The 57,671-nt window shown below is 52.0% G+C and carries 54 protein-coding genes and 2 tRNA genes (2 of these 56 cut by a window edge); 24 read left to right on the forward strand and 32 right to left on the reverse strand.

What is annotated here, in order from left to right:
• Positions 1 to 210: the 5' end (the start) of a DUF481 domain-containing protein gene (locus tag AC6I4B_RS13055; protein ID WP_497765657.1), read on the reverse strand. The gene continues 549 nt to the left of window position 1, outside the view; the window shows 210 of its 759 coding nt (coding positions 1–210); it begins with the start codon at positions 208 to 210; the stop codon falls past the left edge of the window.
• Positions 211 to 523: 313 nt separating this feature from the next.
• Here AC6I4B_RS13055 and pfkB point away from each other — a divergent pair, with 313 nt between their 5' ends.
• Together pfkB and AC6I4B_RS13065 are read left to right on the forward strand one after the other, a co-directional pair.
• Complete coding sequence (pfkB, locus tag AC6I4B_RS13060) at positions 524 to 1,456, forward strand: 6-phosphofructokinase II (protein ID WP_497765659.1); 933 nt, start codon at positions 524 to 526, stop codon at positions 1,454 to 1,456.
• Between the two features lie 275 nt (positions 1,457 to 1,731).
• Positions 1,732 to 2,592 (forward strand): fructosamine kinase family protein, encoded by an 861-nt coding sequence (locus AC6I4B_RS13065; RefSeq protein ID WP_497772148.1) that lies wholly within the window; start codon positions 1,732 to 1,734, stop codon positions 2,590 to 2,592.
• A 29-nt stretch (positions 2,593 to 2,621) separates the two neighbouring features.
• On the opposite strand, the gene tonB is transcribed toward AC6I4B_RS13065, so the two are convergent.
• Positions 2,622 to 3,335 carry a TonB system transport protein TonB gene (tonB, locus tag AC6I4B_RS13070; RefSeq protein WP_497772150.1) on the reverse strand — a complete coding sequence of 238 codons (714 nt, stop codon included), beginning with the start codon at positions 3,333 to 3,335 and terminating at the stop codon, positions 2,622 to 2,624.
• Positions 3,336 to 3,555: 220 nt separating this feature from the next.
• Here tonB and AC6I4B_RS13075 point away from each other — a divergent pair, with 220 nt between their 5' ends.
• Positions 3,556 to 3,852 (forward strand): YciI family protein, encoded by a 297-nt coding sequence (locus AC6I4B_RS13075; RefSeq protein ID WP_497765660.1) that lies wholly within the window; start codon positions 3,556 to 3,558, stop codon positions 3,850 to 3,852.
• A gap of 47 nt (positions 3,853 to 3,899) precedes the next feature.
• Here AC6I4B_RS13075 and AC6I4B_RS13080 read toward each other — a convergent pair whose 3' ends face one another.
• Entirely contained in the window at positions 3,900 to 4,073 is a 174-nt protein-coding gene (locus AC6I4B_RS13080) for a YciY family protein (protein WP_497772151.1), read from the reverse strand.
• Positions 4,074 to 4,217: 144 nt separating this feature from the next.
• On the opposite strand from AC6I4B_RS13080, the gene cls reads away from it, so the two are divergent.
• Complete coding sequence (cls, locus tag AC6I4B_RS13085) at positions 4,218 to 5,678, forward strand: cardiolipin synthase (protein ID WP_497765662.1); 1,461 nt, start codon at positions 4,218 to 4,220, stop codon at positions 5,676 to 5,678.
• A 33-nt stretch (positions 5,679 to 5,711) separates the two neighbouring features.
• Positions 5,712 to 6,041, forward strand: a complete 330-nt coding sequence (locus tag AC6I4B_RS13090) for an HI1450 family dsDNA-mimic protein (RefSeq protein WP_497765663.1) — start codon at positions 5,712 to 5,714, stop codon at positions 6,039 to 6,041.
• A 39-nt stretch (positions 6,042 to 6,080) separates the two neighbouring features.
• Here the strand turns inward: AC6I4B_RS13090 and AC6I4B_RS13095 are convergent, their stop codons facing one another.
• From AC6I4B_RS13095 to AC6I4B_RS13125, 7 genes are all read right to left on the reverse strand, one after another.
• Positions 6,081 to 6,917 carry an ion transporter gene (locus tag AC6I4B_RS13095; RefSeq protein ID WP_497765665.1) on the reverse strand — a complete coding sequence of 279 codons (837 nt, stop codon included), beginning with the start codon at positions 6,915 to 6,917 and terminating at the stop codon, positions 6,081 to 6,083.
• A 55-nt stretch (positions 6,918 to 6,972) separates the two neighbouring features.
• Positions 6,973 to 7,977 carry a murein tripeptide/oligopeptide ABC transporter ATP-binding protein OppF gene (gene oppF / locus AC6I4B_RS13100; protein ID WP_497765666.1) on the reverse strand — a complete coding sequence of 335 codons (1,005 nt, stop codon included), beginning with the start codon at positions 7,975 to 7,977 and terminating at the stop codon, positions 6,973 to 6,975.
• A complete protein-coding gene (locus tag AC6I4B_RS13105; RefSeq protein WP_497765667.1) occupies positions 7,974 to 8,969 on the reverse strand; it encodes an ABC transporter ATP-binding protein in 996 nt (331 codons plus the stop codon). The genes oppF and AC6I4B_RS13105 overlap by 4 nt, the downstream gene beginning before the upstream one ends.
• 11 nt (positions 8,970 to 8,980) lie before the next feature.
• A complete protein-coding gene (gene oppC / locus AC6I4B_RS13110) occupies positions 8,981 to 9,889 on the reverse strand; it encodes an oligopeptide ABC transporter permease OppC (RefSeq protein ID WP_497765669.1) in 909 nt (302 codons plus the stop codon).
• 14 nt (positions 9,890 to 9,903) lie between these two features.
• The gene (gene oppB / locus AC6I4B_RS13115; protein WP_497765671.1) at positions 9,904 to 10,824 is read right to left on the reverse strand and encodes an oligopeptide ABC transporter permease OppB; all 921 of its coding nucleotides are present in this window, start codon (positions 10,822 to 10,824) and stop codon (positions 9,904 to 9,906) included.
• Positions 10,825 to 10,909: 85 nt separating this feature from the next.
• On the reverse strand, positions 10,910 to 12,541 hold the full coding sequence (gene oppA, locus AC6I4B_RS13120) for an oligopeptide ABC transporter substrate-binding protein OppA (RefSeq protein ID WP_497765672.1): 1,632 nt from the start codon (positions 12,539 to 12,541) through the stop codon (positions 10,910 to 10,912).
• A gap of 749 nt (positions 12,542 to 13,290) precedes the next feature.
• A complete protein-coding gene (locus AC6I4B_RS13125) occupies positions 13,291 to 13,938 on the reverse strand; it encodes a YchE family NAAT transporter (RefSeq protein WP_497765674.1) in 648 nt (215 codons plus the stop codon).
• 496 nt (positions 13,939 to 14,434) lie between these two features.
• On the opposite strand from AC6I4B_RS13125, the gene adhE reads away from it, so the two are divergent.
• Positions 14,435 to 17,104, forward strand: a complete 2,670-nt coding sequence (adhE, locus tag AC6I4B_RS13130; RefSeq protein WP_497765675.1) for a bifunctional acetaldehyde-CoA/alcohol dehydrogenase — start codon at positions 14,435 to 14,437, stop codon at positions 17,102 to 17,104.
• 137 nt (positions 17,105 to 17,241) lie between these two features.
• On the opposite strand, the gene tdk is transcribed toward adhE, so the two are convergent.
• Complete coding sequence (gene tdk / locus AC6I4B_RS13135) at positions 17,242 to 17,871, reverse strand: thymidine kinase (RefSeq protein WP_497765677.1); 630 nt, start codon at positions 17,869 to 17,871, stop codon at positions 17,242 to 17,244.
• 897 nt (positions 17,872 to 18,768) lie between these two features.
• On the opposite strand from tdk, the gene hns reads away from it, so the two are divergent.
• Positions 18,769 to 19,182 carry a histone-like nucleoid-structuring protein H-NS gene (gene hns, locus AC6I4B_RS13140; protein ID WP_064545023.1) on the forward strand — a complete coding sequence of 138 codons (414 nt, stop codon included), beginning with the start codon at positions 18,769 to 18,771 and terminating at the stop codon, positions 19,180 to 19,182.
• Positions 19,183 to 19,344: 162 nt separating this feature from the next.
• On the opposite strand, the gene galU is transcribed toward hns, so the two are convergent.
• The 3 genes from galU to rssA form a co-directional block, all read right to left on the reverse strand.
• Positions 19,345 to 20,253 (reverse strand): UTP--glucose-1-phosphate uridylyltransferase GalU, encoded by a 909-nt coding sequence (gene galU, locus AC6I4B_RS13145; RefSeq protein WP_497765678.1) that lies wholly within the window; start codon positions 20,251 to 20,253, stop codon positions 19,345 to 19,347.
• A 317-nt stretch (positions 20,254 to 20,570) separates the two neighbouring features.
• On the reverse strand, positions 20,571 to 21,584 hold the full coding sequence (gene rssB / locus AC6I4B_RS13150; RefSeq protein ID WP_497765680.1) for a two-component system response regulator RssB: 1,014 nt from the start codon (positions 21,582 to 21,584) through the stop codon (positions 20,571 to 20,573).
• Between the two features lie 91 nt (positions 21,585 to 21,675).
• Entirely contained in the window at positions 21,676 to 22,587 is a 912-nt protein-coding gene (gene rssA / locus AC6I4B_RS13155; RefSeq protein ID WP_497765681.1) for a patatin-like phospholipase RssA, read from the reverse strand.
• Positions 22,588 to 22,700: 113 nt separating this feature from the next.
• Between rssA and AC6I4B_RS13160 the strand changes: the two genes are divergently transcribed.
• The 4 genes from AC6I4B_RS13160 (at position 22,701) to AC6I4B_RS13175 (ending at position 24,413) form a co-directional block, all read left to right on the forward strand.
• Positions 22,701 to 23,159 carry a YchJ family protein gene (locus AC6I4B_RS13160; protein ID WP_497765683.1) on the forward strand — a complete coding sequence of 153 codons (459 nt, stop codon included), beginning with the start codon at positions 22,701 to 22,703 and terminating at the stop codon, positions 23,157 to 23,159.
• Positions 23,160 to 23,204: 45 nt separating this feature from the next.
• Positions 23,205 to 24,047: a formyltetrahydrofolate deformylase gene (purU, locus tag AC6I4B_RS13165; RefSeq protein ID WP_497765684.1), complete on the forward strand. Its 843-nt coding sequence runs from the start codon at positions 23,205 to 23,207 to the stop codon at positions 24,045 to 24,047.
• Between the two features lie 162 nt (positions 24,048 to 24,209).
• Positions 24,210 to 24,294, forward strand: a tRNA-Tyr gene (locus AC6I4B_RS13170).
• A 34-nt stretch (positions 24,295 to 24,328) separates the two neighbouring features.
• Positions 24,329 to 24,413: transfer RNA gene (locus AC6I4B_RS13175), tRNA-Tyr, on the forward strand.
• 304 nt (positions 24,414 to 24,717) lie between these two features.
• On the opposite strand, the gene narI is transcribed toward AC6I4B_RS13175, so the two are convergent.
• The 5 genes from narI to AC6I4B_RS13200 form a co-directional block, all read right to left on the reverse strand.
• Positions 24,718 to 25,395, reverse strand: a complete 678-nt coding sequence (gene narI / locus AC6I4B_RS13180; RefSeq protein WP_497765686.1) for a respiratory nitrate reductase subunit gamma — start codon at positions 25,393 to 25,395, stop codon at positions 24,718 to 24,720.
• Entirely contained in the window at positions 25,395 to 26,105 is a 711-nt protein-coding gene (gene narJ, locus AC6I4B_RS13185) for a nitrate reductase molybdenum cofactor assembly chaperone (RefSeq protein ID WP_497765687.1), read from the reverse strand. The genes narI and narJ overlap by 1 nt, the downstream gene beginning before the upstream one ends.
• Positions 26,102 to 27,640: a nitrate reductase subunit beta gene (narH, locus tag AC6I4B_RS13190; protein ID WP_497765689.1), complete on the reverse strand. Its 1,539-nt coding sequence runs from the start codon at positions 27,638 to 27,640 to the stop codon at positions 26,102 to 26,104. Before narH ends, narJ begins: the two co-directional genes overlap by 4 nt.
• Complete coding sequence (locus AC6I4B_RS13195; RefSeq protein ID WP_497765690.1) at positions 27,637 to 31,380, reverse strand: nitrate reductase subunit alpha; 3,744 nt, start codon at positions 31,378 to 31,380, stop codon at positions 27,637 to 27,639. The genes narH and AC6I4B_RS13195 overlap by 4 nt, the downstream gene beginning before the upstream one ends.
• Before the next feature lie 393 nt (positions 31,381 to 31,773).
• On the reverse strand, positions 31,774 to 33,165 hold the full coding sequence (locus AC6I4B_RS13200) for a NarK family nitrate/nitrite MFS transporter (RefSeq protein WP_497765692.1): 1,392 nt from the start codon (positions 33,163 to 33,165) through the stop codon (positions 31,774 to 31,776).
• Between the two features lie 311 nt (positions 33,166 to 33,476).
• Here AC6I4B_RS13200 and narX point away from each other — a divergent pair, with 311 nt between their 5' ends.
• Positions 33,477 to 35,276 (forward strand): nitrate/nitrite two-component system sensor histidine kinase NarX, encoded by a 1,800-nt coding sequence (narX, locus tag AC6I4B_RS13205; protein ID WP_497765693.1) that lies wholly within the window; start codon positions 33,477 to 33,479, stop codon positions 35,274 to 35,276.
• Positions 35,269 to 35,919, forward strand: a complete 651-nt coding sequence (narL, locus tag AC6I4B_RS13210) for a two-component system response regulator NarL (protein WP_065356687.1) — start codon at positions 35,269 to 35,271, stop codon at positions 35,917 to 35,919. The genes narX and narL overlap by 8 nt, the downstream gene beginning before the upstream one ends.
• Positions 35,920 to 35,958: 39 nt before the next feature.
• On the opposite strand, the gene AC6I4B_RS13215 is transcribed toward narL, so the two are convergent.
• Positions 35,959 to 37,371 (reverse strand): YchO/YchP family invasin, encoded by a 1,413-nt coding sequence (locus tag AC6I4B_RS13215; RefSeq protein ID WP_497765695.1) that lies wholly within the window; start codon positions 37,369 to 37,371, stop codon positions 35,959 to 35,961.
• 287 nt (positions 37,372 to 37,658) lie between these two features.
• On the opposite strand from AC6I4B_RS13215, the gene AC6I4B_RS13220 reads away from it, so the two are divergent.
• Together AC6I4B_RS13220 and AC6I4B_RS13225 are read left to right on the forward strand one after the other, a co-directional pair.
• The gene (locus AC6I4B_RS13220) at positions 37,659 to 38,012 is read left to right on the forward strand and encodes a DsrE/DsrF/TusD sulfur relay family protein (protein WP_497765696.1); all 354 of its coding nucleotides are present in this window, start codon (positions 37,659 to 37,661) and stop codon (positions 38,010 to 38,012) included.
• Between the two features lie 254 nt (positions 38,013 to 38,266).
• Complete coding sequence (locus AC6I4B_RS13225; protein ID WP_497765698.1) at positions 38,267 to 38,509, forward strand: hypothetical protein; 243 nt, start codon at positions 38,267 to 38,269, stop codon at positions 38,507 to 38,509.
• A gap of 46 nt (positions 38,510 to 38,555) precedes the next feature.
• Here the strand turns inward: AC6I4B_RS13225 and AC6I4B_RS13230 are convergent, their stop codons facing one another.
• On the reverse strand, positions 38,556 to 39,236 hold the full coding sequence (locus AC6I4B_RS13230; RefSeq protein ID WP_497765700.1) for a gamma-glutamylcyclotransferase: 681 nt from the start codon (positions 39,234 to 39,236) through the stop codon (positions 38,556 to 38,558).
• Positions 39,237 to 39,600: 364 nt separating this feature from the next.
• On the opposite strand from AC6I4B_RS13230, the gene chaA reads away from it, so the two are divergent.
• The gene (gene chaA / locus AC6I4B_RS13235; protein ID WP_497765701.1) at positions 39,601 to 40,701 is read left to right on the forward strand and encodes a sodium-potassium/proton antiporter ChaA; all 1,101 of its coding nucleotides are present in this window, start codon (positions 39,601 to 39,603) and stop codon (positions 40,699 to 40,701) included.
• A 164-nt stretch (positions 40,702 to 40,865) separates the two neighbouring features.
• On the opposite strand, the gene kdsA is transcribed toward chaA, so the two are convergent.
• Genes kdsA through hemA form a run of 6 tightly spaced genes read right to left on the reverse strand, consistent with a single transcriptional unit; the run spans position 40,866 to position 46,199 of the window.
• On the reverse strand, positions 40,866 to 41,720 hold the full coding sequence (gene kdsA / locus AC6I4B_RS13240) for a 3-deoxy-8-phosphooctulonate synthase (RefSeq protein WP_497765703.1): 855 nt from the start codon (positions 41,718 to 41,720) through the stop codon (positions 40,866 to 40,868).
• A gap of 51 nt (positions 41,721 to 41,771) precedes the next feature.
• Positions 41,772 to 42,581, reverse strand: a complete 810-nt coding sequence (gene sirB1 / locus AC6I4B_RS13245) for an invasion regulator SirB1 (protein WP_497765705.1) — start codon at positions 42,579 to 42,581, stop codon at positions 41,772 to 41,774.
• A 3-nt stretch (positions 42,582 to 42,584) separates the two neighbouring features.
• Positions 42,585 to 42,977 (reverse strand): SirB2 family protein, encoded by a 393-nt coding sequence (locus AC6I4B_RS13250; protein WP_497765707.1) that lies wholly within the window; start codon positions 42,975 to 42,977, stop codon positions 42,585 to 42,587.
• The gene (gene prmC, locus AC6I4B_RS13255; protein WP_497772153.1) at positions 42,974 to 43,825 is read right to left on the reverse strand and encodes a peptide chain release factor N(5)-glutamine methyltransferase; all 852 of its coding nucleotides are present in this window, start codon (positions 43,823 to 43,825) and stop codon (positions 42,974 to 42,976) included. The genes AC6I4B_RS13250 and prmC overlap by 4 nt, the downstream gene beginning before the upstream one ends.
• Positions 43,825 to 44,907: a peptide chain release factor 1 gene (gene prfA, locus AC6I4B_RS13260; RefSeq protein WP_497765709.1), complete on the reverse strand. Its 1,083-nt coding sequence runs from the start codon at positions 44,905 to 44,907 to the stop codon at positions 43,825 to 43,827. Before prfA ends, prmC begins: the two co-directional genes overlap by 1 nt.
• Before the next feature lie 35 nt (positions 44,908 to 44,942).
• Positions 44,943 to 46,199: a glutamyl-tRNA reductase gene (hemA, locus tag AC6I4B_RS13265; RefSeq protein ID WP_497765711.1), complete on the reverse strand. Its 1,257-nt coding sequence runs from the start codon at positions 46,197 to 46,199 to the stop codon at positions 44,943 to 44,945.
• Between the two features lie 206 nt (positions 46,200 to 46,405).
• Here hemA and lolB point away from each other — a divergent pair, with 206 nt between their 5' ends.
• The 8 genes from lolB (at position 46,406) to osmB (ending at position 54,589) form a co-directional block, all read left to right on the forward strand.
• On the forward strand, positions 46,406 to 47,023 hold the full coding sequence (gene lolB, locus AC6I4B_RS13270; protein ID WP_497765713.1) for a lipoprotein insertase outer membrane protein LolB: 618 nt from the start codon (positions 46,406 to 46,408) through the stop codon (positions 47,021 to 47,023).
• Between the two features lie 2 nt (positions 47,024 to 47,025).
• Entirely contained in the window at positions 47,026 to 47,874 is an 849-nt protein-coding gene (gene ispE, locus AC6I4B_RS13275) for a 4-(cytidine 5'-diphospho)-2-C-methyl-D-erythritol kinase (protein ID WP_497772154.1), read from the forward strand.
• Between the two features lie 208 nt (positions 47,875 to 48,082).
• A complete protein-coding gene (gene prs, locus AC6I4B_RS13280; RefSeq protein WP_058648973.1) occupies positions 48,083 to 49,030 on the forward strand; it encodes a ribose-phosphate diphosphokinase in 948 nt (315 codons plus the stop codon).
• A gap of 124 nt (positions 49,031 to 49,154) precedes the next feature.
• Positions 49,155 to 50,837 carry a C4-dicarboxylic acid transporter DauA gene (gene dauA / locus AC6I4B_RS13285; RefSeq protein ID WP_497765715.1) on the forward strand — a complete coding sequence of 561 codons (1,683 nt, stop codon included), beginning with the start codon at positions 49,155 to 49,157 and terminating at the stop codon, positions 50,835 to 50,837.
• Between the two features lie 120 nt (positions 50,838 to 50,957).
• Positions 50,958 to 52,943: a cyclic di-GMP phosphodiesterase gene (gene pdeR, locus AC6I4B_RS13290; protein ID WP_497765717.1), complete on the forward strand. Its 1,986-nt coding sequence runs from the start codon at positions 50,958 to 50,960 to the stop codon at positions 52,941 to 52,943.
• Between the two features lie 82 nt (positions 52,944 to 53,025).
• Positions 53,026 to 53,208 carry a YciZ family protein gene (locus AC6I4B_RS13295; RefSeq protein ID WP_497765719.1) on the forward strand — a complete coding sequence of 61 codons (183 nt, stop codon included), beginning with the start codon at positions 53,026 to 53,028 and terminating at the stop codon, positions 53,206 to 53,208.
• A 72-nt stretch (positions 53,209 to 53,280) separates the two neighbouring features.
• Entirely contained in the window at positions 53,281 to 54,030 is a 750-nt protein-coding gene (gene yciT, locus AC6I4B_RS13300) for a DNA-binding transcriptional regulator YciT (protein ID WP_497765721.1), read from the forward strand.
• A 340-nt stretch (positions 54,031 to 54,370) separates the two neighbouring features.
• Positions 54,371 to 54,589: an osmotically-inducible lipoprotein OsmB gene (gene osmB, locus AC6I4B_RS13305; protein ID WP_497765723.1), complete on the forward strand. Its 219-nt coding sequence runs from the start codon at positions 54,371 to 54,373 to the stop codon at positions 54,587 to 54,589.
• A gap of 75 nt (positions 54,590 to 54,664) precedes the next feature.
• Here osmB and yciH read toward each other — a convergent pair whose 3' ends face one another.
• The 5 genes from yciH to pgpB form a co-directional block, all read right to left on the reverse strand.
• Positions 54,665 to 54,991, reverse strand: coding sequence for a stress response translation initiation inhibitor YciH (yciH, locus tag AC6I4B_RS13310; RefSeq protein ID WP_497765725.1), 327 nt, complete (start codon positions 54,989 to 54,991; stop codon positions 54,665 to 54,667).
• Positions 54,991 to 55,725, reverse strand: coding sequence for an orotidine-5'-phosphate decarboxylase (gene pyrF, locus AC6I4B_RS13315; RefSeq protein WP_497765727.1), 735 nt, complete (start codon positions 55,723 to 55,725; stop codon positions 54,991 to 54,993). Before pyrF ends, yciH begins: the two co-directional genes overlap by 1 nt.
• Positions 55,726 to 55,934: 209 nt before the next feature.
• Entirely contained in the window at positions 55,935 to 57,104 is a 1,170-nt protein-coding gene (gene lapB, locus AC6I4B_RS13320; protein ID WP_497765729.1) for a lipopolysaccharide assembly protein LapB, read from the reverse strand.
• 6 nt (positions 57,105 to 57,110) lie between these two features.
• Positions 57,111 to 57,419 carry a LapA family protein gene (locus tag AC6I4B_RS13325; protein WP_497765731.1) on the reverse strand — a complete coding sequence of 103 codons (309 nt, stop codon included), beginning with the start codon at positions 57,417 to 57,419 and terminating at the stop codon, positions 57,111 to 57,113.
• Between the two features lie 142 nt (positions 57,420 to 57,561).
• On the reverse strand, positions 57,562 to 57,671 hold the 3' end of the coding sequence (gene pgpB / locus AC6I4B_RS13330; RefSeq protein ID WP_497765733.1) for a phosphatidylglycerophosphatase B. The gene runs 643 nt beyond the window's last position; 110 of the gene's 753 nt are visible here — the last part of the coding sequence; its start codon lies beyond the right edge, outside the window; the stop codon is at positions 57,562 to 57,564.

Genomic DNA, 57,671 nt, shown 5'->3' on the forward strand with positions numbered 1-57,671 from the left:
GGTCAGCGTCGAATCAGCGGTCGCTGATGAGCTTTTGGTATTGCCCGATTGGGCGAGATAGCCCGCATTCACATTACCTTCAAACGGTTTTTTAGCGGTACTAGGGTCATCCATGACAGTAAAAACGGTATCACTGGCGGTCGCAAACGCAGACGCAAACACGCCCCCCAGCAGCACAACCGCTGCCGGTACTGTCTTCAAAAGCTTCATTTATTATGAGTCCGTACAACAAAAAGGGAGACGATTCGTCCCGGAAACTTTCGCGAGGATCAACGACGGGGTGGTCCATAGAAAGGTGGCAAATTATAAAAAGGCACGTATAACATAGCAATCTATTCCTCTTTCATTTTTTGAATAAGAAATACGAAAATAGCTACTTTCTTTCATATATAAAAAGCCCACATCTTTGCTCTTCTCTATACAGATCATGCTGTTGTTTCTTTCTTTATCCGCAGGCAAGTGCCAGACTTAACGGCAATTATGTTGAGAGCCGTTCAGCGACTCATACAGGGAAATGATTGTTATGGTAAAAATCTACACACTGACCCTCGCCCCATCGCTCGACAGTGCCACCCAAACGCCGCAAATTTACCCAGAAGGAAAACTCCGCTGCCAGACTCCCGTTTTCGAACCTGGCGGCGGAGGCATTAACGTGGCGCGAGCCATCACGTTTTTAGGTGGCAAAGCAACGGCCATTTTCCCGGCCGGTGGCGCCACGGGCGAACATCTGGTAACCCTGCTTGAGGGCGAGCACGTCCCTGTCGAAAGCGTTGCGGCACGCGAATGGACGCGCCAAAACCTTCACGTACATGTTGATGCTAGCGGCGAGCAGTATCGCTTTGTCATGCCCGGAGCCACCCTGCATAACGATGAGCTACACCAGTTACAGGAAAAAGTATTACAAGCCGAGTCGGGCTCTTTATTAGTGATAAGCGGCAGCCTACCGCCCGGCGTTTCGCCAGGCGCATTCGTCGCGCTGATTAAAGCGGCCCAGCAACACGGATTACGCTGCATTATTGATAGCTCCGGTGAAGCATTAAATGCTGCATTGGCACTAGGCCAAATTGAGTTGGTGAAACCGAACCAAAAAGAGTTAAGCGCGTTAGTACAACGTGAATTGATACAGCCTGATGATGTCCGCAACGCTGCGCTTGAGATCGTACGCAATGGTAAAGCCCGCCGAGTCGTGGTGTCGCTGGGCGCACAAGGAGCACTAGCGGTAGACGAACACCATTGTGTGCAGGTCGTCCCTCCCCCAATCAAAAGCCAAAGTACGGTAGGCGCTGGCGATAGCATGGTGGGGGCAATGGTCTTAAAACTGGCCGAAAACGCAAGCCTTGACGAAATGGTTCGTTACGGTGTCGCCGCCGGTAGCGCGGCAACTCTCAATCAAGGAACACGCCTCTGTTCACTGGAGAATACGCAGAAGATTTACCATTATCTGCAACAGCACTAAATGTTCAGTAATTAACCCTCGCGGGGTTGCCCGCGAGTCGCTAAATCAGCGATATCGTCTATGCTAACAAAACTCCAGAGTTAACAATCGGGTGCACCGGGATGGTTACATAAACGGTCGCGACGAGTGAGTCATCATACGCTCGTCGTATAAGGTTTATGGCCTTACCTTTGCTTTCGACATCCTTTTTACCCGTTGTGCGGTACAGCTCGACTTTTTACCCGGTATTTATGCGCTAACCTTATGATATGGCAGAAAACATGGGGAGAGACATCATGTGGCAAGCGATCACCAGCCTGTTAGGCGAGCAGCTTGGAAGTGGCGAAATCGACCAACGCACAGAATTACCCGGCGGAGAGATCCACGCCGCATGGCATATGCGCTATGCCGGCCGGGAGTTTTTTGTTAAATGTGATGAACGTGAATTACTGCCCATTTTTACTGCGGAGGCCGATCAGCTTGAACTGCTCTCGCGCAGCAAAACCGTGACCGTGCCGGAGGTGTTTGCCGTCGGGTCAGACCGCGATTACAGTTTTCTGGTCATGGAGTACCTGCCTCCACGCCCGCTGGATGCGCATAACGCCTTTTTGTTGGGGCAGCAACTTGCCCGCCTGCATCAATGGAGCGATCAGCCCCAGTTCGGGCTCGATTTCGACAACGATCTGTCAACCACTCCGCAGCCCAATGCGTGGCAACGGCGTTGGTCAAATTTCTTTGCCGAGCAACGTATTGGCTGGCAACTCGAACTCGCCGCCGAAAAGGGCATGAAGTTCGGCGACATTGACGCCATTGTGGAATTCGTCCAGCAACGCCTGAGTTCACACCAACCGCAACCGTCTTTATTGCACGGTGATTTATGGTCAAACAACTGCGCGTTGGGGCCAAACGGTCCGTATATATTTGACCCGGCATGTTATTGGGGAGACCGTGAGTGTGACCTGGCAATGCTGCCGCTGCACCCCGATCAACCCCCACAGCTTTACGATGGCTACCAGTCGATTTCGCCGTTACCTACCGACTTCCTCGATCGCCAGCCCATTTACCAGCTTTATACTTTAATTAACCGAGCAATCCTTTTTGGTGGGCAACATCTTGTTGTGGCACAAAAAGCGTTGGACAAAGTCCTGGCCGCATAACAACAAAGCCCCCTTGCGGGGGCTTCTGCTTAGTTCATCTGAACGCCTTTCAGGCGGAACTCAATATTCATAATCAGCCCCTTACCCGGCTTACCGGCTTCGTAACGCCATTTACGCATCGCGGTTTTGACATCACGTTCAAACATATTGGACGGTTGCGCGGAGAGAATCTCGACGTTTTCGACACGTCCATCGGCGGTGACGTCAAACTTAACGCGCACTTTACCTTCAATACGCAGCGCCTGCGCTCGAGTAGGATAGCCTGGCTGCGGGCGGTTTAACGCACGAGGCCCAGTTGGAACATTGACTGACGGCGCGCTGGCTCCCGGCAAGTTGTTAGCCACCGACCGCGCTGGAGGCGCATCGTTATTCACCGTAGACAGCGGACGCTGCTCAGCCGGTTTAACTTCGGGCTTCGGCTGTTCGACTTTTTTCACCGGCTTCGGTTTTGGCTTCGGCTTAGGTTTCGGTTTATGAATAACGACCGGAGCCTGTGGGACTTCTGGAATGGGTTCTGGCTCGGGTTCCGGTTCAGGTTCTACAACGGGCTGTGGCTGTACCACGGCCTGCGGCGGCTCTAAATCGGCAGGGGCCACCATCGTCACAGTAATCGGCTGAGCGGGTGCGGGCAGTTCAATAACCTGATGTACCGAAGTATAAAGCAGACCAGCCACGACGGCACCGTGGATACCAACAGAGAGTAACGTCGGCCACGGAAAGCGGCGAGGTAAATCAAGGGGCATTGCAGTCATAGTCGTTACAGTTGAAAAATGAGAACTCGATTTTAAATGCAAATAGCAATCATATTCAATAAGACATCTCAGCTTCGGGTAACTTTCTCCCCCAGATGAGCAAAAAAACCGCGCTGCTTAGCGACTTTTAACATCAATAAAACTTTACATTGCAGTCGCTAACGCTTTCCCTTACCGTAATCCGCAAATTATTTAAACAGGAGTTCCGCCCGTGCTTTATGTCATTTATGCCCAGGATATCGCCGACTCTCTTGAAAAACGTTTGTCCGTTCGCCCAGCGCATCTCGCTCGTCTACAATTGCTGCATGACGAAGGCCGTCTACTGACCGCAGGCCCAATGCCAGCAGTAGACAGCAACGATCCCGGTGTTGCGGGTTTCACCGGTTCAACCGTTATTGCAGAATTTGAATCACTGGAAGCTGCCCAATCATGGGCACAAGACGATCCGTACGTCGCTGCGGGGGTTTATCAGCAGGTTTCCGTGAAGCCATATAAGAAGGTTTTTTAAACCAGCTTCAAAAACTGAGGGCACCTAAACGGTGCCCTTTTTTATCATCAGAGATCGTAAATGGCGTACAGCAGGCAGTTACGCTGCCGACCTACCAGGCTCTTTCTGATGGAATGGATGCGCATGTTACGACGCGACTGACCTTCCAGCCAACGAGCTTTACGGCGGCTCGCTTGTCTCAGCATCCGCCAGCGCCCCACTTCCGTTCTACTACGCTTCATGTCTAACGCTCTTTCAAAAAAAAGACGGGTCATTATAGCCCCTTGCGAAAAGCTGACTAGTGCTTTCTCGACGCGTTTTTATTTGCCAGATGTCCCATGATGCGTAAACTCTTAACAACTGGCTTTCAAAAGGATTTCCGAAATATGACAACCGTCTACACCGTAGTAAGTTGGATGGCTATTCTGGGGTATTGGTTGTTAATCGCTGGGGTGACATTACGTATTCTGATGAAACGCCGTGCCGTGCCGTCTGCAATGGCCTGGTTGCTTATCATCTACATCCTGCCACTGGTCGGGATTATCGCCTATTTGTCACTCGGCGAATTACACCTTGGAAAACGCCGCGCTGAACGCGCTCGCGCCATGTGGCCATCAACCGCGAAATGGCTCAATAACCTCAAAGCCTGCAAACATATCTTCGCGCAAGACAATAGTCAGGTGGCCTCCTCGCTGTTCAAACTGTGTGAGCGCCGCCAAGGTATTGCCGGCCTTAAAGGCAACCAACTGCAATTATTAACCGACTCCGACGATGTGATGCAGGCGATTATTCGCGATATTCAGCTAGCCCGTCACAATATCGAGATGGTTTTTTATATCTGGCAGCCCGGCGGTATGGCCGACCAAGTGGCGGAATCGTTGATGGCCGCCGCGCGCCGTGGCGTTCACTGCCGCTTGATGCTTGACTCGGCAGGCAGCGTGGCCTTTTTCCGCAGCCCCTGGGCCGCAATGATGCGCAACGCCGGAATAGAAGTTGTCGAAGCGCTAAAAGTCAATCTGATGCGTGTCTTCCTGCGCCGCATGGATTTACGTCAGCATCGCAAAATGATCATGATAGACAACTATATTGCCTATACCGGCAGTATGAATATGGTCGATCCGCGCTTCTTTAAACAAGACTCCGGCGTGGGTCAGTGGATTGATCTGATGGCGCGCATGGAAGGCCCAATCGCCACCGGCATGGGAATTGTTTACTCCTGCGACTGGGAGATTGAAACCGGCAAACGTATTTTACCACCGACGCCAGATCTCAATATTATGCCGTTTGAAGAAGCCAGCGGGCATACTATCCAGACTATCGCCTCCGGCCCCGGCTTCCCGGAAGATTTGATTCATCAGGCGCTGTTAACCGCAGCCTATTCCGCTCGTGAATACCTGATCATGACAACGCCCTACTTTGTGCCCAGCGAGGATCTGCTGCACGCCATTTGTACCGCCGCGCAGCGTGGCGTTGATGTCAGCATTATTCTGCCACGCAAAAATGATTCGGTTCTGGTTGGCTGGGCAAGCCGTGCGTTCTTTACAGAACTGCTGGCGGCAGGGGTTAAAATTTACCAGTTCGAAGGCGGCTTGCTGCACACCAAGAGCGTGCTGGTTGATGGCGAACTGAGCCTCGTCGGGACTGTTAACCTCGATATGCGCAGCCTGTGGCTTAATTTTGAGATTACGCTGGTTATCGACGATGCCGGGTTTGGGGCCGATCTCGCGGCGGTACAAGACGATTATATTTCCCGTTCGCGCTTGCTGGACGCTCGTTTGTGGGTAAAACGCCCCTTCTGGCATCGCATTGCCGAGCGACTGTTTTACTTCTTCAGCCCATTACTGTAAAACGTGCCCATCAGCACTTAACAGGTAGTCATCATGGATATGGATTTAAATAACCGCCTGACCGAAGACGAAACGCTTGAACAGGCTTATGACATTTTTCTTGAGCTGGCGGTCGATAATCTCGATCCAGCCGACGTTCTTTTATTTAATCTTCAGTTTGAAGAACGCGGCGGCGCAGAGCTGTTTGACCCGTCTGAGGACTGGAAAGAACACGTCGATTACGATTTAAACCCGGACTTCTTCGCAGAAGTCGTGATTGGTTTAGCCGATACCGACGGCGGCGAAATTAACGATATTTTTGCTCGCGTGCTGCTGTGCCGCGAAAAAGACCACAAACTCTGCCATATCCTGTGGCGTGAATAAGCCGCAATATATTGATCAGGGCAGCGTCGCTGCCCTTTTTTATAGCTGGTGTGGCAACGCTGTACCACAATGGCTACAGTAATGCGCGCTAACCGCATGATCACGCTGTTTGCAATGCGGGCACACCCGCGCATGGCGGCGTTGTTGAAACTCATTAGTCATCTGCGCAGTAATAATCCCCGTTGGAATAGCAATCACCGAATAACCAATTAAAATCAGAACTGAAGCGACCATTCTTCCCGCCGCGGTATGTGGCGTAATATCACCATACCCCACCGTTGTCACCGTCACTATGGCCCAATACACCGACGTGCTAAGAGTAGTAAAACCGTTGACCGGCCCTTCAATGCCGTACATCAACGCTCCGGCAACCACCATCACAATGCCGATAAAGGTATAAAACAAAATCAACTGATGGCGGGAATTAACAATCGCACTCCACAGGCTATTTAACGCAGGCATCAGCCGCAGTAATTTCAGGATCCGCAATACGCGAATGACACGCATCGCCCGCCAGGCGAACAGATATTCGACACCAATTTCCGGCCATAGCCAAATAACGTACAGCGGCAAAATGGTCGCCAGATCGATAAATCCCCAGAAGCTGAAAACATAGCGCGCAGGTTGCGGCCAGCAGAGTAAACGCAGGAAATACTCAAAGGTAAAAATCAGGGTGAAAGCAATTTCGAGGCGAACAAAGACTTGCCATTCATCGTAAGTCAGATGGTAAGTAGTACCAATCCCGGACTCAATAAAAATAGCGATAACACTTAATAACGCCAAAAGACCGCACAGGGCTTCAAACCGCCGACCCGAACACGTGCGTTGATCAAATAAGAAATGATAAAAACGATGGCGCAAAGCGCTAATAGCCATCACGTTGTGATCCTCGTATAAACAATAAGGGCTGGCAACTTGCCAGCCCTGACGATTATAACGGGTCAACCTTCAGACAGGAAACCGCATGGCGGAAACTCCCCTCCAGAAGCGGACGGGTTTTCGCACATTCCGGCCCAGCCAACGGACAGCGGGTACGGAATACACAGCCAGACGGCGGATTAATTGGCGATGGCAGTTCCCCTTCCAGCAACTGGATGGTTTTGTTCTTTTCCAGGTCTGGATCTGGAACCGGCACAGCGGACATCAGCGCGCGGGTATAAGGGTGCAACGGATTGTTGTACACCTCATCATACGTGCCTAATTCCACGGCATGGCCCAGATACATCACCAGCACACGATCAGAAATATGCTTGACTACCGCCAGATCATGGGCGATGAAAATCAGCGACAGCCCCATCTCACGTTGCAGTTGTTGCAACAGGTTTACCACCTGCGCCTGAATAGACACGTCCAGCGCCGACACCGGTTCATCACAGATAATCAGCTTTGGCTCAAGGATCAGCGCGCGCGCAATGCCGATACGCTGACACTGACCACCGGAAAACTCATGCGGGTAACGGTTGACGAGGTTTGGCAACAGCCCCACCTTCATCATCATGGTTTTCACTTTGTCGCGCACTTCCTGGCGTGGCATTTTCGGATAGTACGTGCGCAGTGGCTCAGCGATGATTTCACCGATGGTCATGCGCGGGTTCAACGACGCCAGCGGATCCTGGAAAATCATCTGGATATCGCTGCGCACATTGCGCCACTCGTCCGGTTTCATGCCCAGTAAATCTTTACCCAACCAGGCTACTTTTCCGTCGGTCGCTTTGACCAGGCCAATAATAGCGCGGGCAAAGGTTGATTTCCCACAGCCAGACTCGCCTACTACGCCCAACGTTTCCCCTTCATACAACCGGAGGGTTACGCCATCCACCGCTTTCAGCGTCTTTGGCGGCTGCCAGAACCACTGTTTGCCATCTTTAATCTCGAAATGAACCTTTAAATCGGCAATTTCGAGCAGAACGTTTCTTTCGTCAGTTACGGCTGTCATACCAGTTCCCCCACGGTTCTAAAGCAGGCGCGCAAGCGCCCCGGCGCAAACTCATCCAGCGGCGGCGCGTTGCCGCAAATTTCCATCGCATGTGTGCAACGGGGCTGGAATGGGCAACCAGTAGGGAGACGTAGCAGGTTTGGCGGGTTACCCGGAATGGTCAGCAATGCTTCGCCTTCCGTGTCGAGACGCGGTACCGCATTCAGCAAGCCGATAGAATACGGGTGTGCAGGTTGATAAAACACATCGCGCGCTTTACCGTATTCCATCGTCCGCCCGGCATACATCACCAGCACTTTATCGCAGATCCCCGCCACCACGCCGAGATCGTGGGTAATCATGATAATCGCGGTATTGAACTCGCGTTTTAGCTCGTTCAGCAGCGTCATAATTTGCGCCTGAACGGTTACGTCCAGCGCGGTGGTCGGTTCATCGGCAATCAGCAGTTTTGGCCGACACAGCAGCGCCATCGCAATCATTACGCGTTGACGCATCCCGCCGGAGAACTCGTGCGGATACATTTTCATGCGCTTGCGCGCTTCTGGCATTTTTACGGCGTCCAGCATTCTGACCGATTCTTCGAACGCTTCGGCTTTGCCCATGCTTTTATGTAACATGAGCACTTCCATCAACTGCTCACCGACACGCATATACGGGTTCAGCGAGGTCATCGGATCCTGGAAAATCATCGAAATCTGTTCGGCGCGCAGTTTATTCAGCTCATGCTCCGGCAGATTAAGAATCTCTCGACCGTTAAAAAGCGCTGAGCCGCCGATACGCCCGTTACTGGCCAGCAGCCCCATCAGCGCAAACGCCGTTTGTGACTTACCGGAACCAGACTCCCCCACAATACCCAACGTTTCACCCGCGAGCAGGCTGAAGTTAAGGTCGTTAACCGCAGTCACGTCGCCGTCCGGCGTTTTGAAAGTAACGCGCAGATCTTTCACGTCCAGCAACCGCTGCGACGCCGTTGCCTGTTCAATGATGCTCATGGCAACACTCCTTAACGGTCTTTCGGGTCGAGGGCATCACGCAGGCCATCGCCGATAAAGTTGAAACAAAACAGGGTAATGACCAGGAATCCGGCCGGAAACAGCAGCAGCCATGGCGAAACTTCCATTGAGTTCGCGCCATCACTCAGCAACGCGCCCCAACTACTGAGCGGCTCCTGTGTGCCCAGGCCGAGGAAGCTCAGGAAAGATTCAAACAGGATCATGCTTGGCACCAGCAGCGAGGCGTAAACGACGACCACGCCCAGCACGTTTGGCACGATATGGCGCACCACAATACTGGCGGTAGAGACACCGCCAACCTGCGCGGCTTCGATAAATTCTTTACGCTTCAGGCTGAGGGTTTGTCCACGCACGATACGCGCCATATCCAACCAGGAAACCATCCCAATCGCGACGAAAATCAGCAGGATATTTTGACCAAAGAAGGTGACCAGTAGAATAACGAAGAACATGAACGGGAAGGAGTTGAGGATTTCCAGCAGGCGCATCATCACCGAGTCAATTTTGCCGCCCAGATAGCCAGAAAGCGAGCCGTACAACGTTCCAACAATCACCGCCACCAGCGCAGCGGCGATGCCCACCATCAGCGAGATACGCCCACCAATAGCAACACGCACCAGCAGGTCGCGACCCGAGGAGTCCGTACCGAAATAGTGCCCAGACTCCATATCCGGCACATTAGACATCATGCCCCAGTCGGTGTCGTAATAGGAAAACGGCGACAGCATTGGTGCCAGAGTAACGAACAGTGCAATCAGCACCAGTACCACTAAACTGGCTACCGCCGCACGGTTATGCATAAAGCGCCGACGGGCATCCTGCCAAAGGCTGCGCCCTTCTACTTCCAGCTTTTCGCTGAAGTTATCCAGCGCCTCGCTGTTTTTTTTACTTAACATCATGGCGAACTCCAGCCTTAGTAACGGATTTTCGGGTCGATCACGGCGTAGAGCACATCTACCACCGCGTTAAACAGGATCGTCAATGCGCCGACCAAAATCGTCAGGCTCAGCACCAGGGAATAATCGCGGTTAAGCGCCCCGTTAACGAACAGCTGTCCAATACCCGGCAAGCCGTAGATTGTCTCAATGACCATCGAACCGGTAATAATACCGACGAAGGCAGGCCCCATATAAGAAAGCACCGGCAGCAGCGCGGGTTTTAAGGCGTGACGGATAATAATCCGTCGCATCGGTAAACCTTTGGCGCGCGCGGTACGAATAAAGTTGGAGTGTAAAACTTCAATCATCGAGCCACGGGTAATACGCGCAATACTGGCGATATAGGCCAGAGAGAGCGCCACCATTGGCAGAATCATGAATTTAAGCGCCCCACCGTTCCAGCCACCACCCGGCAGCCACTGCAGTGTAATAGAGAATATCATCACCAATAATGGCGCAACAACGAAGCTCGGGATAACCACCCCGGTCATCGCCACGCCCATCACGGCATAGTCCCATTTGGTGTTTTGTTTTAGCGCGGCAATCACTCCCGCCGAGATACCCAATATAACCGCCAGCAAAAATGCTGCCGCCCCTAATTTCGCAGAAACCGGAAGGCTACTGGCAACTAACTCGTTGACCGAATAATCTTTATATTTAAAGGACGGTCCAAAATCGCCATGCGCTAGCTGTTTCAGATAGCTGAAATATTGCGTGGAGATAGGATCGTTTAAGTGATATTTCGCCTCAATGTTTGCCATCACTTCCGGTGGCAACGTACGTTCGCCCGTAAATGGGCTTCCCGGCGCAAGGCGCATCATAAAGAACGAAATGGTGATAAGAATAAATAGCGTCGGAATCGCTTCCAGACAGCGACGGAGAATAAATTTCAACATTGCCCATACCTTTTGGCCTGTGCCTTCAATAAAGCGATAAAGCGAGACACCGTGGGGCAAGCTCTACCTGCCCCACGTATTGCCATTAGTGCTTAATAATATACATGTTTCTTGTATAAGTATTATCCTGCGGGTCTTTACCGGTGTAGCCACCGACCCACGGTTTCACCAGACGGGCGTTTACGTAGTAATAAACCGGCACAATCGCACTGTCTTTATCGAGCTGTTGCTCCGCTTTATTGTACAGCGCGGTACGCTGTGCTTCATCGGTCACTTTAAGCGTTTCCGCCATAATGCTATCGAATGCAGGGCTCTTATAATGCGCAGTGTTCATTGAGCTGTTAGACAACATGGTGTTGAGGAAAGACGTCGGTTCGTTATAGTCGGCACACCAGCCAGCACGCGCAACATCGAACGTCCCCTGATGGCGAGTATCGAGGAAGGTTTTCCATTCCTGGTTAACCAGTTTTACATCAACGCCGATGTTTTTCTTCCACAGCGACGCAGCGGCAATAGCCAGTTTTTTATGCAGATCGGATGTGTTGTACAGCAGATTTACGGTGAGCGGTTTCTCTGGAGTATAACCCGCTTCAGCCAGCAGTTTTTTCGCTTCTTCGTTACGTTTTGCCTGAGTCCAGCCAAACCACTCTGGCTGCGTCAGTTTCGCGCCGTCGGTATAAGGTGGTGTGTAGCCATAAGCCGGCATATCGCCCTGGGCTTTAACTTTGTTAACGATAATATCGCGATCGATACCCAGTTTCAGCGCGGTACGCACGCGTACATCGGTGAATGGTGCTTTCTGGTTATTAATTTCGTAGTAATAAGTGCACAGATATGGATCAACACGAACTTCGTTCGGGATCTCTTTTTTCAGCTTTTGGAACAGTTCAATCGGCATGTTGTTATAGGTCATGTCGATTTCACCGCTGCGATAGCGGTTAACATCCGTCACTTCGGACGCAATAGGCAGGAAGGTGACCTGGTTAATGACGGTTTTAGCGTTATTCCAGTAAGTTGGGCTACGCTCAAGAACAATACGCTCGTTCACTACCCAGTCTTTTAATTTATAGGCACCGTTGGTAACGATATTGCTCGGTTGAGTCCACTTCTCACCATATTTTTCAATAGCCGCTTTTGGCACTGGCGAAGTGGATGGGTGTACCAGCAGTTTGAAGAAATAAGGCACTGGCTCACTTAAAGTGACCTCTAAGGTGTGATCGTCAACCGCTTTTACCCCGAGATCGGTAATTGGTTTTTTGCCTTCGAGGATTTCATCAATATTAGCGACGTGACCATATTGCAGGTAGCTCGCATACGGAGATGCCGTTTTCGGATCAATCGAACGCTGCCAGCTATAAACAAAATCTTGCGCCGTCACTGGTGAACCATCAGACCACTTTGCGTCTTTGCGCAGATGGAAAGTCCACACTTTGGAATCTTTATTATCCCAGGACTCCGCAACGCCCGGCGCCGGATGGCCGTCAAGGTCGCTAACCAGTAATCCTTCGAACAAGTCACGGCTAATATTGGATTCCGGCACACCTTCAATTTTGTGCGGATCGAGAGATTGCACTTCAGAACTGTTATTACGAACCAGCGTTTGTTTATCCGCTAGCTGCACGCCTGCCGGAACATCGGCAGCCATAGCAACGTTCCCTGCGATCAGCGCAGTGAGAATCCCAGCCGCAACCAGGCTTTTTTTTGTGATGATGGACATTGTGTTGATACTCCGTTCATTATTATTACTGACTTTCGTCAGCCTGTTAGTACCCGTTCGGGTCCCTGTACAGCGCAGGAGATTTTTGCGTCTGTCAGGTCATTTACTACCTGCTATCACCGACTTTTTATTACGGCCGCTCTTATGGCAACCTGACGTCGATTCATTTAAAGCATCCCCCCTGTCGGGATACTTTTCATTTTTAACCGTTACATCTAGAAACAGTTATCATTGACAAAGCTTTATCCTGCGAACCAGTTAGGCCGGAAAGTACCAAATGCAATTCACTGCCGCCAATATAATTTGCAAATTTGTTAACCAATTCTCTTTTGCTCAACAAACGCCCCTATTTTCGACAGCTTATTCGCCAGGCGAAAACATCTGAAATCAATATTTTTCAATTGGATATGAAAAAACAGTGGCTGTTGATGTTCAACATCAACGCCAACGCGTGCTTTTGCACGAAAAATTAACAATTGTACATTTTTTAGCACATAACTCTGCGTCGAAACTGAAATTACTAATATCATTTCAATTATGTAACAGCAAGCCCCAGAGTATCATGTGAGATAAATAACATTTTGGCAGGGAGAGTGAGGATGGCCAGATCAGCAAATATCATTGATAAAATTGACATTTTACGATAATTCAAAATGATTATGGCTGCGGCAAAGTAATGAATGAGCGATATGTTTTTCTGATATTAACGACGGCAACAGGGGTTATGCCATATTGCCGCGTCTAAATATTTATCCCACCAGACCAGGGAAGATAGATTTGATACCCGTCACAATAAATTCAATCCCCAGCGCCATTAATAGCAGACCCATGATGCGGGTCACGACGTTGATTCCCGTTTGACCTAACATACGGACTAACCATGGTGAAATGCGGAAGATGCCCCAGCAACACCCCGCAAACAGCGCGATAGACAGCGAAAAACCGATCAGGTACGAGAGAGAGTGATAGCGTGTGCCCCATACGATGGTCGAGCTGATTGCCCCAGGTCCCGCCATAAGTGGCAGCGCCAGAGGCACTACGCCAAGGCTCTCGCGCACAGCAGTTTCTGATTTCTCCTGCTTATTCTGCTTATCTTCACCCAGCTTGCCGCTTATCATCGACATCGCAATGGTCACCACCAGAATCCCGCCGGCGATACGGAAGGAGTCGATAGAAATACCAAATAGTTGAAGGATGAAATCTCCAAGGAATAGTGAAGTCAGCAGAATAATCGCCACCGACAGGCTCGCCGTCAGATTGGTTTTGTTACGCACCACTGCCGTCTGATAGCTCGTTAAGCTAATGAATACGGGGATCAGCCCTACTGGGTTAACCAGCGCAAACAGCCCAATAAAGAATTTAAAGAAGATTGGAAAATCAAACAGCGTTTGAATCACATTGACCCCGTAACACCATCAAAAGTTGTAGTTGACGAACAGCAAACCGTGAATTGCGCTGACAATACCTGTTTTATAAGCAAGGTTCATTAGATTTATCTACAAAAAGAGGGATAAAACAGAGTGTTATGCATTTGTATAAACTATGCTAATGTCTACCTTCCTATAACACACGATTGATTAACAGCTCATACAGTTTGCTAAAAGCCCCATGCTGAAAGGTGTCAGCTTGGCGTGAATTTGATTTAGATCATGAAATTCGTACTCAGAAGTGGGTAACCTGCTTACACCGAAAGAGAGTCAGCGTCATAAAAAACGCCCTTCTTTATCAGGTAAGCTCCTTGGCTAAATCGAAGCTCTTTTAGTAAATCAGTGAATCAGTTCGTGGATAACACATTGTTTTCTTAGCTTTTTCGCCAGCTGCAAGTGATTTGTCTATACTGACTTTTCGAGCAGATGATTCACTAAAAAAGTTTAACATTATCAGGAGAGCATTATGGCTGTTACTAATGTCGCTGAACTTAACGCACTCGTAGAGCGCGTAAAAAAAGCCCAGCGTGAATATGCCAGTTTCACTCAAGAGCAAGTAGACAAAATCTTCCGTGCCGCCGCCCTGGCTGCCGCAGATGCTCGAATCCCTCTCGCAAAAATGGCTGTTGCCGAATCCGGCATGGGTATTATTGAAGACAAAGTGATCAAAAACCACTTCGCGTCTGAATATATCTACAACGCCTATAAAGATGAAAAAACCTGTGGTGTTCTGGCTGAAGACCATACTTTCGGTACCATCACCATCGCTGAACCGATCGGCATCATCTGCGGTATCGTACCAACCACTAACCCGACTTCTACCGCTATTTTCAAATCGCTGATCAGCCTGAAGACGCGTAACGCTATCATCTTCTCTCCGCACCCACGTGCGAAAGATGCCACCAACAAAGCTGCGGATATCGTTCTGCAAGCGGCTATCGCTGCTGGTGCACCAAAAGATCTGATCGGCTGGATCGATCAACCGTCTGTCGAACTGTCTAACGCGCTGATGCACCACCCGGACATCAACCTGATCCTCGCGACCGGTGGTCCAGGCATGGTTAAAGCCGCGTACAGCTCCGGTAAACCAGCAATCGGCGTGGGCGCAGGTAACACCCCGGTAGTTATCGACGAAACCGCAGATATCAAACGTGCCGTCGCTTCTGTACTGATGTCTAAAACCTTCGATAACGGCGTAATCTGTGCTTCTGAGCAGTCTGTTGTTGTTGTTGATTCCGTATACGATGCAGTTCGCGAACGTTTTGCAAGCCACGGCGGCTACATGCTGCAAGGCAAAGAGCTGAAAGCCGTTCAGGACATCATCCTGAAAAATGGCGCTCTGAACGCAGCAATCGTTGGTCAGCCAGCATACAAAATCGCTGAACTTGCAGGTTTCTCCGTACCGGCTACCACCAAAATTCTGATTGGTGAAGTTAAAGTTGTTGACGAAAGCGAACCATTCGCACACGAAAAACTGTCCCCGACTCTGGCGATGTACCGTGCGAAAGATTTCGAAGACGCGGTACAGAAAGCAGAAAAACTGGTTGCTATGGGTGGTATCGGTCATACCTCTTGCCTGTACACCGACCAGGATAACCAGCCGGAACGCGTCGCTCACTTCGGTCAGATGATGAAAACCGCACGTATCCTGATCAACACCCCAGCTTCTCAGGGTGGTATCGGTGACCTGTATAACTTCAAACTCGCGCCTTCCCTGACTCTGGGTTGTGGTTCCTGGGGTGGTAACTCCATCTCTGAAAACGTTGGTCCAAAACACCTGATCAACAAGAAAACCGTTGCTAAGCGAGCTGAAAACATGTTGTGGCACAAACTTCCGAAATCTATCTACTTCCGCCGTGGCTCTCTGCCAATCGCGCTGGATGAAGTGGTTACCGACGGTCACAAACGTGCGCTCATCGTGACTGACCGCTTCCTGTTCAACAACGGTTACGCAGACCAGATCACCTCTGTGCTGAAAGCGGCTGGCGTTGAAACTGAAGTGTTCTTTGAAGTCGAAGCAGACCCAACTCTGTCCGTTGTTCGTAAAGGTGCAGAACTGGCTAACTCCTTCAAACCAGATGTGATTATCGCACTGGGCGGTGGTTCCCCGATGGATGCGGCGAAAATCATGTGGGTTATGTACGAACACCCAGAAACGCACTTCGAAGAACTGGCACTGCGCTTTATGGATATCCGTAAACGTATCTACAAGTTCCCGAAAATGGGCGTAAAAGCGAAAATGATCGCCGTCACCACCACTTCCGGTACGGGTTCTGAAGTTACGCCATTCGCCGTAGTAACTGACGACGCAACTGGTCAGAAATACCCACTGGCAGACTACGCACTGACTCCAGACATGGCGATTGTTGACGCCAACCTGGTGATGGATATGCCGAAGTCCCTGTGTGCATTCGGTGGTCTGGATGCGGTGACTCACGCTCTGGAAGCCTACGTTTCTGTACTGGCGTCTGAGTTCTCTGATGGTCAGGCTCTGCAAGCGCTGAAACTGCTGAAAGAAAACCTGCCAGCGTCTTACCATGAAGGGTCTAAAAACCCAGTAGCACGTGAGCGCGTTCACAGTGCAGCAACCATTGCAGGCATCGCGTTTGCGAACGCCTTCCTGGGTGTATGTCACTCTATGGCGCACAAACTGGGTTCTCAGTTCCACATTCCTCACGGTCTGGCGAACGCCCTGCTGATCAGCAACGTTATTCGTTATAACGCGAACGACAACCCAACTAAACAGACTGCATTCAGCCAGTACGACCGTCCGCAAGCACGCCGTCGTTACGCTGAAATCGCTGACCACCTGGGTCTGTCTGCACCGGGCGACCGCACCGCAGCTAAAATTGAAAAACTGCTGGGTTGGTTGGATGAAATCAAAGCTGAACTGGGTATTCCTAAGTCTATCCGTGAAGCTGGCGTTCAGGAAGCTGACTTCCTGGCACACGTTGACAAACTGTCTGAAGACGCGTTTGACGACCAGTGCACTGGCGCTAACCCGCGTTACCCACTGATTGCTGAACTGAAACAAATCCTGTTGGATACCTTCTACGGACGTGAGTACAACGAAGGCGAAGTTGAAGTGAAGAAAGAAGCGGCACCCGCTAAAGCTGAGAAGAAAGCAAAGAAATAATTTGCTAACGTCTCGCTGAAAAGCAAAAAGAACAAGCCCCATCGATGATGGGGCTTTTTTTATGCTGAATAAGACGGGAAACGAAGCGTTAACCCCCTACCCCAACCAAAAGGAACAGGAGACGCACCTGGCGAGGATTAACGATGATGGCAGGTGTTACGATGACTGTCCTGGATAATCGCCAGAGAACCTGTTTCCAGCGCTTCTTTATAGTGTTTACGACATACAGATACATACCGCTCGTTGCCGCCAATAACCACCTGCGCGCCTTCGTTATACGGCCGTCCTTCCTGATCGAGGCGCAGCACCATACTGGCCTTCCGACCACAGAAGCAAATCGTTTTTAATTCCACCAGTTTGTCGGACAGTGCCAGCAAATACTGGCTACCGGTAAATAACTCACCACGGAAATCCGTTCTCAGCCCATAGCACAGTACCGGGATATCCAGGTTATCAACCACATCAGAAAGCGCGTACACCTGTTCTCGCGTCAGGAACTGGCATTCATCTACCAGTACGCAATTAATCGCCTCACGGGCGTTCTCTACATTAATTTCGTTAAACAGATTGCTGCTTTGGTTAAACAGCTTGGCGGGCGAAGAAAGACCAATTCGCGAGCTGACTTTACCCGCACCAAAGCGATCGTCTATTTCAGCGGTATAAACGAGAGTTCGCATACCGCGTTCCTGGTAGTTGTATGACGACTGTAACAATGCCGTCGACTTCCCAGCATTCATTGCTGAGTAGTAGAAATAAAGTTGTGCCATTGGCTGAGAAATCCTAATCAATGCGTTTTTTAAACGGTGCGCAGTGTACCATATTTTATCCCCAGGCTCCTGCGTCATCCTGCCATTGTGTTTTGGCTCACACCACCAGGAAGCCCGTATCACGGGGGTTGATCCTGTACAACATTAGCGATAATAAACAATACGTCATCCCCTGGCCGAGACCTACGCATATTTTTTGTATTGAGGATGGTAACATCATCATAAGCCTAGAGTATTTAGCTTACCCGTTTCTGTTAGCGGATACGTTAAGGTATCGCACTAGTGAAAAATAGATAGCCAGATTAATAGTTGAAAAGATTAATGAGTCCACATTAAGAATGTGTAACCAATGACAATTTCCACCGCGCGATGGGGAAATGTGGATATCTGTAAATTAATCGACGCCTCAGAAATAACATTGTCATAACTATGGCCTTACCGTTGTATTGCCGCAGTACAGTCTGAACAGTTTTTTCCCGCGCCATCCTATTTATCCACACCTCAACTCAGACAAATAGCCATGTGGCGGTAAAGCTTATCGCCAGCAAAACCCCGTCAGGCCGCAACGTGATTGGGGAACGGAACTCAAGAGCGATGATAAAACACTGCACAAACGGATACTGGCTCGCTAATACATAAGGTTGATATTTATCCATACGAAGTATATTTATGCGTAAAAACACAGCGCCCCTCCCCTGTGTTATCTCGTATCACAACCTTACAATAAGCGAGAACTGGATGAGTATGACCGTCAGCAATTTAACTTATACATATTAATAACAGCACTAAATAACACGTTATTTTGAATTCCTTACATTCTTTCCTATTGCACAACTGATTTTATCGCACTATTATTACTTCAACAAACCACCCCAATATAAGTTTGAGATTACTACAATGAGCGAAGCACTTAAAATTTTGAACAACATCCGTACTCTTCGTGCGCAGGCAAGAGAATGCACCCTTGAAACGCTTGAAGAAATGCTGGAAAAATTAGAAGTTGTTGTTAACGAACGTCGCGAAGAAGAAAACGCGGCTGCTGCTGAAATCGAAGAGCGCACTCGTAAACTGCAACAATATCGTGAAATGCTGATTGCTGACGGAATTGATCCGAACGAACTGCTGAATAGCATGGCTGCCGCTAAAACTGGCACCAAAGCTAAACGCGCTGCACGTCCGGCTAAATATAGCTACGTTGATGAAAACGGCGAAACCAAAACCTGGACTGGCCAAGGCCGTACTCCAGCAGTAATCAAAAAAGCGATGGACGAACAGGGTAAATCCCTGGACGATTTCCTGATCAAGGACTAATCCTTACGCTTTATAAAAATCCCGCTACGGCGGGATTTTTTATATCCAAAATTCACGCTTTGCTGATAACGCCAACGTAGACAAACGTTCGCTTTTTATCCGTTCGTGTTATTGAGATATAAAAAAACCGGGTTTCCCCGGTTTTCAGCAACAGCGGCTAAATTACTTAGCGATACCCAGCGTGTCTTGCAGCCAAGATTTGAAATCAGCGCCCAGCGTATTGTGGCGGATGCCATATTCAACGAATGCCTGCATATAACCCAGTTTATTACCGCAGTCATGGCTTTTGCCTTTCATGTGATACGCTTCAACGGTTTCTTTCTCGATAAGCATATCAATGGCATCGGTTAACTGAATTTCGTCACCTGCTCCCGGAGGCGTTTTCGCCAGCAGAGGCCAGATTTCCGCGCTCAGAACATAACGACCAACCACGGCCAGGTTAGACGGCGCCACGTCTGCCTTCGGCTTCTCAACAACACCAACCATTGGCACGCTGTCGCCTGGATTTAAGGTTGCGCCTTTGCAGTCAACCACGCCATATGCCGTTACATCGGCAACAGGTTCAACCATTATCTGGCTGGCACCGGTTTCATCGAAACGAGCAATCATATCAGCCAGGTTATCACGGCTCAGGTCGGACTCATACTCATCCAGAATAACGTCCGGCAGGATAACCGCGACTGGCTCATCGCCCACCACCGGATGCGCGCACAGCACTGCATGGCCCAGCCCTTTCGCCAGACCCTGACGAATCTGCATGATAGTAACGTGCGGTGGACAAATAGCCTGCACTTCTTCCAGAAGCTGACGTTTAACGCGCTTCTCCAGCATGGCTTCAAGCTCAAAACTGGTATCAAAATGGTTTTCGATGGAATTCTTAGAAGAATGGGTCACCAGTACAATTTCAGTAATGCCCGCAGCAATACACTCGTTCACGACATACTGAATTAAAGGCTTATCTACCAGCGGCAGCATTTCCTTAGGAATTGCTTTTGTGGCAGGCAACATCCTTGTACCTAATCCCGCAACCGGGATAACGGCCTTTCTTACTTTCGAATTTGGGGCAGCCATTCAAATCTCCTGAACTGTTCAAACTTTGAACTTGCTCGTTAATTAATTACGCGTCGAGTATATCATTACTGCCATATAGGGCAGTTCTGAAAAACGCGAAGACATCGAATTAAGAGTTATACCCGGCGAAGTCGAGCAGAAGGAGGAGCGCTTACCATAAACCCGGACACCTTGTTTTAGCGTATCATCGAAGATAATGGATCAAACCAACGCACCAGCACGCTGAAGTATGACGAGTATATCCACATCAATTTGCTAAATAGTATCACCACCATCAAGAAGCGGTTAAAGCTATCCCAATAAAAAAATGCGTTTGCTCATTCCGCAGACAACATCAAGCGTAGACGACCGCCGTTTCCCCAAATCTGACACTGCCAGGAAGTGCAACGCTGGCTTATTTGATTAAGATAAGCGCTACCCAACGTTCCTAGCGGAACACCATTACTTATTTGGATTTGATGCTCACCGGTATTTAACGCACCGTTCAGCCCCGCCGATACCAGGATTAGATTTTTTAAGCCGCTGTGATAATAACCAACGAGCAATGGAAACTGGCCCGGAAGGTTTGCCTGTCGTAGCAGTTGATTAACCTGTTTTAACAGACTCCCCAATTCTGGTAGCCGTTGTCCCTGATGAGAAAGCTGTTCTTGTAACAAGCCGTTAAATAATACACGCAACAATAACGCGGCTAATACACCATTATCCCCTGCCCGTGTAACATCCAGACAATAAAAAGCCAAATCATGCTCCGATAATGGCGCGATATCCAAAACCAGACCTGGTGCATCTACCGCCATTAACTGGCGATAGTTTATCCGGCAGTGCGATATAGTTTGTTGAACTGGCGGCTGCAACTCCTGCAACAGTTTGGCAGCAGCGGCCGGGTTGTTAACCAACGCATCCCAGTCTTCGAATAAACGCTCTTCTTCTTCGACGCGCGAATTAAACATATTGGGATAGAGACAGGCCAGCACCGTTTCCCGCAGACGGTTTAAGTCTTTAACGGGTTTTAATAATACGTCCTGTACACCAAGGCGTAGTGCTTTGGCTATATCAGCCATATTTTCAGTCGCAGAGATAATCAGGATTGGCAATGTGTCACCTGCATTACGCAGGTGTTCAACCAACTGCAGGCCGTTCATGCGCGGCATGGCGAGGTCACAGATCATCAGATCAGGCTTCTGACCTTCCATTTGCGTCAGCGCATCGACGCCATCTTGAGCCAAAAGCGTGCGCGCACCGAGTGACGAAAGCCATGAATCCATAAGAGAGCGGAAAACGGGTTCGTCTTCGACAATCAAAATCTGTTTTCCCGCTAACGGCTGCGTCATGATATCTCCCCTGCCAGACGATAAGTAAATAGTGGCATGCTATTGTGATAATCGCCTTTCAGATTTTACTGAAGTAGTCGAAAAAAATGCTTTAAGTTGAACTGGACACTAAAGGCAAAAGCTCATCTATCTTTTTTTCAACCGCTTGTTGGCCCGCGGCTATCGCAGATGAAGCTCGATGAAAATCCAGAGTCGAAATTTCGGGACAGAATGGCTGCAACAAAATATCCGGCGGGTCACCCGCCATTCGATTACGTTTAAGCCGATTCTCCAGAACTTGTATCGAGGTGGTCATGATTTCCATCGCCGTCGGTGCAACCACCGAACGACGTGTAGCCACTCGGCCCAACCGGGCACGGAGACGCTCATGCCATGATAGCTCATCTGGCGTTCCATTCATCTCTGCATCAGGCTGAATATTTACCGACAGGAGATCCTGCTGCATAAGATGTGCGTCATGTTGCAAATCGACAGCAATAACAATGTCAGCACCCAGCGCGCGCGTTAACGAAACCGGTACCGGATTAACCACTGCGCCATCAACTAGCCAGTAACCATTATGTAAAACCGGTGCCATCAGCCCAGGAATGCTGCATGAGGCGCGTACCGCCATATGCAAATCCCCTTCAGTAAACCACAGTTCGCGCCCGGTACTGAGGTTGGTCGCCACCGCCGCGAAACGGCGCTCACACTGTTCAATCACTTCATTTGGCATGATCTGCCGATAGTGATTAAACACCCGCTCACCGCGCAGCAAGCCGCCACGGCGCCAGGATAAATCCATCAACCGCAGAACGTCCCAATAACTGAATGAGCAAACCCATTCCTCCAGCGCAGGGAGGCGGTTACTGGCATACGCAGCCCCCACCAGTGAACCAATAGAACACCCTGCGACAATATCTATCTCGATTCCCATCTTCTGGAGCGCTTTAATAACGCCAATATGCGACCAGCCTCGCGCCGCCCCTGATCCTAGCGCCAGGCCAATTTTAATTTTTCTCATTGTGACCGATGGATATCCTCTTGTTTATGGCGTGGCATCATTGCCAACGCTCGGTTAACATAGTGCTATCAGGCGTTACATCGCCATTAATATGTCGATTCAGGGAGACTGTTTTGTCAGAACTTTGCCCTTGTGGCAGCGCTCTCGAGTATAGCCTATGTTGCCAGCGTTATCTGTCTGGCAACGAACGTGCTCCGAGCCCGTCGCACCTCATGCGCTCTCGCTATTGTGCCTTCGTCAGGAAGGATGCTGATTATTTACTAAAAACCTGGCATCCGTCATGTCAGGCAGGCGCTTTTCGTGACGAGATTCAGAAGGGGTTTGCCCATACCCAATGGTTAGGGCTGACCGTTTTCGCCACTGAAGAAGGCCAAAATACCCACGAAGGCTTTGTTAGCTTTGTCGCTCGTTTTCATGAAAATAACAAGAACGGAGCCATCATTGAGCGTTCACGATTCTTAAAAGAAAACGACCAATGGTACTATATCGACGGCACACGACCAGTAATTGGTCGAAACGATCCCTGCCCTTGCGGCTCTGGGAAAAAATTTAAAAAATGCTGTGGGCAATAAGCCCGTAACAGCTTCGCAAACATCATCAACAGGATTTACCCGGCAATGCATTCCATTCAACGAAAAGTTCTGCGCACCATCTGCCCTGACCAAAAAGGCCTGATCGCGCGCATCACCAACATTTGTTACAAGCACGAACTGAATATCGTGCAGAACAACGAGTTTGTTGATCACCGTACAGGGCGTTTTTTCATGCGTACCGAACTGGAAGGGATTTTCAACGACTCTACCCTGCTGGCGGATTTAGACAGCGCGCTGCCGGAAGGCTCAATCCGTGAGCTGAATCCTGCCGGGCGTCGTCGTATCGTCATTCTGGTCACCAAAGAGGCGCACTGCCTGGGTGATTTGCTGATGAAAGCGAATTATGGCGGTTTGGATGTAGAAATCGCGGCCGTCATCGGGAACCACGACACGCTGCGTTCACTGGTCGAACGTTTTGGTATTCCGTTCCAGTTAGTGAGCCATGAAGGCCTGGCGCGTGAAGATCACGACAAACTGATGGCGGATGCTATCGAGGCTCATGATCCTGATTACGTTGTACTGGCAAAATATATGCGAGTGCTGACGCCAGAGTTTGTTTCTCGCTTCCCGAATAAAATCATCAATATTCACCATTCATTCCTGCCTGCGTTTATCGGCGCGCGTCCATATCACCAGGCCTACGAGCGTGGCGTGAAAATTGTTGGCGCAACCGCGCACTACGTTAACGACAACCTAGATGAAGGCCCAATCATCATGCAGGACGTTATTCATGTCGATCACACCTATACGGCTGAAGATATGATGCGTGCCGGACGAGACGTTGAGAAGAACGTATTGAGCCGCGCGCTGTATCAAGTTCTGGCTCAGCGTGTGTTTGTATACGGCAACCGTACGATTATTCTTTAATCACTAGCGAAATGAATTGATTAGCTTTAATCCGTTACGGATGAAAAGTACGCAAACAGTTCATTTTCGACAAACGAATGCTTTACAGCGGCGCGTCATTTGGTATGATGCGCCCCGCTTCCCGAGAAGGAAGCGGGCCAGTAGTAACTAGCATTACCCCGTGGTGGGGTTCCCGAGCGGCCAAAGGGAGCAGACTGTAAATCTGCCGTCATCGACTTCGAAGGTTCGAATCCTTCCCCCACCACCATCTTCAAGCTTTACCTACAATATGAATTACCCCTGGTGGGGTTCCCGAGCGGCCAAAGGGAGCAGACTGTAAATCTGCCGTCATCGACTTCGAAGGTTCGAATCCTTCCCCCACCACCATCACTTCCTGAAGCACCCCTAATTAAAGCAAAATACATCTCCTCCATATTCTGCCCATACGGGAAGGATGAGAAGCTTCGACTAAGGTTCGATTCTGTAGGTCGGATAAGCGCAGCGCCATCCGACACACAGCCCGCACGGTATTACGCTGCATTCGCCTCGCGCCAGGGCTTTACCATATCTGACCTCACCGCTTTGCTGTAACAAATAACGTCGAGTAAACCCAACGTCGTGACCGGTTGTTTTTCCATTCGCTCATAAAAAAACCCCACCGAAGCAGGGTTTTTATCAACACCATCGTCTATTAATGACGCGCGCGAACAATCTGGTATTTGCGAGTCAAATATTCGATTGGCACGCTCCAGATGTGCACCAGACGCGAGAATGGGAACAGCAGGAATAATGTCATCCCCAGAACGATGTGCAGGCGGAAAATAAACGCTACGCCATCGAGATGCTCGGATGCGCCACCGTGGAAGGTCACCACCGACTGCGCCCAACCGACCAGTTTCATCATCTCACTACCGTCCATATGCTGCGCCGAGAACGGAATCGTCAGCAGACCCAGCGCACACTGAACAACCAGCAGCGTCAGAATCAGGATGTCAGCTCCGGTTGTCGTTGCACGCACTCGCGGGCTAAACAGACGGCGTTTCAGTAGCAGCACACCGCCAATCAGGCACAGTACACCACTCGCGCCACCGGCAAACATCGCCATCTTCTGCTTCACTTCAATCGGCAGCCACGCTTCATACATCCAGTGCGGCGTCAGCATCCCGAGGAAGTGACCAGCGAAAATACCCAGAATCCCGATATGGAACAGGTTAGACGCCAGGTTCATCCCTTTGCGATCCAACATCTGGCTGGATGCCGCACGCCAGGTGTACTGGCCGTAGTCATAACGCAGCCAGCTACCAATCAGGAACACCGCACCCGCGATGTAGGGATAGATGTCAAAGAAGAACATATTTAGGAAGTGCATTATTGCTGTCCTCCGTTAGAGATATTCAAATATTGCGGGGCCACGGCTCCAGCAAAACGACGCTGGTGATTGGTAATTTCCGATTCACCACAGCCCTGGTCGGCAAAGAATTTCACCTGTTCTTCTTCCCACACCGCGTCCAGCGCCTGCGGTGTATCATCACGGGCTTCATCGGCGATTTTTTCTGCCACTTTGGCCTCATCTACTGCGCTGTTTGCCAGCTTCAGCAGTTGTTCGAACAGCACCGCGTAACGGCTTTCACGCTGTTGCAGACGAGCGCACAGCAGTGCCAGAATCGGCGCGATGTCCTGCAAACCACCAATTGCTTCGCTTTCCGGCAACTGCGCCAGATACTCCAGATACAGCGGCAGGTGATCCGGCAGCTCGCGGCTATCCAGCTCAAGGCCGTGCTGCTCATACTGGTTCAGCAAATCCACCATTGCTTGCCCACGGTCACGAGATTCACCGTGTACGTGTTCAAACAGCAGCAGCGACGTCGCGCGTCCACGATCAAACAGCTCGCTGTACGCCGCCTGGGCGTCCAGCAGATCCTGCGCGGTTAAATCGCGCAGGAAGACGCCCAGAGCCTGGGCATCCGCTTTTTCCAGTTTTTCTGATGAGGCCAGAACGTCAAAGAGTTCGCCTTGATGCTGCCACAAGGCAGCATCCGGGTACTCCAGAAGACGTGACACAACCATGAGTTCAATCATGCGTGCGGCTCCGTTTTGCTGGTTACATCCACCGCATCAATGCGGCGGCTGTTGAACAGGTTGAACGAGGAGTCAGAACCGTGGCAACCATCACCGAAGCTAAATCCACAGCCATTTTTCTCTGGGAATGCGTCACGCGCCTGCTCACGGTGGCTGCTTGGCACAACGAAACGGTCTTCGTAGTTAGCAATCGCCAGGTAACGGTACATTTCCTGCGCTTGCGCTTCAGTTAAACCTACCTCTTCCAGCGCGCGGGTATCAATAACCCCCTCAACGGTTTCGGTACGTTTGAAGTGACGCATCGCCAGCATACGTTTCAGCGCCAGAATCACCGGCTGGGTGTCACCTGCGGTCAGCAGGTTTGCCAGGTACTGAACCGGAATACGCAGGCTTTCAACGTCCGGCAGGATACCGTTGCTGCCCAGTTCACCCGCATCCGCAGCGGACTGAATTGGAGACAACGGCGGCACGTACCAAACCATCGGCAACGTGCGGTATTCTGGATGCAACGGCAGCGCCAGCTTCCAGTCCATCGCCATTTTATAAACCGGCGATTTCTGTGCCGCATCGATAACGCTCAGCGGAATACCGTCTTTCTGCGCCTGCTCAATCACTTTTGGATCGTTCGGGTCGAGGAACACATCCAGCTGGCGCTGATACAGATCTTTCTCGTTTTCGGTGCTCGCTGCGTTTTCGATTGCATCCGCGTCATACAGCAGTACGCCGAGGTAACGGATACGGCCCACGCAGGTTTCGGAGCACACGGTCGGCATCCCGGATTCAATACGCGGGTAGCAGAAAATGCACTTCTCGGACTTACCGCTTTTCCAGTTGAAGTAGATTTTTTTGTACGGGCAACCGGTGATACACATACGCCAGCCACGGCATTTATCCTGATCGATCAGGACGATACCGTCTTCTTCACGCTTGTAAATCGCACCACTCGGGCACGTTGCTACGCACGCCGGGTTGAGGCAGTGCTCGCACAGGCGCGGCAGATACATCATGAAGGTGTTTTCGAACTGGCCGTACATCGCCTTCTGCATGTTCTCGAAGTTTTGGTCTTTCGCCAGCTTCTCGAACTCGCCGCCCAGGTCATCTTCCCAGTTTGGTCCCTGGGTGATTTTATCCATACGCTTGCCGGTAATCAGCGAGCGAGGACGGGCAATCGGCTGAGCCTTGCTGCCTTCCGGTGCGGTGTGCAGCGTCTGGTAATCGAAATCAAACGGCTCGTAGTAGTCTTCGATACCCGGCAGATGCGGGTTCGCGAAGATTTTACCCAGCAGCATCGCACGGTTACCCATGCGCGGCTGCAGTTTGCCGTTGATTTTACGAATCCAACCGCCCTTCCATTTCTCCTGGTTTTCCCAGTCGTTCGGGAAACCAACGCCCGGTTTGGTTTCAACGTTGTTGAACCAGGCGTATTCGGTGCCTTCACGGCTGGTCCAGACGTTTTTACAGGTGACCGAGCAGGTGTGGCAACCGATGCATTTGTCGAGATTCAGCACCATGCCGACTTGTGAACGAATTTTCATTTTACGCTCTCCTGTACCTGGTCATTGCCTTCGCCATCCAACCAGTTAATGTTCTTCATCTTACGGACTACAACGAACTCATCACGGTTTGAACCGACGGTGCCGTAGTAGTTAAAGCCATAGGCCAAGTGCGCATAGCCACCAATCATATGAGTCGGTTTTGGCGTAATGCGGGTTACCGAGTTATGGATACCGCCGCGCTGACCGGTAATTTCAGACCCCGGCAGGTTCACGATACGTTCCTGCGCGTGGTACATCATGGTCATCCCAGCCGGAACACGCTGGCTCACTACCGCACGTGCAGTCAGTGCACCGTTGTTGTTGAAGACTTCAATCCAGTCGTTGTCTTCGATCCCCATCTCTTTGGCATCCACTTCGCTCATCCACACCACCGGGCCACCGCGACCTAACGTCAGCATCAGCAGGTTGTCGCTGTAAGTAGAGTGAATCCCCCACTTCTGGTGCGGCGTCAGGAAGTTCAACGCTTTTTCTGGGTTGCCGTTAGACTTCTGGCCCATCACCTCTTTCACCGAACGGGTGTCGATCGGTGGACGGTAAACCAGCAGGCTTTCACCGAAATCACGCATCCACTGGTGATCCTGATACAGCTGCTGACGGCCAGTGAGCGTACGCCAAGGAATCAGCTCGTGAACGTTGGTGTAACCGGCGTTATAAGACACGTGCTCATCTTCCAGGCCAGACCACGTTGGGCTGGAGATAATCTTGCGTGGCTGCGCCTGAATATCACGGAAGCGAATTTTCTCGTCTTCTTTATTCAGCGCCAGATGCGTATGGTCACGACCGGTAAACTCGCTCAGCGCCGCCCAGGCTTTCACTGCTACCTGGCCGTTAGTTTCTGGCGCGAGGGTCAGGATCATCTCTGCGGCATCAATCGCCGTGTCCAGCATTGGCTGGCCTTTGGCCGGGCCTTCCGCTTTGGTGTAATTGAGCTTACGCAGCAGATCCATTTCACTCTGGGTATTCCAGGCAATCCCTTTACCGCCGTTACCGATTTTTTCCATCAATGGGCCGATGGAGGTAAAGCGTTCGTAAGTTGCCGGGTAATCACGCTCAACGGGAATAATGTGCGGCGCGGTTTTCCCTGGGATCAGGTCGCATTCGCCTTTTTTCCAGTCTTTAACGTCTAACGGCTGCGCCAGTTCAGCGGCGGAGTCGTGCTGGATTGGCAGCGTCACCACGTCGGTTTCTTTGCCCAGATGGCCTACGCAGACTTCAGAGAATTTCTTCGCGATGCCTTTATAGATTTCCCAGTCGCTTTTCGATTCCCATGCAGGGTCAACGGCGGCAGACAGCGGATGAATAAACGGATGCATATCCGAGGTATTCATGTCGTCTTTTTCATACCAGGTTGCCGTTGGCAGCACGATATCGGAGTACAGACAGGTGCTCGACAGACGGAAGTCCAGCGTCACCACCAGATCCAGCTTGCCGTCGAGGCCGTTATCCTGCCATTCCACTTCTTCCGGTTTTACGCCACCCTGTTTGCCCAGATCCAGCCCCTGAATACCGTGCTCAGTACCCAGCAGGTACTTCAGCATGTATTCATGACCTTTACCGGAGGAGCCCAGCAGGTTAGAACGCCAGATAAACAGGTTGCGTGGGTGGTTTTTACCGTTTTCCGGCTGCTCTGCCGCAAAGCGAATAGAGCCTTCTTTCAGCGCTTTAACGGTGTAATCCACCGGTGTCATGCCCGCTTTTTTCGCTTCATCGGCGATGCGCAGTGGGTTAGTGCCTAACTGCGGTGCTGACGGCAGCCAGCCCATGCGTTCTGCACGCACGTTAAAGTCCAGCAGGTGACCGGTATAACGAGATTTATCGGCCAGCGGTGACAACAGTTCCTGCGCCGTAACCGACTCATAGCGCCATTGGCTGGAGTGGTTATAGAAGTAGGAGGTGCTGTTCATGTGGCGCGCCGGGCGCTGCCAGTCAAGGGCAAATGCCAGCGGCTGCCAGCCGGTTTGCGGGCGCAGTTTTTCCTGGCCAACATAGTGTGCCCAGCCGCCGCCGCTCTGGCCGATACAACCGCAGAAGATCAGCATGTTGATCAGGCCACGGTAGTTCATATCGAGGTGATACCAGTGGTTCAGACCGGCCCCGACGATAATCATTGAACGGCCATGCGTCTTATCGGCGTTATCAGCAAACTCACGCGCGATACGCACAATCTGCGAACGGGAAACACCGGTGATTTTTTCTGCCCACGCTGGCGTATACGCTTTCACGTCATCGTAGCTGGTTGCGCAGTTTTCATCGTTCAGGCCGCGTTCCAGGCCGTAGTTCGCCATGGTCAGGTCGTAAACGGTGGTCACCAGTACGCTGGAACCGTCTGCCAGTTGCAGGCGTTTTACCGGCAGTTTGTGCAGCAGGATGTTTTCCAGTTCAACGTTGGTGAAATGCTCAGTGCCGTCGCCGCCAAAGTATGGGAAACCAACCTGAGCGATTTCATCGTGGCTACCCAGCAGGCTAAGGCGCAGCTGAATATCTTCGCCAGTTTTGCCATCGCGCTGTTCCAGGTTCCACTTACCTTTGTCGCCCCAACGGAAACCGATAGAGCCGTTCGGCGCAGTCATCTCACCTTTTTCATCAAAGGCGACTGTTTTCCATTCTGGGTTTTGTTCCTGGCCCAGTGCGTCAACCAAATCAGCCGCGCGCAGCATACGGCCTGCCGCGTAGTAACCGTCGCGTTCTTCCAGCATGACCAGCATCGGCATGTCGGTGTAACGGCGAACGTAGTCGGTGAAGTACTGGCTCGGTTTGTCGAGGTGGAATTCACGCAGCATAACGTGACCCATCGCCAGCGCCATTGCCGCATCAGTCCCCTGCTTAGGAGCCAGCCACAGGTCGCACAGTTTGGCGATTTCGGCGTAGTCCGGGGTGATAGCAACGGTTTTAGTCCCTTTATAACGAACTTCGGTAAAGAAGTGCGCATCCGGGGTACGGGTCTGCGGTACGTTGGAACCCCAGGCGATGATGTAGCTGGAGTTGTACCAGTCGGCAGATTCTGGAACGTCGGTCTGCTCCCCCCAAGTCTGCGGCGATGCAGGAGGTAAATCGCAGTACCAGTCATAGAAGCTCAGGCAAGTACCGCCGATAAGCGACAGGTAACGCGCACCGGAAGCGTAGGAAACCATCGACATCGCCGGAATTGGCGAGAAGCCAGCGACACGGTCTGGGCCGTAGTTTTTCACGGTATAAACGTTGGAAGCAGCAATCAGCTCATTCACTTCCTGCCAGGAGGAGCGAACGAAACCACCGCGCCCACGCGCTTGTTTGAAACTTTTTGCTTTATCGGCATCTTCAATGATGGATGCCCACGCATCAACCGGATCGCTGTGCAGTTTTTTCGCGTCACGCCACATTTTCATCAGGCGTTTACGCATCAGCGGATATTTCAGACGGTTGGCGCTATAGAGATACCAGGAGTAGCTCGCACCACGAGGGCAGCCGCGAGGTTCGTGGTTCGGCATATCTGGACGAGTACGCGGATAGTCGGTCTGCTGGGTTTCCCAGGTGACGAGGCCATTTTTGACATAAATTTTCCAGCTGCAAGAACCGGTGCAGTTCACGCCGTGCGTTGAACGAACCACTTTGTCATGCTGCCAGCGCTGGCGGTAACCATCTTCCCAATCCCGGTTGGTATTTAAAGTCTGTCCGTGCCCATCGGCAAATGTTTCGCCCTTTTGTTTAAAGTAACGAAACCGGTCCAGGAATTTACTCATCAGGTCTCTCCTGTATGGAGCCTGGCGGCTCTCTGATAAATCGACATTGCTGAATTTGTAACGAAGGTAACGCGCTGAAAGATGTAGGGAATTGATAACGATCAAGATGCTCTTGCTTAATAAATGCCGAAAAACCAGCAAATACCACCAAGGTGGTATTATTTTTTGATTTTTAATTGTCTGTAAAATAAGGTTTTTTCATTTGTTTTTGATTTTTACACCGTTTAAAAACCACCGCACTGGTATTAAGGGGTAGATACTTTTACCTCCCTGCTAAACCCACACGGGCACGGTGTTCGCAACATGAGTTAAATAAAAAGTATGTTGTAACTAAATTGAGTTAAAAATAAAGGTGCGATCGCTCGCACCTTTATTCAATAATAACCCTAAGCGTTATTTACTCGCTTTACGTCCGTATACCACCCAGGTAATCAGCACGCAGGCAATATAGAACACGAGGAATACTTTCATCGCGCCCGCTGGAGAGCCGGTCAGTTCCAGAGAAGTCCCGAATGCTTTCGGAATAAAGAAGCCACCGATAGCACCAATCGCAGAAATAAAGCCCAGCGCCGCTGCGGTATCTGTCGCCGCTTCGCGCATAGCTTTCTCCTCAGAACCCCCTTCAGCTTTCACACGATCCATCGTCAGTTTACGGAAGATAACTGAAATCATCTGGAACGTAGAACCGCTCCCCAGACCTGCGGTCATGAACAGCGCCAGGAACACGACGTAGAACGCGATAAAGCTACCGCCTTCGCCGTTGGTTGGCAGAGTCATAAACAGCAGAGCACTGAACAGCGCCATCAGGATGAAGTTAACCAGCGTCACACGTGTGCCGCCCAGACGGTCGGAAATCGCCCCGCCCGCAGAACGCGCCAGCGCGCCAATAAACGGCCCGAAGAAGGCGTAATGCAGAATCTGCACATCCGGGAACTGTGTTTTAGACAGCATTGCGAAGCCCGCAGAGAACCCGATAAAAGAGCCGAACGTTGCCAGATAAAGCACGCTCATAATCCACAGGTGGCCGCGCTTCAGTACTGGCAATTGCTCTTTTAACGAAGCTTTAGACGTCGCCAGCTCGTTCATGCCAAACCACGCCGCGAGGGTGAAAATGGCCAGGAACGGAACCCAAATCCACGACGCATTAGCCAGATACAACTGGGAGCCATCCGGCTGCTCAACGCCCTGGCTGCCAAAGACGGCAAAGATCGACAGCGAAATCGCCAGTGGAGCCACCAGCTGCATTACGCTCACGCCCATGTTACCCAGGCCGCCGTTCAGACCCAGCGCACCGCCCTGTTTCTGTTTCGGGAAGAAGAAGCTGATGTTCGCCATGCTGGAAGCGAAGTTCGCGCCCGCAAAGCCACACAGCAGAGAAATAATAATGAAGGTGCTAAAGGGTGTGCTGGTATCCTGAACGGCAAAACCCAGCCATACGCAAGGTATGATAAGAATACCAGTGCTGAACGCTGTCCAGCGACGACCACCAAACATCGGTACCATGAAGGAGTAAGGCACGCGCAGCAACGCCCCAGATACAGACGGCAGTGCCGTCAGCATAAAGAGCTGGTCAGTTGTAAATTGGAAGCCCACTTTTGGCAAATTAACTGCGACGGCGCTGAACAGCATCCATACACAGAACGCCAGCAGCAAACACGGTACGGAAATCCACAGGTTCCGGCTAGCGACGCGGTGGCCGCGCTCTTGCCAGAACGCCGGATCTTCCGGACGCCAGTCGGTAATGACAGCGCCGGTTGCCCTTTTCGGGGCAGTGGAGTGACTCATAGACACCTCTGATTATTAATATCAACCCCTGCAACATTAGGGTTTACACCGCGCGGTAAGTTGATATAAATCAAAGGAAAAGTCGGCTATAGAATGCGCAAAAAAACAGCATCATCCTTTATGGGTAGTTTTTTATGCATAAAAAAACCCGTTTTATCACGTGGCTGTTAAGCCGCTACCCCTCTGCCCCCTCAGTCTTTACTATGATGGAAATAAAGGAGTAACCCTTTAGGGGTATGGGTATACTCCAGGCGATAGCCGAAAATAACGCCACTCGCCGGAGTGTCTTCCGCCAGGAGTTGTATAGCACAATGTTTAGACGTTTTTTTACACCACTCACGCTAGTGAATCAACTGGCACTGATCGTACTGCTGTCTACCCTTATCGGGGTGGCTAGTATGATGATTTCCGCACGTCTGGTGAATGGCGTACAGGGCAGCGCCCACGCGATTAACCAGGCTGGCTCGCTGCGTATGCAGAGCTACCGTCTGTTGGCGGCTATTCCGGTGAAAGAGAGTGACCAGCCCCTGTTTGACGAAATGCAGCGCACCGTGTTCAGCCCGGAGTTGCAGCTCGCCGCTGAACGTGACGGCCAGGTTGAGCAACTGGCTTCGCTACAACAGTATTGGCTGACCTATTTAGCGCCGGATATTCGCCGCGCGCAAAGCCAGGCGGTTGTCGCCGATGATTTAGCCGGCTTTGTTAATCGTATTAATCAGTTGGTCACCGCTTTCGACCACCAAACCGAAGAACGAATTAGCCATGTGGTGTGGATGCACCGGCTGATGGCGCTGTTTATGGCGCTGCTGTTTGTGTTTACCGTGATTTGGCTGCGCGCTCGTCTTCTGCGCCCGTGGCGACAGTTGTTGAAAATGGCAGAAGCCATTAGCCACCGTGATTTTACCTATCGCGCGCAGATCAGCGGCCGCAATGAAATGGCAACACTCGGCATGGCGCTGAACAATATGTCCGCCGAGCTGGCAGAAAGTTATGCATCACTGGAACGTCGCGTGCAGGAAAAAACCGCCGGTCTGGAGCAGAAAAACGCTATTCTCTCTTTCCTGTGGCAGGCCAACCGTCGGTTGCACACCAACGCGCCCCTGTGCGAGCGCATTTCGCCCGTGCTTAACGGCCTTCAGGAACTGACGCCGCTGCGGGAAATTGAAGTCCGGGTTTACGATATCGAAGATGAAGAAAATCATCAGGAATTTAGCTGCCATTCCGGTTGGGAATGTGATGATAAAGGCTGCTACCTGTGTCCGCGCGATGTGGATATGCAAGCGGCGGATGGCGCGACGTTAAAATGGCGATTAACCGACCCGCGTAACCAATACGGCATTTTGCTGGCAACGCTCCCGCAGGGGCGCGAGCTGAGCCACGACCAGCAGCAGTTAGTTGATACCCTGCTTGAGCAATTGACCTCTACCCTGGCGCTTGATAAACAACTGGAACGCCAGCAACAACTGATAGTGATGGAAGAACGCGCCACCATCGCCCGCGAACTGCACGACTCCATCGCCCAATCGCTGTCGTGCATGAAAATGCAAATCAGTTGTTTGCAGATGATGCAGTCAGAACAGTCATCACCGGAAAGCCGCGAACTGCTAGGCCAGGTGCGTACAGAATTAAACACCTCCTGGGCGCAGCTTCGCGAACTGTTAACCACTTTCCGCCTGAAGCTAACCGAATCGGGCCTACGCCCGGCGCTGGAAGCCAGCTGTCAGGAATACAGCTCGCGTTTTGGTTTTTCAGTGCAGTTGGACTACCAGCTACCGCCGCGCTACGTGCCTTCGCATCAGGCGATTCACGTGCTGCAAATTGCCCGTGAGGCACTGAGCAACGCGCTGAAACACGCGCAAGCAAGCGAAGTGAAAGTCAGCGTTACCCAGCAGGGTAGCCAGGTGAAATTAGTGGTGGCGGACAACGGCTGTGGTGTCCCGCAGCACGCTGAACGCAGTAACCATTATGGTCTTATTATTATGCGTGACCGCGCGCAGAGCCTGCGCGGCGATTGTCAGGTTCGGCGTCGCGAAAGCGGCGGTACTGAAGTCGTGGTCACGTTTGTCCCCGAAAAATCGCTTTCAACTCCCCAAGGAGATAGCCATGAGTAATCAGGAACGCGCCACTATCCTGTTAATTGACGATCATCCCATGCTGCGCACCGGCGTAAAACAGCTGGTCAGTATGGCGTCGGATATTCAGGTCGTAGGCGAAGCCAGCAACGGTGAACAAGGTATTGAACTGGCAGAAGCGCTCGATCCTGATCTGATCTTACTTGATCTCAACATGCCAGGTATGAACGGGCTGGAAACGCTGGATAAACTGCGTGAAAAATCACTGTCTGGCCGTGTTGTGGTGTTCAGCGTCTCTAACCATGAAGAGGACGTCGTCACCGCATTAAAACGCGGTGCTGACGGTTATCTGTTAAAAGATATGGAACCGGAAGACCTGCTGAAAGCCCTGCAACAGGCTGCGGCGGGTGAGATGGTACTGAGCGAGGCACTGACGCCGGTGCTGGCGGCAAGCCTGCGCGCAAACCGCGCCACTTCGGATCGTGATATCAACCAGTTAACCCCGCGCGAGCGTGATATTCTCAAGCTTATCGCTCAGGGTCTGCCGAATAAAATGATTGCCCGCCGTCTCGACATCACGGAAAGCACCGTAAAAGTGCACGTTAAACACATGCTGAAAAAGATGAAGTTGAAATCCCGCGTAGAAGCAGCAGTCTGGGTGCACCAGGAACGTATTTTCTGATCCCCCGCCTTAATTGTCGTGACACTCGCGGTCACACAATTAAGGCGCGAAGTTTGACCAGCCATTATACATCGGGGCAAAACTCACCACCGGTTCGGTGAGTGCCAGCGTTATCTCGTTAGAGGTGACGCGCTGGCCTTTTTTATCCTCAACAACAACCGACAAATGCCACACGTTACTCGCCCCTTCACTGTAATCCCACGCTGGCATGATAATGCTCCAGCCATCTTTACTGGTATTGGACGCTGGCGGCGTCAGGCTTAGCGCAGTGGTATCGCCCTGCCAGGTCAGCGATTTAATGCCATATTCATCATGCACCTGTAGTTTAAGCTCTACCGTTTCATAGCTATTCAGGCTCCACGGCGGCGTCGCCAGATACACCGTCAGACTCTTACGCTGGCGAAACTCCATCACCGGCAAACTGTTACGCTCCGGCGCATCATAGCGGCTACCGCGCAACGTGCGGGTTTGTGCGACTTCATCGGCTGCCAACTGTTTCTTCAGCGGCACACCAAAGTGATAATTCACTTTCATGCCAAGGTTATTTTGATTCTCCCCACTCTCGCCCTGTTTATGTTGGGCGCTAAATGTCAGCAAGGGAATCGGGGTGTAATTCAACCCAAGCGACACCGCCACAGGGTTATGGTAGCCCGTGCCACTGCGGAAAAGGTCAACGCTGTCGCCAAAATACTGCTCCACACTCAGGCTGGTATTGATATGGTTATAGGCTGGGATCCACGCCTGCGCGGTAACGTCATAACCGCGCGCCATTCGCTGCTGTAACGTCATGCCGGTATTTTGCCAGTCGTGCAGCGGGTGATAATAGTTTGCGGAGAAACGCAGATTCTCGCCCCAGGCCTCTGCCCCGACACCGCCACGGTCAAGGCTCGCCTCCAGCAAGCTGTCATAAAAGGTGTTGTAACCCAGTAGCCAATGACCTGCGACCCAACGTTGTCCCAGCCCCAGGTTGCCCACCAGCCCTTCTTTCTGCTGGGAAACGCCAAACTGGCTCCAGCTAAGATAGTCCGCGTTGTCTTGTAGCGGAATAAACCAACTACCGTTGCTACCGGTTAGCTTACCTCCGCCGTCCACCCGTAGCTCGATATGGGTCTTCCCCCACGGCGATAACCAGCTCTCAAGTTGATGATTCATCTTGCCATTAACCTTGTCCCGCAGTTGCGTCAGCGCAAACAGTCGCGCCTGCTCACCGGTGGCCAGGCCGTTATCCGTCATACTGGCTTCACCGAATGATTTCACCATCTGCGCAAAATGTTTCTCGGCATCCTGATTTTCTGGTGCAATGCCTAAATCTGGCAAAGTGTCGGACTGCTCATCGAACGGATGTTCCGCCTCGTCGATGAACGATTGCCGCGCACGTGCGCCGCCGCTAACGAGCATTAACAGCAGGATAAATGACGAATAAAAACGCAAAGACACCACCCAAAACCTCATCCACAACACATTAACGTAAGAAATATCCTACCCAGAATAATAAGTGTAACTTCTTTGTGGACATCGTTCAGCCCTATTGGTGTATTCCAGGAATAGACTGAATAGGATTCGGCTTATCGCTCACGACCGGTCATACTCATTTGTGACATTGTCACCTATATGACGTATCACTGAGCGCTATTTACGCCCAGCGCCACACTTATCTCGCGCGCGACGGCGTATAATCACCGACATAACACTTGTTGGATGCCCTTGGAATCTCGTGGCTTAACTTTAAAGGAGTTCAGATGCAACGTATCGTTATTATCGCCAATGGGGCTGCCTATGGCAGTGAATCACTGTTTAATAGCCTGCGCCTGGCCATTGCCCTGCGCGAACAGCAAAGCGACCTACAGCTACAACTATTTTTAATGTCAGATGCCGTGACTGCGGGCCTACGTGGGCAAAAACCTGCCGAGGGCTACAACATTCAGCAGATGCTGGAAATCCTCACCGCTCAGGGCGTGCCGGTTAAATTATGCAAAACCTGCACCGACGGACGCGGTATCAGCGCCCTCCCGCTGATTGACGGCGTGGAAATTGGCACGCTAGTTGAGCTGGCGCAATGGACGCTGGCAGCAGACAAAGTGCTGACCTTCTAAATCAGGCCAGCCAACCATCGCCACCGTGTTTTAAAGGATATTGTTTTACCGCTGCGCTATTCCTCGCAGCAATCTCGCGCAAGCTGAAAGGATCCACAGATATTGTCATTTTTGTTGAAGCGTTACAGAATTTGTTGATCAAAATCAGCATCTGCCAACACGGGGTTTGGTGTTATGCCATGAGTGATTTGTGAACAATATCACACCCAGGATTTCGACGCAGGACGCGTATTGACTGATGGCAGCGGGGTATTTTGGTGATGGTAAAGGCGAGTTTGACGTTGTTTGGTGGGGATACGGTGGTAGTGCGCTGTTCTGAGCGTTGCCACATCCATTTGATGAGCGCGCAAAACAGTAACGGTGATGACGCCGATATTCTAAGCGTACAAAACGAAGAAAAAGCGTATTTGACCGTGCCGTATAGCGGGACATGGAATGTGCTGATCGACAGCCACAGCCAGTCTCTTGAGCACTCTATCAGCTACGTCGCAGCATGATATCGCGCCCCGGAAGCACGCACTTCCGGGGTTTTCCCTTTCAGGACTACGCCAGCCCCGGCGGGTTCACTTTCTCCACCAGGTGACGCACCTTACTGATAAGCTCGTTCAGGCTTTCATCCTGCATACCCAACTTCTGCAATTCCTGGTCGAGCGAGAACAGGTACTGGGCATTAGTGCCTAACGGGCCGCTGGCGCAGGCAATCAGCGGAGCAATCACCTGTACGCTAGTATCTGACTCATACAGCGGGTGGCGCGGGTCCATAATAAATACCAGCGCGTTCACCGTCCGGCCATCGTCAAGGCTTAGCTTGCACCAGGTTGGTAGGTAGCAGCCGGTAATCATCTCGCGCTTCCACAGCAACGCTAATTCGTTTTCTATTTCATCGTCCGGCAGACGATAGGCAACCCCCGTGGTACGCCCACCCTCTTTTAACGCCAGCATTCGTCCTGGCTGGCAAGCACTACCGCGCCCCGCCGTTAATCGCAGGCAGAAGGCACGATGCCAGCCCACCAGCGTACCGGTTACTGATTCGCTATAGTTGAGCGCTGGGTTCCACATCAGTGAGCCATAGCCAAAAATCCACACCGGGCCATTATCTGGCCGACAGGCTAATGTTGCCGCCAACGATGCTGTACGTTGTTCAGCAGACCAAAGCAGAGATTCCTCAATAGCGCCAAACGCTGTTGTACAATCCGCCTTCATTAAGAAATCACGCGTTAACACTTTAAACCTCCGCCACCACTTCTCTTCCCTGCTTCACATACGCCCCCGGGAGCCGAATGGCTGACGTCCGCTGCTGTCATTGATGAAATATTATCCAGCTTTACGCCTCAGGATGCAATTTGTCTGCCGCCACACCGGTAATATTTAGCAGGTAACCAGAGTAATCAAAATAGGAATAACAGCGCATTAATGCACTGTTATTTAAAAATTATTTAGCCAAGAATTTATATTATAGCCATTAGTGAGAAAAAATGCCGCCATGGGTAAACTTTAGTAAAAGTTAGCATGAGCACGACAAAAATTTGTTAATTTACACAGCTTATTTTTTCTATAATTATAAATACCTGCATAGATGGAGACAAACATGACCCACGCACATGAGGCGGTGAAAACTCGCCATAAGGAGACGTCGCTCATTTTCCCGGTAGTGGCACTGGCAATCCTGCTGTTTTGGGGTAGCAGTCAGTCATTGCCAGTGGTTATTGCCATCAATGCGTTGGCATTGGTTGGTATTTTGAGCAGTGCGTTTAGTGTTGTACGCCACGCGGATGTGTTAGCGCACCGTCTTGGCGAGCCGTATGGTTCTCTGATTTTAAGCCTTTCGGTTGTTATTCTTGAAGTCAGTTTAATCTCAGCATTAATGGCAACAGGTGATGCTGCGCCGACGCTAATGCGCGACACGCTTTATTCGATCATTATGATTGTAACCGGCGGTTTAGTCGGCTTTTCGTTATTGCTCGGCGGGCGTAAATTCGCCACGCAATATATGAATTTATTTGGCATCAAACAGTATTTAATTGCGCTGTTCCCACTGGCGATCATTGTGTTGGTATTCCCAACTGCATTGCCGGGGGCCAACTTTACTATTGGTCAGTCACTGCTGGTGGCGCTAATTTCTGCCGCGATGTACGGCGTCTTTTTACTTATTCAGACCAAAACTCACCAGAGTTTATTTATCTACGAGCATGAAGATGAAAGCGACGATGATGACCCGCATCACGGTAAGCCGTCGGCGCACAGCAGCCTGTGGCATGCGATCTGGCTGGTTGTTCACCTGGTAGCAGTAATTGCCGTCACCAAGATGAACGCTAACCCGCTAGAAACGCTGCTGACCAGCATGAATGCCCCTGTTGCCTTTACCGGGTTCCTGGTGGCGTTGTTGATCCTCTCTCCGGAAGGTTTAGGCGCACTGAGAGCAGTGTTGAACAATCAGGTGCAGCGCGCAATGAATCTGTTCTTTGGTTCGGTGCTGGCGACTATTTCACTGACTGTCCCGGTCGTGACGCTGATTGCCTTTGCGACCGGCAATGAGTTGATGTTTGGCCTCGGAATGCCGGAGATGATTGTGATGGTTGCCTCGCTGGTGCTGTGCCATATTTCGTTCTCGACTGGGCGTACCAACGTGCTGAACGGGGCGGCGCATCTGGCGCTGTTCGCGGCGTATCTGATGACGATTTTCGCCTGATCCCCCCCGCCGGATGGCGGCTATGCCTTATCCGGCCTACAGGCAGACATAAATGCGTAGGCCGGATAAGACGCAACGCGTCGCCATCCGGCAATCAAGCACCGATGGCAATAAAAAAAGCCGGCTCGTATAAACGGGCCGGCTTTTTTATTCATCAGCAAATCTTATTTACTGGTATCCAGTTCATCGAACCCTTTTACCAGGTCGTCGATAGCTTTCATTTGCTTCAGGAATGGTTCCAGTTTATCCAGCGGCAGCGCAGACGGGCCATCGCAGCGCGCATTATCTGGATCTGGATGTGCTTCGATAAACAAGCCCGCCAGGCCAACCGCCATCCCCGCACGCGCCAGCTCAGCAACCTGCGCACGACGACCGCCGGATGCAGCGCCAAACGGGTCGCGGCATTGCAGAGCGTGGGTCACGTCGAAGATAACCGGAGAGTTATTGGACGCTTTTTTCATTACGCCAAAGCCCAGCATATCCACAACCAGGTTGTCATAACCGAAGTTTGCGCCACGGTCACACAGGATAACTTTGTCGTTGCCGCCTTCGATGAATTTATCCACGATGTTACCCATCTGGCCAGGGCTTACAAACTGGGGTTTCTTCACGTTAATGACCGCGCCGGTTTTCGCCATCGCTTCCACCAGATCGGTCTGGCGAGCGAGGAACGCAGGCAACTGAATGACGTCAACCACATCGGCAACCGGCTGTGCCTGGCTTGCTTCGTGAACGTCGGTGATGATTTTCACACCGAAAGTCTGTTTCAGTTCCTGGAAGATTTTCATCCCCTCTTCCAGGCCTGGGCCACGGTAAGAGTGGATAGAAGAACGGTTGGCTTTATCGAATGAAGCTTTAAATACGTAAGGGATGCCCAGCTTCTGGGTCACGGTCACGTAGTGCTCGCAGATACGCATGGCCAGGTCACGTGACTCCAGCACGTTCATGCCACCAAACAGAACAAACGGCAGATCGTTTGCTACTTTGATATCACCAATGTTAACCACTTTTTGTTTCATAAGATCGCCTTGTTAGGGTATTTCCGCGATTATAACCGCGATTCTAACCAATTAGTGAAGAGTAATTTGTTTGTGCGCAATGGTGTTAATCTGCGCGCGAATCATTTCGCTGATAGGGTCTTCCGGACATTGCTCAACGAAATAATTTAAATCATGCAGCGCGACATGTTCGCATTCAAGCTGTGCATAGATAAGCCCGCGATCGCGAATTTCATACGGGTCTTCTGGGTTGAATTGCAGTAAAGCCTGGCTGGCCGCCAGCGCCAACTCCATCTGCCGTTCTTCCATCAGCGCCGATTTCAACGTATCGAGCAGCTTGCGAACCACCTCGGCGTTATCTGCCTCATCGAGGTCTTCGTTGAACAGTTCAGCCATCGGGTTAATATTGCCCTTCAGCCACACTTCCAGCGTATGTTCATCCAGCGTGTCGCCGTTAAACGGGTTAATCAACCACAGTTCTTCACTGTCAACATCAGCGCGCAACAACAACTGGGTAGGGAAAATTACCGGTACGACAGGAATATCAAGATGTCCGGCTATCCACAGCATAATCGCCCCCAGCGCCACCGCGCTGCCCTGACGATTTTTCAAGACTTGATCCAACCACAGGGCGTCCGACAAGCGGTAAACACCAGAGGAATCGCCAAAATTCCACTCGTAATAAAACAGTTCAATCAGCCGCTCCATCTGCCGCGTCAGCGTCCACGATGGGCTTATCTCTTCCCGCGCCAGCGCCACCAGGCACTCAAGCTGCTCACGCACTTTTTGCGTCGGAAAATCGTCACGAATTAATTCGGAAATTAGGATCATGCCGTCGCACAGCGGCGCTTTATTAAATTCAAAATCAGCCAGTGACTTCATACCCTACCCCAACAGCGGAACTTTAGTGATGGCGAGTTTAACGATGATGCACAACACCATCAGCGCCAGCATAAAGGCGATAAACCCTACCTGCTGGCTGCGCGGACGACGACGTCCTAACGCGACAAAACCCAAAATGATGTAAATGATAACGCCAAACAGTTTCTCCGTCAGCCATGTCCCCTCTTCGGTGAAGGGAAAATAGCGCGTCATCAGCATCAGTGCGACTCCGCTCAATAGCAGCACACTGTCCACGGCATGAGGCAACACGCGTACCCAGCGCCTCTCAAGCCATGTGTTCTGATGATGCGTCCACCAAAAGCGTAACGCGAAAAAAGTGACGGAAAAAATGGCTGACCCTATATGTAAATAGAGAACCGACAGGAACATATTCATGCGTTGGCCTCCGCGACGCCGGGCCATTGCGCCAGCGTCAGGCGATCGTTGCCGCCATAATCGCGGCACGTTTCGGCGTGACGATAACCTGCTGCCAGGAACAGCTCACGCACGGCATCGCCCTGTTTCCAGCCGTGTTCCAACAGCATGTAGCCGCCAGGCTCCAGCGCTTGACGCCCGCGCGAGATAATATGCGCCAGGTCGGCAAGGCCGTTTTGCGCCGCAACTAACGCGGTTTTCGGCTCAAAACGCACATCGCCCTGGGCAAGATGTTCATCCTGCTCATCAATGTACGGCGGATTACTGACAATCATCGCAAAACGCTGCTCGCCCAGCGCACTGAACCAGTCGCTTTGCAGGATCGTGATATTGGTAATACCAAGATGAGTGGCGTTGCGTTGCGCCAATGCCACCGCATCGGCAATAAAATCAACGGCGGTAAGCTGGCAGTCCGGGCGCTCGCTGGCTAACGCCAGCGCCACCGCGCCAGTGCCGGTTCCCAAATCGAGAATGCGGCACGGCGTTGTCGGCAAGCGCGCCAGCGCCTGCTCGACCAGGCACTCGGTATCCGGGCGAGGGATAAGCGTCGCCGGGGAGACAAACAGCGGCAGCGACCAGAACTCACGCGTGCCTACCAGATGCGCCACCGGTTCGCCGTTAACACGGCGGGCCAATAGCTGCGCCAGCGCATCGGCCTGCGATGCGCTCAGTTCGGTTTCATCAAACGCTAAAATAAACGTTCGCGCCTTGCCGGTAACATGCCCCAACAGAATTTCAGCGTCGCGGCGCGGGCTTTCGCTCGTTACCAGCGCCGCAACGGCCTGTTGCAGCCACTGTCGATAGGTCATCATTCCAGCTCAGACAACGCCGCTAACTGGTCAGCCTGATATTCCTGCACGATAGGCTCAATCAGCATGTCCAGTTTGCCTTCCATGGTTTCATCCAGACGGTACAACGTCAGGTTGATGCGGTGGTCGGTCACACGGCCCTGCGGGAAGTTATAGGTACGGTTACGATCGCTACGATCGCCGCTACCCAGCAGGTTACGGCGCTCAGAGGCTTCGGCCTGCTGGCGACGTGAAATTTCGGCGGCGCGAATACGCGAGCCAAGCACCGACATCGCTTTTGCTTTGTTTTTATGCTGGGAACGTTCGTCCTGACACTCAACCACAATACCGGTTGGCAAGTGGGTAATACGAATGGCGGAATCGGTGGTGTTAACGTGCTGGCCACCCGCCCCGGAGGAACGGAAGGTATCAATGCGCAAGTCCGCCGGGTTGATATCCGGCAGTTCGGCTTCTGGCACTTCTGGCAGTACCGCAACGGTACAGGCCGACGTATGAATACGCCCCTGAGATTCGGTAGCCGGAACGCGCTGGACGCGATGACCGCCAGACTCAAACTTCAGGCGTCCATAAACGCCCTCGCCGCTGATCTTGGCGATCACCTCTTTATAACCGCCATGTTCACCTTCGCTGGCGCTCATGATTTCCACACGCCAGCGGCGCGCTTCGGCGTAGCGGCTGTACATGCGGAACAGATCACCCGCGAACAGCGCGGCTTCATCACCGCCCGTACCGGCGCGGACTTCAAGGAAGGCGTTACGTTCGTCGTCCGGGTCACGCGGCAGCAGCAGAACCTGCAACTGTTGTTCCAGCGCTTCACCTTTCGTTTTGGCTTCGTGCAGTTCTTCCTGCGCCATTTCGCGCATTTCAGGATCGTCGAGCATCATCTGCGCGGTTTCAATATCGTCCTGAATCTGACGCCAGTCAGTATAACAACGAGCAACGTCGCTCAGCTGCGCGTATTCACGCGACAGCGCCCGGAAACGATCCTGATCGGCGATCGTTGCCGCATCGCCCAGCAGCGCCTGAACTTCTTCATGGCGCTCATACAGAGCTTCCAGTTTAGCAACAATAGAAGGCTTCATTGGCGTAAATGCACCTTGTGATAAATAGAGTTGTGCTACTCCAGCCCGAGGCTGTTGCGCAGAATATGCAGGCGTTCATCATCCCCGTCACGGGCGGCCTGCTGAAGAGATTTAGTAGGTGCGTGGATCAGGCGATTGGTTAATTTACGCGCCAGATCCTGCATAATGGCCTGAGGGTCGCCGCCTTGTTCCAGCGCTGCGACCGCTTTAGCGGTGAGTTCTTCACGCACCATTTCAGCCTGGGAACGATAATCACGAATGATTTCGCTCGCGCTTTGGGCGCGCAGCCAGGCCATAAATTCACTGGTTTCCTGCTCAACGATGGTTTCAGCCTGCACCGCCGCAGCTTTACGCTGCGCCAGGTTATGTTGAATGATGTTTTGCAGGTCATCAACGCTGTACAAATAGGCGTTAGCGAGTTTGCCAACTTCCGGCTCCACGTCGCGCGGTACGGCGATATCCACCAGCAGCATCGGCTGGTTGCGGCGCGCTTTCAGCGCACGCTCAACCATTCCTTTACCGATAATCGGCAGCGGGCTGGCGGTAGAACTGATAATAATGTCGGCATCTTTTAGCCGCTCATCGACATCGCTCAGAGCAATGACTTCCGCCCCGACTTCATCCGCCAATAGCTGCGCGCGTTCGCGTGTGCGGTTAGCAATCAACATTTTTTGTACGTGATGTTCGCGCAGATGGCGCGCCACAAGCTCAATGGTTTCACCCGCGCCGACCAGCAGCACCGTTACCGTTGAGAGAGATTCAAAAATTTGCCGCGCCAGCGTACAGGCAGCAAACGCCACCGATACCGCACTGGCACCGATATCCGTTTCTGTGCGCACCCGCTTAGCAACAGAGAACGATTTCTGGAACATCCGCTCCAGCTCGCTGGCATTAACGTGGCCACGGCTGGAATCGGCAAAGGCTTTTTTGACCTGCCCCAAGATTTGCGGCTCGCCCAGCACCAGCGAGTCAAGGCCGCTGGCAACGCGCATTAGATGGCTAACGGCGTCGTTATCCTGGTGCCAATAAAGGCTTTGGCGCAACTCTTCTTCATTAAGGCCGTGGTAATCGCACAGCCAACGGACTATCGCGTCATGCAGGTTATCCTGCTCTTCAACGCTCAGGTAAAGTTCGGTGCGGTTACAGGTAGATAGGACCACGCCCCCTTGCACCATTGGCTGAGCCAACAGGCTCTCCAGCGCCTGGTCAAGCGTATCTGGCGAAAACGTTACACGTTCTCGCAGCGCTACCGGAGCTGTTTTGTGGTTAATGCCAAGAGCTAAAAGGGTCATTGTGCGGGAGTAGTACCAGCGTTGATAAGGTTAGTCTGAGCGCATCATACAGGATGCGCGAGATCAATAAAAGGGAGGCTCCCCTTTTGGAGTAATAGGTGAGCTAGCTTAATTTTATGATTTAAGACAACTTGAGCGTAGACGCTGCCGCCGGGCAACGCTAGCATTAAGCGTTATCACCGCAATGCACATCAAGGATTGTCATCATGGCCCTGTCTCGCCTGATTCGCCTGCTGCCCCTGGCAGCACTGGTTCTTACCGCCTGTACTGCTCGCGTGCCGCAAGGGCCGGGCAAAAGCCCAACCTCTCCACAGTGGCAACAGCATCAACAGGAGATCCGTAAACTGAGCCAGTATCAGACTCGTGGCGCGTTTGCCTATCTGTCTGACCAGCAAAAAGTCTATGCGCGTTTCTTCTGGCAGCAAACCGGCCAGGACAACTATCGCCTGCTGTTAACTAACCCGCTCGGCAGCACCGAGCTGGAGTTGATTGGCCAACCGGGTTCCGCACAGCTCACTGACAATAAAGGCCAGCACTATACCGCTGCCGACGGCGAAGAGATGATTGGCAAGCTGACCGGGATGCCTATTCCACTCAACAGCCTGCGCCAGTGGATTCTTGGTCTGCCGGGCGACGCCACCGACTATAAGCTTGACGACCAGTATCGCCTGAGCGAACTGAACTACACGCAAAACGGTAAAACCTGGAAAGTCGTCTACAGCGGCTACGACAGCAAAACGCAGCCCGCGCTACCATCTAATATGGAGCTGACGGAAGGCGGGCAACGCATCAAACTGAAAATGGACAACTGGATCGTTAAATAATGATGACGCGTTGGCCTTCTCCGGCAAAATTAAACCTGTTTTTGTACATCACCGGACAACGTCCTGACGGCTACCACACGCTGCAAACGCTGTTCCAGTTTCTTGATTATGGCGACACGCTGACCATTGTCCCTCGTCAGGATGGACAACTGCGCCTGCTAACGCCTATCGCTGGCGTAGCGGATGAAGACAACCTGATTATCCGCGCCGCGCGTTTGCTCATGAGCGCGGCGGCAGCCAGCCACCGTCTACCAGAGGGCAGCGGCGCTGACATCAGTATCGACAAACGTCTGCCGATGGGCGGCGGTCTGGGCGGCGGCTCGTCTAATGCCGCCACCGTGCTGGTCGCGCTAAACCATTTATGGCAATGCCAGCTTTCAGAAGATGAACTGGCGACGCTCGGTTTAACATTAGGTGCGGATGTTCCGGTGTTTGTTCGGGGCCATGCGGCGTTTGCCGAAGGGGTTGGCGAGATACTCACGCCGGTTGACGTCGCGGAAAAATGGTATCTGGTTGCCCATCCTGGCGTCAGTATTCCTACCCCGATCATTTTTCGCGATCCTGAGCTACCGCGAAATACCCCCGTCAGGTCAATAGATGCGTTATTAAAATGTGAATTCGCCAATGATTGCGAGGTTATCGCAAGAAAACGTTTTCGCGAGGTTGATGATGTGCTTTCTTGGCTGTTAGAATATGCGCCGTCGCGCCTGACTGGAACAGGAGCCTGTGTCTTTGCTGAATTTGATACAGAACTCGCTGCCCGCCAGGTGCTTGAGCAAGCCCCGGAATGGTTGCAAGGCTTTGTGGCGAAAGGTGTTAATCTTTCGCCATTGAAGCAAGCCCTACTCTGAATCATTCGGATTGCGCCAGTTTTGCTGACGAAAGACGAATGGTAAAAGGAATAGCCCTGCCGGGCAAACTGAGCTCCGGTGACAACGTCACCCTGTTCCAGACGTTGCATCGCGCTCTTTAATACACCGCATGGATGAAATCGTGCCTGGCCCGCACAGTTTTTGGCTCATTTCATCCACCACTGGACGCATGCCTGAGGTTCTTCTCGTGCCTGATATGAAGCTTTTTGCTGGTAACGCCACCCCGGAACTAGCACAACGTATTGCCAACCGCCTGTACACTTCCCTCGGCGACGCCGCTGTAGGTCGCTTTAGCGACGGCGAAGTCAGCGTACAAATTAACGAAAATGTACGCGGTGGTGATATTTTCATCATCCAGTCCACTTGTGCTCCCACCAACGACAACCTGATGGAATTGGTTGTTATGGTTGATGCCCTGCGTCGTGCTTCCGCAGGCCGAATAACTGCCGTTATTCCTTACTTCGGTTATGCTCGCCAGGATCGTCGCGTACGTTCTGCTCGTGTACCTATCACCGCTAAAGTCGTTGCGGACTTCTTGTCCAGCGTTGGCGTTGACCGTGTACTGACAGTAGATCTGCACGCTGAACAGATTCAGGGCTTCTTCGATGTTCCGGTTGATAACGTATTCGGTAGCCCAATTCTGCTTGAAGATATGCTGCAACTGAACCTGGATAACCCAATTGTGGTTTCTCCAGACATTGGCGGCGTTGTTCGCGCACGTGCTATCGCAAAACTGCTGAACGATACCGACATGGCTATCATTGACAAACGTCGCCCGCGTGCGAACGTTTCCCAGGTTATGCATATCATCGGTGATGTTGCCGGTCGTGACTGCGTGCTGGTTGATGACATGATCGATACGGGCGGTACGCTGTGTAAAGCGGCTGAAGCGCTGAAAGAACGTGGTGCAAAACGCGTATTTGCTTACGCAACCCACCCGATCTTCTCCGGCAATGCGGTTAACAACCTGCGTAACTCTGTCATCGACGAAGTGGTTGTCTGCGATACCATCCCGTTAACGGATGAAATCAAAGCACTGCCGAACGTTCGTACCCTGACTCTGTCCGGGATGTTGGCCGAAGCGATTCGTCGTATCAGCAACGAAGAATCCATCTCCGCCATGTTCGAACATTAATCGGATTTGGTTAAAAAACCCGCTGCGGCGGGTTTTTTTGTCTGTATTAAATATTTGTATTACATATGCCTCCTTCACCTGCCATTCACTTGACAGATGATGCGCTCATGGATGAAACATTATTGTGAATAAATTATTTTCCTCACAGGTGATGCCTTTCCGCGCTCTCATCGACGCTTGCTGGAAAGAGAAATACACCACTTCCCGCTTTACTCGTGACGTTATTGCCGGGATAACCGTTGGTATTATCGCTATCCCGCTCGCCATGGCGCTGGCAATAGGCAGCGGTGTTGCACCGCAATACGGTCTGTACACCTCCGCCGTCGCGGGGATTGTTATCGCGCTGAGCGGTGGCTCGCGCTTCAGCGTTTCCGGCCCGACCGCCGCTTTTGTGGTGATTCTCTACCCGGTGTCACAGCAGTTTGGCCTTGCAGGCCTGCTGGTCGCCACGCTGATGTCAGGCCTGTTTTTGATCCTGTTTGGGCTAGCCCGTTTTGGTCGCCTGATTGAATATATTCCGCTGCCGGTCACGCTCGGGTTTACCTCCGGGATCGGCATCACTATTGGTACGATGCAGATAAAAGACTTCCTCGGCCTGCACATGACGCATGTCCCGGAACATTATCTGCAAAAAGTCGGCGAGTTAGTGATGGCGCTGCCCACCACGAACCCTGGCGACGCCGCCATTGGTATCGTCACGCTAGGCACGCTGATCCTCTGGCCGCGCCTGGGCATTCGCTTGCCTGGCCATTTACCTGCACTGATTGCAGGCTGCCTGGTCATGCTGGTTGTTAATCTGATGGGTGGCCACGTAGCGACCATCGGCTCCCAGTTTCATTACCTGCTGGCGGATGGCACTCAGGGCAACGGTATTCCACAATTGCTGCCACAGTTTATGCTGCCGTGGAACCAGCCTGGCTCAACCTTCACCTTGAACTGGGCTTCGCTGCAAGCGCTGTTACCTGCCGCGTTCTCGATGGCAATGCTCGGCGCGATTGAATCACTGCTGTGCGCGGTGGTGCTCGACGGGATGACCGGTACTAAACATAAAGCCAACAGCGAGCTAATCGGTCAGGGATTGGGCAATATTATTGCGCCGTTCTTTGGGGGGATTACCGCCACTGCCGCCATCGCACGTTCCGCAGCTAACGTTCGCGCCGGGGCCACCTCGCCGGTTTCCGCCGTTATTCACGCCATTTTGGTGATTCTGGCGCTGCTGATTCTTGCACCGGTGCTCTCCTGGCTACCGCTCTCCGCCATGGCGGCGCTGCTGTTGATGGTCGCCTGGAACATGAGTGAGGCGCATAAAGTCGTTTATCTGCTGCGTAAAGCACCGAAAGACGACATTATTGTGATGCTCATTTGCATGTCGCTGACCGTGTTGTTTGATATGGTTATCGCGATTAGCGTTGGTATTGTGCTGGCATCGCTGCTGTTTATGCGCCGTATTGCTCGCATGACGCGCCTTTCTGCCGTCAACGTTACCGTGCCGGACGATGTGCTGGTGCTGCGCGTAATTGGCCCGCTATTCTTTGCCGCCGCTGAAGGGTTATTTACTGAGCTGGAAACCCGTATCGCAGGTAAACGTATCGTTGTCCTGAAGTGGGATGCCGTACCGGTGCTGGATGCTGGTGGTCTGGACGCTTTCCAACGCTTTGTCAAAAAGCTGCCAGAAGGCTGCGAACTGCGGGTATCGAACGTTGAGTTTCAGCCGCTGCGCACCATGGCGCGCGCCGGTATCAAACCGATTCCAGGGCGTTTAGCGTTCTTCCCGAATAAAGACGCCGCGCTGGCGGATATCAAATAAGAGAATGGCTCCGTGAGGAGCCATTTTTTTTAGCTTCTTCACCTCTACTCCCTTTTTTCCCTGCGAATTGCCGAAAAACGTTCACACTGAATTCAGGCTCATTCGAACGCGGGAGAAACCATGTCACGCTCTTTGGCGCAGAATCTTCTCGATCCTAATTCTGATAAAACCAGTCTTTACTGGCGGTTAGCGCGCAGTGAACCCACGCTGCATTTGAGCATTGACCTGGAAACGGATGGCGAACTGGCCGTGCCGCTAAGCGCAGAAAATGCCCAACGAATCCATAATATGACCGTCACTACCTCCAGCGTGGCGGTCAATATTCAGCTCAACGGCTATGACGTACCGATTCATCTGATTGGTCGCAAAGTCAGTTGCACCGAATGGGCGGGTACGGCCTCCTCCTGGTTTGATACCTCCTCCGTCGCTCGCGACCTGCTGCAAGGGCTGCTGTTCGCGGAACAGGTGGTGTCTGAGGCCAATGCGGTGATCGTGATCCTCGACCGCGAAGGCAAAATTCAGCGCTTCAACCGCCTGTGTGAAGAATATACCGGAGCCAAAGAGCAGGACGTGATTGGCAAAACGGCGTTTGATCTTTTTATGTCTACTCCCGACGCCAGCGCAGCAAGGGAAAATGTCAGCCGTTTTTTTAATAACGGCGGGCCATATGAAGTTGAACGCTGGATAAAAACCCGCAAAGGGCCGCGCCTGTTTTTGTTTCGTAACCGTTTTGTCCACAGCGGCAGCGGTAAAAATGAGATCTACCTGATTTGCTCCGGTACGGACATTACCGAAGAACGCCGGGCGCAGGAGCGACTGCGCATTTTAGCTAATACCGACACGATTACCGGGCTGCCAAATCGACACGCGATTAACGAACTGATTGGCAAGGCTATCGACAACCGTGCTGCCAACGAGCAAATCGGCCTGGTTTATCTTGATCTCGATAATTTTAAGAAAGTGAACGACGCTTACGGCCATGTGTTTGGCGACCAACTTTTACAATCGGTCGCGCTGTCGATTTTAAGTTGCCTGGAAGACGGCCAGACGCTGGCAAGGTTGGGCGGCGATGAGTTTATCGTCTTAGCCACGCAGACTTCGCAGAGCGCATTAGAGGCGATGGCCTCGCGAGTATTAACCCGCCTGCGCGACCCGTTTCGCATTGGCCTGATTGAGGTGTACAGCGGCTGTTCATTAGGGATTTCTATCGCGCCGCTGCACGGTGAAGACCGTGAAAGCCTGATCCGCAACGCGGATACCGCGATGTACACTGCCAAAGAGAAAGGCCGTGGCCGTTTTAGCGTCTTTTCACCAGAGATGAACCAGGGGGTATTTGAATACCTGTGGCTGGACACCCATCTGCGCAAGGCGCTGCAAGGTGACCAACTGGTGATTTATTACCAGCCGAAAGTGGCGCTCGATGGCAAAGTGTACAGCCTGGAGGCGCTGGTACGCTGGAACTCGCCAGAGCGCGGGTTGATTCCGCCAATGGATTTTATCTCTTATGCCGAAGAGTCAGGGCTGATTGTGCCGCTGGGGCGCTGGGTGATGCTTGACGCCATTCGCCAGGTCGCCGAATGGCGCGACAAGGGAATAGACCTGCGTGTGGCCGTTAACGTCTCAGCACGTCAGTTGGTCGATCAATCCATCTTTAGTGATTTAAAACAGGCACTGAAAGAGCAGAAATTTGACCGCTGCCCTATTGATATTGAGCTAACCGAAAGCTGCCTGATTGATAACGCCGACCAGGCGCTGGCGGTGATTCAGCAGTTCCGCTCACTGGGGGCACAGATTCACCTCGATGATTTCGGGACCGGCTATTCGTCTTTATCGCAGTTGGCGCGCTTCCCTATCGACACCCTCAAGTTAGACCATATTTTTGTCCAGCGTGTGCACGACCATTCGGTATCGCAATCGCTGGTGTTAGCGATTATCGCCGTTGCCAGAGCATTAAATTTGCGGATTATCGCTGAGGGCGTGGAAGATATGGATGACGACGCATTTTTAATCCAGCATGGCGTAGATGAACGGCAAGGCTATCTCTTTGCGCGCCCAATGCCTGCTGCCGAGCTTGAGCGCTGGCTCGTCGCACATCAGGGGTTATAAGGTAAGCCGTTTTTTTCACTTCTCTTTTGCCAGTAAATTTAGCATCATTGATTTCAATCGAATTTATCAACAGGATTCCATTATGTCCGAGCTAGACGCACGTCAGGTAGCCCAACGTATTGATACCGTACTTGATATTTTGGTTGGCGGTGACACCCATTCCGCAATCAACAATCTTGAAATCTTAAAAGCGGAATTATTGGCTCACGCCACCGACGAACGCGACAGCAGAACAGGTCAGCCTAAATCCCCATGGGAAATCTGACACCCTTCGCCCTGCGAGCGGTGACCATCACGACAGCCATCGCCTTCGCACAGAGATATTGATGCATTGATTATGAACTCCCGACAGCAAACTATTTTACAACTGGTTATTGATAAGGGCCGCATGAGCGTCGCCGATCTGGCGAAAATGACCGGCGTATCTGAAGTGACCATTCGCCAGGATCTCAACCTGCTGGAGAAGCAAAGCTACCTGCGCCGTACTCACGGTTTCGCCGTGCCGCTGGACAGTGAAGACGTTGAGACGCGCATGATGAATAATTTTGCACTCAAACGTGAGCTGGCGACATTTGCCGCATCGCTGGTGCGCCCTGGTGAAACCGTGTTTATCGAAAACGGCAGCAGCAACGCGCTGTTGGCGCGTGCGCTGGCAACCCAGCCGGATATCACTATCATCACCGTAAGCAGCTACATCGCCCATTTACTGAAAGAGACGCCGGGAGAAGTCATTCTGCTGGGCGGCATTTACCAGAAGAAAAGCGAAAGCATGGTAGGGCCATTGACCCGCCAGTACATTCAGCAGGTGCATTTCAGCAAGGCGTTTATCGGCATTGACGGCTGGCAGCCTGAAACCGGTTTTACCGGTCGCGATATGATGCGCGCCGATATCGTTAACGCGGTGCTGGAAAAAGGCAGCGAAGCGATTGTACTGACCGACAGCTCAAAATTTGGCGCTACTCATCCGTATCCGTTAGGGCCAATGAGCCATTTTAATCGCGTGATCACCGATGACAATTTAGCCACCGAAAAACAGTTGCAGTTAGAGCAATCTGGCCTGACGGTAAATATCGTCAAACGCCCGTAGCCCCCGCCATCCGGTGCGGTGAGCACCGGATTTCTCCTCGCTGATAATCCCCTTTCGCGATATTCCCCAAATAATTCGGGTAGGTGAAGGCCGCCAATGCTCAGGCAACTTGTATAAGAGTTTTCCGACCGGGTAATTAAGACTTTTTACCTGTCGGCAACATCCCAGAATCGTAAAATTAATATCAGCGAAATAACAGGAAGTAATTATCACTTGCGTGACTTTTAGCCACGAAATTTACAACCTGCGCAACAAGCTTCACGGAGAACGCACCGAGTACCTCTGGCAACGGCTATACTCAAAGTGCTTTTTTCGTGAATAGAATATTCAGGAGAAAAAAATGACTTCAATGAACAAAAAAATGACGGCTGCGGTGTTGGCGGTAACGCTGGTAATGTCCCTGAGCGCATGTTCTAACTGGTCAAAACGTGACCGCAATACCGCGCTGGGTGCGGGTGCAGGTGCGGTTGGTGGTGCGGTGTTAACCAACGGTAGCGCACTGGGTACGCTCGGCGGTGCTGCGGTCGGCGGGATTATCGGCCACCAGGTTGGCAAATAATTCGCAACAGAATTGCTGATTATCAAGGCCCCGATGAGTATCGGGGTCTTTTTTTATTTGTCTTGCCTGACCGGCTTAGCCACCAGCCAGCTTCACTTTCATACCTTTGGCTTCGAGCAGCGTTTTTAACAGGTCACGCTTGTCGCCCTGAATCTCAATCACGCCGTCTTTCAGTGAACCGCCGCAGCCGCATTTCTTTTTCAGCTCGGCAGCCAGTTTCGCCAGCGCCTCGTCGTCAAGATCGATACCGGTAATCAGGCATACGCCCTTCCCTTTGCGACCGCTGGTCTGGCGCTGAATGCGTACAATGCCGTCGCCTTTTGGGCGCTCTGGCGCGGCTTTCGGCTCATCAATACGCCCGGTTTCCGTTGAGTAGACCAGACGGCTGTTTGCATCGCTCATTACGCCCCCACATTCAACGAAGCATTAATGTCACGCAGGGTTTGCGCGGGGTCAGCCGATTGCGTCACCGGACGGCCAATCACCATATAGTCAACGCCCGCCGCTAATGCCTGCTCAGGGGTCATAATGCGGCGCTGATCGCCTGCATCACTGCCCGCAGGGCGAATGCCTGGAGTGACTAATTTAAACGCCTGCCCCAACGTTTGCTTGAAGAGTACCGCTTCCTGCGCCGAGCAGACCACGCCATCCAGACCACAGTTTTTGGTCAGTTGCGCCAGTTTCGCGGCGTAATCTGCCGGGGACAACGCAATGCCCAGATCCTGAAGGTCGCTGGACTCCATGCTGGTCAGCACGGTAACGGCAATCAACAGTGGCGCATCGTTGCCAAACGGCAGCAGGGCTTCACGGGCAGCCGTCATCATTCGCGCGCCGCCCGAAGCATGTACGTTCACCATCCAAACGCCCAGATCCGCCGCCGCCGCAACCGCATGTGCCACGGTATTCGGGATATCGTGGAATTTTAGATCGAGGAAGATATCAAAACCACGCTGTTGTAATTCGCGCACAAACTGCGGCCCAAACAGCGTGAACATCTCTTTGCCGACCTTTAAGCGGCAGTCGCGCGGGTCGATACGGTCAACAAAGGCCAGCGCCTTGTCACGGTTATCATAATCAAGAGCAACAACAACGGGAGAGGATGTGGTAACACGGGAAGAAGATGAAGCAACGGACATGACTGGACCTTCTTGTTGATGGGCACGCAGGGTGCAGAAAAAGGTATACACATCATCTTTCAGGCGACCTTTGAGTGGAGCCGGTCTGGATGATATTGCGCATAAACGGGCAGCATTCTACCCGCGCGGCCCAGCGCGCACAATGCCGGAGGCCACTACAGAGTGGGAATTTATAGTATGTTGTAACTAAGTGAGCGATTCTTTAGAAATTACTGACCATCAAGGCCGCGAATCGGTTTGATGGTTGACCACGCGCGGCAGGATGGGCAGTGCCAGTACATCGTGTAAGCCGTAAAGCCGCATTTCTGGCAACGATAGCGCGGCTTGCTGCGCACCTGTTCGCCAACCATGTCACGCAGCACCATCAGGCTTTCTTTCGCGCGCCCTTCTTCCGCCTCGTTAAGGTGGTAATCCATGAGTTTATGGAACACACGCATCGTTGGGTGGCGTTGCAATTGGCGGGTGACGTAGGTTTGCGCGGCTTCGCTGCCCTGGCTTTGCTCAACGGCTTGCGCCAGCATCAGTTCAGCCGCCGCACCGGTATTTTCTTCCACGCAGCGTTGCAGGAACTGTTCCCACTCGCCTTCTTTACCCAGTTGCTGGTAGCAGGTTTGCAGCATTTCCAGCGTTTCACTGACCAGTTCTTTATCCTGGTTGATAACCCGCAGCAAGCTATCCATCGCTTTGGCGTAGTCACCTTTTGCCATCCACGCGCGCCCCATCATGATGGACACTCGTGCGCTGGACGGGTCTGCCGCCGCACCGCGCTTCAGCAGCGACATCGCTTTATCCAGATCGTCATTGCCCATTTGCTGGAGCGCCAGTTCACACCAGAAGTGGGCTATCTCACCACGGTGTTTGTCTTTACCCAGTTTGACCAGGCGCTCTGCGGTATCAATGGCTTTCTGCCAATCGCTGGTCGCCTGGTAAATTTGCAACAGTTGTTGCAGTGCGCCAATGCGGAAGTCGGTTTCATCCACCAACTGGTTGAACATGTCTTCGGCGCGGTCGTACAACCCTGCCGCCATGTAATCGCGGCCCAGTTGCTGTACCGCCAGCAGGCGCTGGTCGTAGGTCAGCGAGGCGCTTTCCATCAGCGTTTGGTGGATACGGATGGCGCGGTCAACCTCGCCGCGCGAGCGGAACAGGTTACCCAGCGTGAGGTGGGCTTCCACGGTACCGGTGTCCTCTTTGAGCATATCGAGGAACAGGTCAACCGCTTTATCCTGCTGGTTGCTTAAAAGAAAGTTCACCCCTGTCACGTAATCACGCGACAGGCGGCTCGCTTCGTCCTGTTTGGACTGTTGTGCACTTCTGCGGCCCATATACCAGCCGTAAGCGGCGGCGACAGGTAAGAGCAGAAACAACAACTCCAGCATAGATAATTATTCCTTCGCCGCCGGAGCCGACGGTGCTACCGTGGCGACCGTTTCTGGCGCAATTTGATGTTCCAGTCTTTTAATTTTACGTTCCGCACGCAGCAGTGAGACGCGCACGCGCAGCCAGAACAAACCACAAACCAACCAGCCTATAGCAAAACCAACGGCAAATAACACCGCCAGCAGCGTCGAAATTCTAAATTCGCCCTGCGCCAGCAAATAGTTGAAGGTCACAAGCTGATCGTTTTGTGCGCCCAGCGTCACTGAAATGACGAAAATCGCTAACAGTACTAAGAAAATGAGTAGGTATTTCACATTACTTCCCGTTATGTGGCTTCGGCAGTGTCTACACAGCACCCAGCCTTATAAAATAACATCTTCACCGCGACGACGAAATGGAAAAGCGCACCGTAAGCCTTAGATCTGCGGTTAAGCGCGATAAAAATCAACCCTTTTCCTATTTCCTGTTCGTCGCACCCTGTTGATATGTTTCTTTTTCCAGCGAAAAACACCAGCGTCCGGCACACCAGGTCGCCAACGTGGCCAAAACCCACGACATGGTGGTCG

The sequence above is a fragment of the Kluyvera fluvialis genome (genome assembly GCF_059725275.1).

What these genes read in the sequence shown, in the direction of transcription:
- oppA (WP_497765672.1), bottom strand. Translation starts at nt 12,541, where the DNA reads ATGTCCATCATCACAAAAAAAAGCCTGGTTGCGGCTGGGATTCTCACT.
- lapB (WP_497765729.1), bottom strand. Translation starts at nt 57,104, where the DNA reads ATGCTGGAGTTGTTGTTTCTGCTCTTACCTGTCGCCGCCGCTTACGGC.
- AC6I4B_RS13080 (WP_497772151.1), bottom strand. Translation starts at nt 4,073, where the DNA reads ATGAAGCGTAGTAGAACGGAAGTGGGGCGCTGGCGGATGCTGAGACAA.
- sirB1 (WP_497765705.1), bottom strand. Translation starts at nt 42,581, where the DNA reads ATGAAGTCACTGGCTGATTTTGAATTTAATAAAGCGCCGCTGTGCGAC.
- pdeR (WP_497765717.1), top strand. Translation starts at nt 50,958, where the DNA reads ATGTCACGCTCTTTGGCGCAGAATCTTCTCGATCCTAATTCTGATAAA.
- ispE (WP_497772154.1), top strand. Translation starts at nt 47,026, where the DNA reads ATGACGCGTTGGCCTTCTCCGGCAAAATTAAACCTGTTTTTGTACATC.
- AC6I4B_RS13065 (WP_497772148.1), top strand. Translation starts at nt 1,732, where the DNA reads ATGTGGCAAGCGATCACCAGCCTGTTAGGCGAGCAGCTTGGAAGTGGC.
- adhE (WP_497765675.1), top strand. Translation starts at nt 14,435, where the DNA reads ATGGCTGTTACTAATGTCGCTGAACTTAACGCACTCGTAGAGCGCGTA.
- AC6I4B_RS13090 (WP_497765663.1), top strand. Translation starts at nt 5,712, where the DNA reads ATGGATATGGATTTAAATAACCGCCTGACCGAAGACGAAACGCTTGAA.
- osmB (WP_497765723.1), top strand. Translation starts at nt 54,371, where the DNA reads ATGACTTCAATGAACAAAAAAATGACGGCTGCGGTGTTGGCGGTAACG.
- AC6I4B_RS13195 (WP_497765690.1), bottom strand. Translation starts at nt 31,380, where the DNA reads ATGAGTAAATTCCTGGACCGGTTTCGTTACTTTAAACAAAAGGGCGAA.
- yciT (WP_497765721.1), top strand. Translation starts at nt 53,281, where the DNA reads ATGAACTCCCGACAGCAAACTATTTTACAACTGGTTATTGATAAGGGC.
- narJ (WP_497765687.1), bottom strand. Translation starts at nt 26,105, where the DNA reads ATGATTGAACTCATGGTTGTGTCACGTCTTCTGGAGTACCCGGATGCT.
- AC6I4B_RS13250 (WP_497765707.1), bottom strand. Translation starts at nt 42,977, where the DNA reads ATGAATATGTTCCTGTCGGTTCTCTATTTACATATAGGGTCAGCCATT.
- narH (WP_497765689.1), bottom strand. Translation starts at nt 27,640, where the DNA reads ATGAAAATTCGTTCACAAGTCGGCATGGTGCTGAATCTCGACAAATGC.
- AC6I4B_RS13215 (WP_497765695.1), bottom strand. Translation starts at nt 37,371, where the DNA reads ATGAGGTTTTGGGTGGTGTCTTTGCGTTTTTATTCGTCATTTATCCTG.
- AC6I4B_RS13200 (WP_497765692.1), bottom strand. Translation starts at nt 33,165, where the DNA reads ATGAGTCACTCCACTGCCCCGAAAAGGGCAACCGGCGCTGTCATTACC.
- prmC (WP_497772153.1), bottom strand. Translation starts at nt 43,825, where the DNA reads ATGACCTATCGACAGTGGCTGCAACAGGCCGTTGCGGCGCTGGTAACG.
- hns (WP_064545023.1), top strand. Translation starts at nt 18,769, where the DNA reads ATGAGCGAAGCACTTAAAATTTTGAACAACATCCGTACTCTTCGTGCG.
- chaA (WP_497765701.1), top strand. Translation starts at nt 39,601, where the DNA reads ATGACCCACGCACATGAGGCGGTGAAAACTCGCCATAAGGAGACGTCG.
- pyrF (WP_497765727.1), bottom strand. Translation starts at nt 55,725, where the DNA reads ATGTCCGTTGCTTCATCTTCTTCCCGTGTTACCACATCCTCTCCCGTT.
- lolB (WP_497765713.1), top strand. Translation starts at nt 46,406, where the DNA reads ATGGCCCTGTCTCGCCTGATTCGCCTGCTGCCCCTGGCAGCACTGGTT.
- narX (WP_497765693.1), top strand. Translation starts at nt 33,477, where the DNA reads ATGTTTAGACGTTTTTTTACACCACTCACGCTAGTGAATCAACTGGCA.
- narL (WP_065356687.1), top strand. Translation starts at nt 35,269, where the DNA reads ATGAGTAATCAGGAACGCGCCACTATCCTGTTAATTGACGATCATCCC.
- oppC (WP_497765669.1), bottom strand. Translation starts at nt 9,889, where the DNA reads ATGATGTTAAGTAAAAAAAACAGCGAGGCGCTGGATAACTTCAGCGAA.
- rssB (WP_497765680.1), bottom strand. Translation starts at nt 21,584, where the DNA reads ATGACGCAGCCGTTAGCGGGAAAACAGATTTTGATTGTCGAAGACGAA.
- prfA (WP_497765709.1), bottom strand. Translation starts at nt 44,907, where the DNA reads ATGAAGCCTTCTATTGTTGCTAAACTGGAAGCTCTGTATGAGCGCCAT.
- AC6I4B_RS13095 (WP_497765665.1), bottom strand. Translation starts at nt 6,917, where the DNA reads ATGGCTATTAGCGCTTTGCGCCATCGTTTTTATCATTTCTTATTTGAT.
- yciH (WP_497765725.1), bottom strand. Translation starts at nt 54,991, where the DNA reads ATGAGCGATGCAAACAGCCGTCTGGTCTACTCAACGGAAACCGGGCGT.
- tdk (WP_497765677.1), bottom strand. Translation starts at nt 17,871, where the DNA reads ATGGCACAACTTTATTTCTACTACTCAGCAATGAATGCTGGGAAGTCG.
- cls (WP_497765662.1), top strand. Translation starts at nt 4,218, where the DNA reads ATGACAACCGTCTACACCGTAGTAAGTTGGATGGCTATTCTGGGGTAT.
- oppF (WP_497765666.1), bottom strand. Translation starts at nt 7,977, where the DNA reads ATGACAGCCGTAACTGACGAAAGAAACGTTCTGCTCGAAATTGCCGAT.
- narI (WP_497765686.1), bottom strand. Translation starts at nt 25,395, where the DNA reads ATGCACTTCCTAAATATGTTCTTCTTTGACATCTATCCCTACATCGCG.
- AC6I4B_RS13295 (WP_497765719.1), top strand. Translation starts at nt 53,026, where the DNA reads ATGTCCGAGCTAGACGCACGTCAGGTAGCCCAACGTATTGATACCGTA.
- AC6I4B_RS13220 (WP_497765696.1), top strand. Translation starts at nt 37,659, where the DNA reads ATGCAACGTATCGTTATTATCGCCAATGGGGCTGCCTATGGCAGTGAA.
- rssA (WP_497765681.1), bottom strand. Translation starts at nt 22,587, where the DNA reads ATGAGAAAAATTAAAATTGGCCTGGCGCTAGGATCAGGGGCGGCGCGA.
- purU (WP_497765684.1), top strand. Translation starts at nt 23,205, where the DNA reads ATGCATTCCATTCAACGAAAAGTTCTGCGCACCATCTGCCCTGACCAA.
- AC6I4B_RS13105 (WP_497765667.1), bottom strand. Translation starts at nt 8,969, where the DNA reads ATGAGCATCATTGAACAGGCAACGGCGTCGCAGCGGTTGCTGGACGTG.
- pfkB (WP_497765659.1), top strand. Translation starts at nt 524, where the DNA reads ATGGTAAAAATCTACACACTGACCCTCGCCCCATCGCTCGACAGTGCC.
- hemA (WP_497765711.1), bottom strand. Translation starts at nt 46,199, where the DNA reads ATGACCCTTTTAGCTCTTGGCATTAACCACAAAACAGCTCCGGTAGCG.
- kdsA (WP_497765703.1), bottom strand. Translation starts at nt 41,720, where the DNA reads ATGAAACAAAAAGTGGTTAACATTGGTGATATCAAAGTAGCAAACGAT.
- oppB (WP_497765671.1), bottom strand. Translation starts at nt 10,824, where the DNA reads ATGTTGAAATTTATTCTCCGTCGCTGTCTGGAAGCGATTCCGACGCTA.
- tonB (WP_497772150.1), bottom strand. Translation starts at nt 3,335, where the DNA reads ATGCCCCTTGATTTACCTCGCCGCTTTCCGTGGCCGACGTTACTCTCT.
- galU (WP_497765678.1), bottom strand. Translation starts at nt 20,253, where the DNA reads ATGGCTGCCCCAAATTCGAAAGTAAGAAAGGCCGTTATCCCGGTTGCG.